Here is a 56,039-nt window from a genome sequence, read left to right on the forward strand (position 1 = left end):
ACGCTACCAGCAAATTCAGCAACTAATGATTAATATGTTCAGCCTGTTTAGCAATCCATTAAGCGCTACCTTTTTGTTTATCAAGTCGTTGCAAAAAGATTTAGGTGCTTGGAGTCCTTGGGGAGGATTTCTGCGACAAAGACAGCGTTTAGATGAACTGCTTTATCAAGAAATCCGCGCTCGCAAAACTCAGTCTGAACCATTGGGCGAAGACATCCTGAGCTTGTTAATTTCCGCTCGTGATGAAGCAGGAAAGCCGATGAGCGACGTTGAATTGCGGGATGAATTAATGACAATCTTATTCGCCGGACACGAAACTACAGCCACAGCTTTAGCCTGGGCTTTGTATTGGATTCACTACATCCCAGAAGTCCGTGAAAAACTGCTGCAAGAGCTCAATTCTATTGATGTCGAAAATTGCGAGCCGACGGAAATAAGTAAACTCCCGTATTTGAATGCTGTCTGTTGCGAAACGCTGCGGATTTATCCGATCCTATTTTTTGCATTCCCGCGCCTTCTGCAAGCTCCGATGCAGTTAATGGGTTATAATATTCCCAAAGGAATGATACTTTCTACCTGCATTTATTTGGTTCACCACCGACCGGATATTTACCCGGAACCAAAACGTTTTAAACCCGAACGTTTTCTAGAAAGGCAATTTTCGCCTTACGAATATTTGCCGTTTGGAGGAGGGAACCGCCGCTGTATTGGGGCGGCATTTGCCATGTTTGAAATGAAGTTAGTATTGGCGAAAGTGCTGTCACGGTACTCTTTAGAACTTGCAGAAAATCGTCCGGTTTTGCCAGTACGCCGCGGTTTGACAATGGCACCCGCTGGTGGTGTGCCTCTCGTGGTAAAGGCGAGGATTTGAATCTTATCAAATCCGGTCGATCGATCGGAGATGATATGATACCGATACAATGGGTTTTAATTGATCTTTTGCTGCAGAGGAATCTCGATCGCAAATTCGGAACCTTCTCCCACTACAGAATTGCAAGAAAGCTTGCCACCGTGTTTTTCTACTATAATAGAGTGCGAAATCGCCAATCCTAAGCCAGTTCCTTTGCCAATGGGTTTAGTAGTGAAAAACGGGTCAAACAAGCGCTTTTGCACATCTTCGCTCATCCCAGGGCCGCTGTCAGCTATCCATATGGCAACGCTGTTATTGTCGGTTACTTGGGTGCGAATCGTAATTGCGAGATTTTTGGCGGTGCGATCGGATTTCTTCATCTCCATTTCCAATGCGTCTAGCGCATTGCTCAACAAATTCATAAATACTTGATTTAACTGACCGGGATAACATTCAACTAAAGGCAAATTACCGTATTCTTTAATCACATTAATTGTCGGGTGATCGGCTTTATGTTTCAGGCGGTTTTGCAAAATCAGCAGCGTGCTTTCAATGCCTTCGTGAATGTCAACTTCTTTCTTTTCGGCTTCGTCAAGTCTTGAAAAAGTTCGCAGGCTCAAAACTATGTCGCGGATGCGATCGGCTCCGACTTTCATAGATGCTAAAATTTTCGGTAAATCTTCAATAAGATAATCAATTTCAAAGTCATCCCTGGCATCTACAATTCTTGCGCTAGGCTGGGGGTATTCCTTCTGGTAAAGTTGCAGCATTTTTAGCAAGTTTTGAGTGTATTCGCTGGTGTAGCTGAGATTGCCGTAGATAAAATTAACTGGGTTGTTAATTTCGTGGGCTACACCTGCTACTAACTGTCCCAAACTAGACATTTTTTCACTTTGAATTAATTGAGTTTGGGTACGTTGGAGTTCGTGTAAAGTTTGTTCTAGCTGTTGAGCTTGAGATTGAGCTAATCGCGCCGCTGTGCGCGTTTGGGTGTAAAGTTCAGCGTGGTCGATCGCGATCGCAATTTGAGCGACCACCGCTTGCATCAGTTCGACTTCCGATTCGCTCCAATTTCGCATCGATATAGCCTGATAGCAGGTAATCACCCCAATATCGCCTGCAGCAGTATGAATTGGCAGCGACAGCACTGAATTAAAATTTGAAGCCTGGAAAAGTTCGCGCAATTCTACATCTTCAAAAGTGCTGACATCATCAATTCGCAGAATTTCTCGCCGCAAAATCTGTCGCACTGCGAGACTAGATTTGTCGTCTACAGGATAAGTGCCAAGCATACTCGGCAAATCTGCATTCTTCGCTTCGTAAGTTACGTCCCACAGCGGAGGATTGGTGTTGGGGCGATACCAAGTGAAGATGCACCAATCTAGGTGCATCAGATTGCGAATTTCTTGAACTGCTGTTGCTAAAATTGTGTCTAAATCTAAAGAAGTGCGGATTTGGTTGGCAATTTGATTGAGCAGTAATTCTCGCTGAGCTTGCTGTCTGAGCGCTTCTTCCGATCGCACTAAAGTTTCTTCTGCAAGTTTGCGATCGGTTAAATCTTGGATCACTACTTGGATAATTTTTTCATTTCCCACCTCGATGACTGTCAGCACCACTTCTGCGGGAAAATCAGTACCGTCTAAGCGCTGGTGAACCCAATCAAAACGGTGCTTTCCCCGCTCAAAGGCGATGGCTATCATGTCGTGGGCCAAGCTCAAAGAATCTCTGCCGTTGGGTTGCAAAGGAGGTGAGAGTTTGCCAGGGTTTTGGCCGTACAACTCTTGCGGGGTAGTACAGCCGAATAGTTGTAGGGTGGCTGTGTTGGCATCGGTGATGGCATTGTCACATAACATAAAAACAGGCAAACTGGTTAATTCGTAGAGCGATCGAAATTTAGCTTCCGACTGCTGCAATGCGGCTTCTGTTTGCTTGCGATCGGTAATGTCGGCAACCATTGCCAAAGCGCCCACATAGCGTCCTTGTTTGTCTGCCAAGGAATTAGTAGAAAGCATCGCCCACAAGTCGCTGCCGTCTCGGCGACGGAACTTAAAATCGAGCTGTTCGCGAATTTGTTCACGGCGGCGTTTGAGACTGGCTTGTGCGATCGCGATGCCTTCTGCATCCATGAAAGCAAATAGCGACTCTCCGATCATTTCCTCTGGAGTGCAGCCGAGCATATCGGCCATTTTTTTGTTGACAAAAGTAGTTTTACCCTCCGTATCTATCATCCAAATTCCTTCGTCTGCTGTCTCGACAATGCACCTGTATTTGTCCTCGCTTTCCCTGAGCGCTTCTTCTGCTAATTGGCGAGCCGTAATGTTTTGAGTCATTAGCAATCCGCCGATAATTTCTTGCCGTTCGTTTCTGACTGGCAAAGTATAACCGAGGTAGATGCGATCGCTGTAAATAAATTCTGTAACAACTGTTTCTCCTGCCAGTGCCGCCCGATAATTTGGCTCGACAGCAGCGCAAAAATCTGGCTCGAATACTTCCCAGATTGTCTTGCCTTCCATCAATTCTTTGGAAAGCCCCACGGCGGCTAATTCTGTACCTTCTACCAGCGTGTAGCGCATTTCTGGATCGAACAACATCACCGCGCCGTTAGGAAAGTTGCTTGCCATAGTGCGGTAAAGCTGTTCGCTTTTTTGCAGCGCAGCTTCTGCTTGTTTGCGATCGCTAATGTCAATTACAACTGCACCGATGCCGATCGCCTCCCCATCTTTTTCGAGCAGGGGAAAATAAGAGCCTGTCAGGTGTCGGACAAACCCAGGCTTTCTGGGATTGTCACCACTCATCTCCATGTTAATTAAGGGTTGTTTCGTCCTCAAAATTTTTTCGTACAAAGGCTCTATTATTGGAGCGATATTCGGCAATATATCGCGTACAGTCTTGCCAATGTGTTCTGCTGGACTCAAGCAATTTATTTCTGCTAGAAATTGATTAATTTGCACGTACCGCAGTTGCGAGTCCAAAATGCAAAGTCCCGCCGGCGCCTCCTTCAAAAAGGCATCAAATAGTGATTGTCTTTGTGCTAATTCTTGTTCTAAAGCTTTGCAAGGACTGATATCTGTTAAAGAACCCATCATCCCCACAACTTCTCCCGTATTGTCTTTCAATAGCGAAAGCATCAGGTGCGAGAAAAATTGTTCTCCAGATTTACGGCGTGTTATAACTTCTATTTCATGCTCGCCTTTTTCTTGTAGCGGTTTGATGACTTGCTCTAACAAAAACTCGTGTTCTTCGGGCGGGTAAATGAGAGAAATGTGCTGTCCGAGCGCCTCACTTTCTTCATAGCCGTATAACTTTTTGCAGGCTTGATTCCAAATGGCGATCGAGCCGTCCATATCTGTAGAAATCACCGCTTCGTGAAATTGGTCGATAATTTGACTTTGGAGACGCAATTTGTTTTGAGTTTGTTCCAGTTCGGCGATTTTTTGTTCGAGTAGCTTCTGAGTTTTTTCCAGTTGGGCAGTCTGCTTTGCCAGCAATTTTTCTAGATGTGAATTGCTGTGCGGCGGCGCTGATTCCAGGGGAGCGCTATTTTGATCCCGATTATTAAAGATTTCTTCAACACTTAGCCAAATCGCGCACTGTCCCTCTGTTTCAATTGCCCGCTCGGAAACTCGCACGGGTACGAGATGCTGGTTTTTATGTTTGTATGCTGCTTCGCACAGGTGCGTGTGGCTATTTTTTGCTTGACATTCTAGATATGTTTCTGGACCCGCGCACTGTGTTTGCTGAATTTCCCAATAGTTGAGGTGGAGAGTTTCTGCAACTGTGCGGCCGATAATATTTGCAAAAGCTGGATTTACGTCGATAAAAGTCCCGTCCGTCCGGCACAATGCCAGCCCGATCGGGCACAGTTCTAACAATGGGCGGTTGCAGCGAGCGCGCTTGGCTTTTCCTAACTGGCTTTGCATCTGACCTAGCGGGACTTGGGTGATTTAATTATATCTTTATTATCTTGTTTATTGTTGTGAGTTTTATCCTTGATTAAGGAAGAGAGAAGAAGGAAGTTCGGCAACGAGCCGTCTACGGGATTTAACGGATGTAACGAATCGATGCTGAGGTTCGAGGGAAGAAGGAAGAGGTTGGATGTTGGAGGTTCGAGGGAAGTTCGGCAACGATCGCGCGATCGGGATTTAACGGATGGATGTTGAGGAAAAAGACAAGATGGGGAAACAAAAGTGAGTAATAATCAACGGGGAGGAAGAAAGAGGGAATGAGAAGAAACCCGAAAAATCACAAAAGAAGAAGTACAAAACTGGTACAAACACCATTAATTTATACATGGTATCTTCCCTCCAACCTTCTTCCTTCTTCCTTCTTCCGACGGACATCCGTTACATCCGTTACATCCGTTACATCCGTTACATAATCCGTTGCCGAACTTCCTTCAATTAATCGCGGGCGATACCTTCGGATCGGGCCGCCAACTGCACTGCACCGGCGACAGCAATGGCCACTCTTTCGTCAAAAACAGACGGTATAATGTGCTCTTTGTCAAGCTGAGAAGGACTGACTAAAGAGGCGATCGCGTATGCTGCTTCCAAATACATACTGGGCGTAATCGTGGTCGCTTTGCAGTCCAAAGCACCTCGAAATATCCCCGGAAATGCCAAAACATTGTTAATTTGATTCGGGTAATCGCTGCGTCCGGTTGCTATGATCGCCGCATCTTCCATAATTAATTCTGGCTGAATTTCAGGAATGGGATTTGCCATTGCAAAAACAATGGGATTCTCGGCCATCAAACGCACCATCGAGCGGGTAAGCACGCCGGGGGCGCTGACTCCTAAAAATACATCGGCACCGGCGATCGCATCTTCCAAAGTACCGCTCGAAGCCACCGCAAATTCTAGTTTTTCTGGGTTCATATCCGTGCGGTCTTCGGAGAGAACGCCTTTGGAGTCGCACATGATGATGTTTTGGGCACCTGCTTTACGCAACAACCGGGCGATCGCGACTCCGGCCGCACCGGCTCCGTTAATCACGATACACACTTCTTCTATGGTTTTTTTGACGAGTTTCAAGGCATTAATTAATGCTGCCAAACTCACAATCGCAGTGCCGTGCTGGTCGTCGTGAAAAATGGGAATATCTAAGGTTTCCCGCAATCTTGCTTCGATTTCAAAGCAGCGGGGAGAAGAAATATCTTCGAGGTTAACGCCGCCAAAAACCGGGGCGATATTCTGCACTGTGCGAATAATTTCCTCAGTATCTTGGGTATTCAAACAGATAGGAAAGGCGTCAATACCTGCAAATTCTTTAAATAGCATGGCTTTGCCTTCCATGACTGGCAGTGCGGCGGCAGGGCCGAGGTTTCCCAGTCCCAAAACTGCGCTACCGTCGGTAACAATGGCAACAGTATTTTGTTTGATTGTCAGGTTATAAACTTGTTGGGGGTCATTGGCGATCGCCGTGCAGATGCGGCCGACTCCAGGGGTGTATGCCATTGCCAAATCTGACTGGCGTTTGAGGGAAATTTTGCTAACTACGCTGATTTTTCCGCCGCGGTGCAAGTTGAAAGTGCGATCGTACACGTCGATCACTCTGATATCTGGCAGTCCTTTCACTGCTTGCACTATTTCTTCATTGTGCTCGAGGCTGGAGGCATCGACGTTGATATCGCGAACGGTAGTGGCGCGGGTTTGCTCGATCAAGTCGATTTGGCCGAAGTTGCCGCCTACAGATGCGATCGCGCTGGTGACTCTTGCCAGCATTCCCGGCTGGTTCGGCAGAGCAACCCGAATTGTTAAACTAAAGCTGGGATTTGGTGTCAGTTTTACCATGATGTCTTGATTTCAGATTTGAGAATTTCAATCTTAGATTTTATCGCCAATGTTAGGCATAAAATTTAATAATTTAAATTTTCAACTGAAATTTTTAACAACTTCTATGAGCCTGTGGTGCGATCGCTCTGCACTGCCTTGCGTGCCGCTGGGAAACTCATCTTTTTTTGAGTTGAGCTTTGCTCTGTCTATAGCTTGTGACTCGCCCACAAATAGCCTATTTTCTGTCAAGTTCGCAGCGAACCGCGAATATGAAGCGCGGGCCTCTCATACCAATTTAATGTGAAGTTGCACATATCTCGATCCCCCTAAATCCCCCTGATTGTTGGGGGACTTTGAGCGGAATCTTGTCCCCCCCTTAGTAGGGGCGGTGCCCCCGTGCCCGCCCTTGGCTAGGGGGGATCTGATTCTACGGGGCCTCATAAAAAATTGGTATCAACCCGGTTTCTGAGGTCAACGCGCGCAAATCTTATCTATTTTTGATAATATTTCTGCTTATTCTGAACCTCAGCAGATATTTCGCAAAACTCTATTTTCCAGCGATACCGCCTAATTCCTGCTGCTGTCTTTTGAAGCGAGACACCGAGGAGAGTTGATGCGGCTTTTTGGTGGCCTTTATTGGAAATGTAAAAAGTAGATGCACGGCTGTTTGAGCCGGCAGGTAAAAATCTGAGCGACTGACAAGCGGGCCTTTGATATATATTTTGTCTGGTTTAACACTTGCCAAAGATTGCGAGTGCAACCTTGCAAACGCTCTAAATTACCTGCACGCTTTGCCCGATAATTCCAGGGAGTGTAACTAACAGACAATCTACCCCGCGCCGACACAGGCACAGCTTGGGCCGAACCGTGTTGAGTTGCTGGTTGCTAACTGTCAATTTTACCGATCGGTCGCAGCATCGGCCCATATAATTGTAAAGAATTTGCAAGCCAGACAATCTGGGGGAACATTTTCTAAGTTTTGCAGATCGACTGATTGCTCTGCCTCGCTGCCGGCGGGAAGTATGCACAGGGCAACCTGTCCGACTCCTGCCATGAGTTCGGCAACTCGCTCCAAAATACTGTCCATTTTGTCAATTAGTTGCTCTGCTGCATCCAGACTCGGCGCGATGATGAAAAAGGTTTTGACTCCATCGGGACAGGGAGCGAAGCCGAGGGTAGACTCTCGTAATAGTGCTTGGGTGGAGAGACTGAAACCGTCGTAGAAGCGAGCGATTACTGCTTGATAAAAGACTTGGGTCAGAGAGCGATCGCCAAAAATAGGTTGAGATAACATAACTGCTTCCTTTCGTAGGATTTTTGGGTGCATTGAAAAAATTTTAACATACCTTAATGTAAGGGATTTAACTAAACGATCTAGCGATCGAGATCATGCACTAGATGTGACATTTTTTAATTTGTGTAGCGATCGCAACTGTGATAAAATGTACTATGTGTTAGCGCTGCCAGTGATTTTGATCCGATCAGCAGCTCAAAGCTAAGTACAAAATTTCCTAGTAGGTGGGGAGAGGGCCAGAGGGCCAGAGGGATAGGGGGAGAGGGAAATTACCTAAGTGGTAAGAGTATTATTGGCAAAAAGTGCTTAATCTAGAGTTTAAAATAAACCTCCAATCAAAATATTCAAGATGAACTCGATCGCCCAACAGTTAAAAGCAAAATTTGAAAAAGCATTCACCGCTGCATTCGGCGAAAGTTATGCAGGTGCAGATCCGATGCTAGCCGCCGCCAGCAATCCCAACTTTGGGGACTTTCAGTGCAACGCGGCGATGAGTTTGGGGAAAAAGTTAGGAAAGCCCCCACGGGCGATCGCCTCGACAATCATCGAAAACCTAGATATTACTGACATCTGCGAAACCCCAGAAATCGCCGGGCCTGGTTTTATCAATTTGAAGCTGAAACCGGCTTATTTGGAAGCGCAAATTAGTGCGATCGCGGGCGACTCGCGTTTGGGGATTGAACCGGCGAAAACGCCTCAGACAATCGCGATCGACTTTTCCAGTCCGAATATAGCCAAAGAAATGCACGTCGGACACTTGCGATCGACAATCATCGGAGATGCGATCGCCCGTACCCTCGAATTTCAAGGCCACGACGTACTCAGAATCAACCACATCGGCGACTGGGGCACCCAATTCGGAATGCTGATCGCATACTTGCGCGAAGTTCACCCCGAAGCCCTCACAACCGCTGACGCCCTAGACTTAGGCGATTTAGTCGCATTTTACCGCCAAGCAAAACAGCGCTTTGACACAGACGAAACCTTCAAAGAAACCGCCCGCCAAGAAGTAGTAAAACTGCAAGCAGGCGCCGAAGACACCCGCCGCGCTTGGAAATTGCTGTGCGATCAATCGCGCCGCGAATTCCAAGTAATATACGACTTGCTCGATATCAAATTAACCGAACGCGGCGAATCGTTTTACAATCCTTTATTGCCCGCAGTAGTCGAAGATTTAACCAATCTAGGTTTGCTAGTAGAAAGTGACGGCGCGAAATGCGTTTTTGTAGACGGTTTCACCAATAAAGAAGGCGAACCACTGCCGCTAATCGTCCAAAAAACCGACGGCGGCTACAACTACGCCACAACAGATTTAGCAGCAGTGCGCTACCGCATCCAAAAAGACAATGCAAAGCGCTTAATTTACGTCACCGATTCGGGACAAGCAAACCACTTTGCCCAAGTATTTGCAGTAGCCAGAAAAGCCAATTGGATTCCTGAAGATGTCGAAATTGTCCACATTCCCTTCGGTTTGGTATTGGGAGAAGACGGCAAAAAACTCAAAACTCGTTCTGGGGAAACGGTGCGGTTGCAGGATTTGTTAGATGAGGCGATCGTCCGCACGCGCCAAGATTTAGAAGAGAGATTAAAAGCAGAAGAAAGACAAGAGACTGAGGAATTCATTGCTAACGTATCTCGAACAGTTGGTTTGAGTGCCGTTAAGTATGCCGATTTAAGTCAAAATCGCGCCAGCAACTATATTTTCAGTTACGACAAAATGCTCGCATTGCAAGGAAATACCGCTCCTTATATGCTGTATGCTTACGTGCGCGTGCAGGGAATTCGCCGCAAAGGTGAGATTAATTTTGATAACTTAGATGCTGGTGCGAAAGTAATTTTGCAATCAGATGCAGAGTTGGTATTGGCAAAGCATTTATTGCAGTTGAATGAAGTTGTGAATGCTGTGGGCGGCGATTTGTTGCCGAATCGGATTTGTCAGTATTTGTTTGAATTGAGTCAAAAATTCAATCAATTTTTTGAGCAATGTCCGGTGTTGAAAGCTGAGGAACCGTTGCGGACTTCGCGGTTAATTTTGTGCGATTTGACGGCGAGGACTTTGAAATTGGGTTTGGAGTTGTTGGGGATTAAGGTATTGGAAAGGATGTAATCTAAGGTTGGTAGTGAGGACTTTAGTCCTTATCTTGTATTTCTTCTGTTGTTTCTCCTGGCTTTTCAATCAACTCATTAAATTCGCTGATAATTTCTAAAATTCGATCGGCGGCAATATCTGATTGTTCGGATTTTGAATAAATGGCAATCAAGATAACGATTGTCATTGTTTGAAGGTAGTAAATGAATCTATATCCAGCGCTTTTTCCTTTTTGAATGTCGCTGTTTTTAACACGCACCTTAAATATCTCGTAACCAATCCCAGGTATCGGAACTCCCAGCAACTCTCCAGCTTGTAGTTTTTCAATGATCGGCTGAACATCCGATCGAATATGGCGGTACTTTTTAGAGAGAGTCCGCAAGTCGCGTTGAAATTCTCGTGTAGGTATAATCTGCCTTAAAGGAGGATTATTCTGCATCAATTCCCTCCCACAGTTCAGAAAGCGGTACAGTCTCTCCTGTCATTGCTTCCTTCCATCCTTGACGAAAACACTCTTCTGCTGACTTCAACGTTTCGTCACAAAGAACAATTTCTTGTTTAGCTTGTTTGGCAGCAGCCACAAGTTGTGGTTGCGTTTTCTCGAAAGATTCCTCCCATTGAAGCTCATCTTTTAAGTCTGCGATATACTCTTTCAAGTATTCTGCTACTTGCTGCTGTAAAGTTTCTGGCAGAGACTGCATCATCTCGATCGCTGCATCAATACCTTCCCACAGTTCAGAAAGCGGTACAGTCTCTCCTGTCATTGCTTCGTGCCATCCTTGGCGAAAACAGTCTTCGGTTGACTTCAGCGGTTCCTCATCCGCAAGAACAATAACGCGAACTCGGCGATCGGCAAATTTGGCTGATTGCGCTACAATTTCTTCCCACGTTCCCTCTAGTTCTAGTAGTTGTGTTGTCATTTTTTTCATGGAATTGTGACTAAGTTTATTTTAGCGTGTGAAGAAGTGCGATCTAGTAGAATAACAGCAGCTTAAGGAATTATGGAGAAGAATTTAGAATTACTTTAATACCTTTTTCCAGTTTCTTAATTTCTGCCCATTGGGCATCAATCCAGGCTCTTTCAGCCTGACGTTGTGCAGGTGTTTCTTGCTGATATCTATCTTGCTTTTCGAGAAATTCATTGTAAAATCTCATGGCTTTAACCAAAGCTTGACTTCCTAGTTTCAATCTGTCATCAAAGATTGCATTGATGAAATTATCGATCGCGGTTGAAACCTGCTTTTTGAAATTTACAACCTCTTCCCATAAAAGATCGCCTAAACGGTATTTGGATAAATTATCCATAGCTATAATAAGTACAGACCTCAGTGATTTGGTATTCTCAGGCAAGTAAACAGTCGGCTGCTCAAATTTATTTGCTATCTGGCTAAAAGTGAAATTAATTTGATGATTCCACACATCTTTTGTCTGCTTATCTAAATTTTGGAAATACTGGGTAAGCACTTTTAAGTTAATCGTGCTAAGGTCTTGATCAACCAGATCCAGGCTGCGCTTAATGATTTGATGGATTTCCATACAAACAAGATTCATAACGATGGGAATATCTTTAATAAAATCATCCTTTTCTTTCCAGCCAATTCCTTTTTTGTGTTTTTTTGCTGCATCAATAAACCACTTTTGTTTCACGCGAACATCAAATATTTTATCCCAATAATCTTGAGATTGAGCGCTCGCCGAACTTTGACATTGACGACCTAGTTCATTAATTCTGACATGACAGCCGCTCAGTTCCCCAAGCTGTTGCCATATTTCCTGTTTTGAAGCTTGGATAATCCCAAGTTTACAAGTCCAAACGTCTTCAGCGCGATCGATATCGTTTCGGCATTTTTGCACAACTTTCTCAAGTCTGGTGGCTGATTCCCTCAATTCATCAAACCCAGGCTGGACAGACTTAATTACGGTTGTAGCAGATTTCTTAATTTCTAAGGATTTATCATCATCCGCCGCGACGAGAGCCGAATATTGGGCGATGTTCTGAAATGCTTTCAGGAATTCGTTCATCTAAGTAATTCCACTGTAGACTGACAGAGTTAACCATAATCAGATAATATATTATAATGTGTAATATTAATCGCTATTCAGGTAAAAAAATATGGTTTTTGTGTTTCCTCCTCACATACAGGCGGGTATTATCTCCGGCACTTATGAAGTCGTGAAGAATAGTGCAGGAGTATTATTGGGAATAGCTAGAGACAGGGCAACAGGTCACTTTGTAGGTGCCGCAATTGGGATGGTTGCCGAGCCGTTGTTAGCTATTCCAGATTTTGTATTAGGTGTAGGGCAAATGGTTCAAACAGATATGGGTTTTAAAGAAACTTACAAAAGACTAGATGTGATTCAGTATGGCTTAAACTCTCTCTCGGCTAATGTGGGCATTCTGTCAGCATCTACTGCCGTCATTGGTGTCGGCGTGGTGGCCATAGCGGCATTGTCAGCCGTTAACCTTCATCAGACCTTGAAAATGAGGGAAGATATTAAGGAATTGAAGCTAACAGTTACACACGGATTTATTGATATAGCGGCACTGCTGAAAGACGAGAAAGCAGAAGTTATTGCTGAAATTAAACTGTTAGCTGACAGCATTAATTTTGAGCAACATCGTTTAATCTTGAGTCAAGCTTATCAGAAATTCGCTCAAGCACAGAAACTCATTCAAAATGCTTTATTAATGGAAGATAAACATACCAGAAATGCTACATTGACAAGCGCACAACACATTTTAGCTAATGCTTTAGCTGACTATAATAATCCTGACTTATTCAAAGCCACTTGTGCCGTGGGCTATCTTCGTAGAGTTGAATGTGCTTGGGCAATTGAGCAGACAATTTCATTAACTTATCAATTGCTGAATGAGCCTGCGTCTGTAAGTAATTCCATTTCCCACCTCCAAGAAAGAATACGCCAAGACATTCTCACCGTTATTGAGCGCTGCACAAAAGATGAAATTGATTTTATATTTCCAGAAATCACACGAATTTACAATCAGGATCTAGCAGTTTTAAACTCTTGGCAAAATCAGGTAGATTGGATGCTAAGTTTATCGGCTGATGAGCGTAAACAATTGGCTAGTTTAAATATGGAAACGACACCAGTTTCAAATACTAATCAAGAAGTTGCTATAGTGGCAGAACCAGAAGAAATTGCACTCTACAAAAACTTGCAGCAAAAATCCCACTTCAAATCACTACGCGATCAATTGCGATTTTTGATAAAACCTAGCTTGCGTCAACAACATGAATCTTATATCAGTCAGAAAGCAACTACCTCTGGCTATAAAGCTTTAGCCCCCTCAAATTGGCAAGAAGTCAATGATTTAACTGTTGCTAACCTCTACTGGTATTTTCAAGGAAATGATGAATCAGCAAAGCAGATCGCAACAACATAGCCCTAGTTTGTCACTAATCAGCGAGTCGTGCGGCTGGAATTGGGTCGGTAGCTGAAGGTAAATCAACTTGTAGGGTGCGTCAGACTAAATTATAGATTGACAAAATAAGGGTTTGGGACTCTGACGCACCCTACTCTATATGCGAGTTGCTACATTAAATTAAAAAATGTGAATTTTAAGTTATTGGCTGAAACCTATTGCGCTTAAAGCCTTTCAGCTAATATACAGCTTACACCACATTCATCTAAATACGATCGACTACATTCAAATCGAGCTTTTTACAGCTTTTTGTTAACAATCAAGCTCTGCAAGATGCCTTTAAACATTGTTACGACAATTTGGTGATCGTTGCGATATCTCACAAAAATTTCCAAGTGGCGCGCAGATTTTAGTTAAGTTTAATATTTTTTTTACACAACTATTGCATCGGTAACAAACTTATAGTAAATTTACAATTTATCGTGGAATGCACAGCCATTACCTATTAATGCCTCCTCGATAAAATTTAAAAACATGAACGAAACAAAAGTTTTCGGAATGCCAGCAGAAAAAGGCCGCTGGTTGTTCGTTCCGCTGGGAATCACGGTCTTGCTTTGTCTGGGTACAGTTTATTCTTGGAGTATCTTTAGAAAGCCGCTAGAAAAGCAGCTCACTATCGGTGCAACGGATAGTTTATTGCCGTTTACCGTATTGTTAGTAGTTTTTGCCGTACTGATGCCAATTACCGGCTTTTTTATCGATCGATACGGTTCTCGCACCGTGACCGCAGTCGGCGGCGTCGTGACGGGAATCGGCTATATTTTATCGGCATTTGCACCTAATATTACTGTCCTGGTACTCACCTATGGAGTTATCGCCGGTGCCGGGGTGGGAATTGCTTACGGCGTACCGCTAGCAGTATCAGCCAAGTGGTTTCCCGATAAAAAAGGATTGGCAGTTGGGCTAACAGTAATTGGGTTTGGTTTGTCGCCTTTAATTACCGCACCGATTGCCAAATATTTAATCGATACCTATCAAATAGCGCAAACATTTCTGATTTTAGGCATCGCTTTTACCGTCATTATTTTGGCAATTTCGACCGTTTTGAAAATGCCGCCAACTGGATGGACGCCTGCGGGATTTGCTGCCGCCCGATCGGGAACAGCGGTAAATAGCCAGATCGCACCGATGATGAAATCTCCCGCATTTTACGGGCTGTGGGTGTGCTACACAATTGGCACGCTGGTGGGATTGGGCGCGATCGGAATTTCTTCTTCCGTGGCGCAGGAAATTATTAAATTAGACGCGGGAACGGCTGCGGCAACGGTTTCTCTGTTTGCCATATTTAACGGTATGGGGCGTCCGATGTTTGGTTGGATAACCGATCGATTTAAGCCAAAATATGCCGCAATCGCCAACTACATTCTCATCTTAATCGCATCGATTATGATGACTCAGGCGGGCGTTGGACAAGTCGCAACTTATATCATTGCGTTTTGTTTGTTCTGGCTGTCGTTAGGAGGATGGCTGGCGATCGCGCCCACGGCAACTTTAACTTTATTCGACCCCACAGACTACGCGAAAAACTACGGCATTGTGTATACAGCCTACGGAGTTGGAGCGTTTTTCGGTACAATTGCTGCGGGGAAAATTCGCGATACTTTTGGCAGCTATACCAACGCTTTTTACATTACGGCAATTCTTGCGGTTGTTGGCATCATCACCGCCGTGTTTGCGCTGAAGGGAGGGGTTAAAATTGCAGCCGAAGCCGATGTTTCTTAATCGGGATTTGTGCACCCCCGATCGCAGAAACCGGGTTTTTTAGGAAAATATGGGATTTGAGCCGTGAATATCGGTGAACAACCCAGTTTCTCGGCTTTTCCAATTTTCTAAGATATCTTTAAACATCTTTACAGCAATTTGGCGATCGTTATCTCTCACAAATATATCGTAATTGGGGCTTGAGTTAATTTCAATTAACCAATATGCTCCTTTTGTATCTAGGGCGATGTCAAGCCCCGCATAATTAATCGCAATTTCAGCAAAAACAGGTTTAACAAAATCTTCAATCTCAGACATGAGAGTGGGGTTAATTATATGTTTTGCTTTTGCACCTTCCCAGTGCAGCGGGCTTAAATTCCCCGCAAATTTAGCCTGAGATTTGTCTTTTTCGTACAGCAAAACTAGCTTTTCTTTGCAGAAGACAGCCCGATATTCGTGGGCAATTTCGATATATTCTTGAGCTAGCGCCACATGGTCATAATCTTTGCTGTTGACGTTAAATATAATTTCTAGGGCTTCTTTAATTTGCTCTGTAGTTTTACATAAAAAAACATTGTTGCCACCAGCACCGCGATTTCTTTTGAGAATCACCGGGAAAGCGAATTTTTTGTTTACTTCTAAAACTATTGATTCAATATCTGGGAAACTCAAATACTTTTTATACTTCTCCTCGCAGTGAGGCGAGACAAAACCGAGAGTTCTGGGAGTATTTATATTGCCGTTTAATAGTTGATAAGTATATTCTTTGTCTTTAAAAATTTCTGCTACTGACGCGCTGTTAAATGGCGTCATGTAATTGACAAAATAATATTCTTCGCCGCCATGTTTGAGTCTAATCAAGTTTTGGGAAGGATGCAGGATTTCGTAAGGGATATTTAATTCCTCACAAGCCGCCAGCAGGATTTGAATATTGGTTAGCATAAAATGCAATTTCAATTGTGAATTTTAACTTTCATTGTTTTTCATTTAAGGCTTTTTGCAGATATTCAAAAGTTTCTCGCTGTTCTTCTTCATCTCCTTCTTTTGCCCATTTATCTAGCCATTCTATTGCAGCTAAATTATTCTGCATTTGTTCTTCCTTCGTCCTTTTCGGAAGCAGAGGCAAGGTATTGCTATTAAAAGGATTTATCCATTGACTTAATCGCATATCGACCACTTCAGCGATTATGGCTTTCAGTTCTTCAACTGTCAGGTCTGCTACTCGTTTGGTTTCCATTTTGCAACCTCATTCTTTCAAAGTTATCTGAAAAAGTTGAGATTCGAGAATCTCTCTCAAACCTCAAATTCTATCAAATTCTATCCAAACAACCGCTGTTGTCCGTTGGCCGCATCTTTCCCGGCATAAATCTCGCGAGTTCCCTTGGGAATGTAAATCCAATCGAATTCTTGCAAGCGGTTTGTTAAATTGGAAATGCTCACTCCCAATTCATCTCTCATTTTGTATAAATGCGACCACTTAGTTAAATCGCGTCCCTGTCTTTTTTCCTCCAAAATACACCGAGGCATCAACAAACAGCTTGCAAAATATTGCGCTTGCCATTCGATCGACAAAACCTTATTATCCGCACTCGCACCCCGACAAACAAACGGTTCCTCGACATCAGATGCCGTTTTTCCTTCATTCCCTAAGTTTAATTCCAACTGTTCCACAGTGCCGTCTGCTTCGTCTTGATTGACGTGTAGCACCCAGTGGCCGATTTCGTGGGCGATCGTCGATTCGATGAACCCCGGCGGTTTTTCGAGAATCTGTTCGTTGATTTCGATTAACCGCTGCTGCGGCAAAATCCTCGCCGCGATCGCACCTTCTTCATCCGGCTCAATGCACTCCCAAACTACGCCCAAATCCAGAAAATCAGCAACCGTTGTCGCATCAAAAGGCCATCTCGGAGCAAAATTTTGCGTTTTCTGCATCTGCATCAAGATGTCATTTGCCAAACGCTCGATCGATTCTTTGGGATAGAAGCAATACGGCTTAAAAATACTCACTATGAGGGGCCTCTCTTACGCTTCAAAAGACTGTTTGAGCCAATCTGGATTTTCTTGCATTCGGCGGAAAAGAGCCTGCATTTCCTTCGGATTCTGCTTCAGCAGCGCTTCGTACTGCTGCGGCAGTCTCCCGGCCAGGAAAATCAATTCCTCTTCGTTTATGTCTAGATTCCGCGCTAATGCTCGGATTACCTCCTCTTTTGGCGCATAATCCGCTCGATCGTTCTCCAACTTCGACAAATAAGTAAAGTCCACACTTAGCATAGCTGCTAGCTCACGTTGTGAGTAAGCTTTGTCCTTGCGAGCTTGACGGATCAGTCTTCCAAATGTTTGTTCCACGGTTTTTCGCCTCCTGACAAGCATTCTAGCCTGTTTTGATGAAAAGTTCAACAAAACACTTGACGGGAAAATCAACCCGCGCTACCATGAGGTTAGTTGACGGTTTAATCAACCAACGGAGCCTGACTGGTAGGGTTAAGGGTGCAAATTAGCCCAGCTCACACGCTACATATAGCGTCGTCAACTTCAGAGGAGTGAGAAGCGCTGGGCGTCAAAACGCTTGTACGCAGCAAATAAGGAGGAGCAGATCGCAAATGCTGAGAACCTGGACAGACACGCATTACAAGCTCGAAGACGATGACTGGCTATACATCGCCACCCACGAAGAACAAAGCTCAGCCTCACTGGTTTGTCCCGGCTACGCGCGGGATGGCGAAGGCTTCAGCATCCACTTCACCCCAGCGCACCTAGAAACGTTAGAGCATTTGCTCGCCGCGCTGCGGATTATCAAAGCTCAACAAGAGGCGATGCTTGAGTATACCTATCCCGAACCAAAAGCAACAACACATCTCATTAGGTAATCGAAGGAAGAAGGAAGAAGGAAGAAGGAAGAAGGAAGAAGGAAGAGGGAAGAAAAATAATTCGATTGTTGTGAGTTCCCAATTCCCAATTACCGATTCCTAATTGTCAGAACATAAATCAATAACTAAGGAAAAACGAACAATGACTAAAACACAAGAAAGACCTACATTTTCAGTATTTGGTGCCAAACCGAGCAATGCTTTGCTAGTACCGGAAATCCCGATCGCAGTACGTAACAATTGCCAAAGCGGCCAGTGGACGATCGGCGATACAGACTACGGTTCCAAGTGTTCCATGACAATCCTCAAATTCTCCAAATTCTTCGGTTCCCTCGGTCAAACTTCCCACACACTTTGGGGTCAACTGTGGTTTGTCGCAGAAACCGGCGAACTGCCGCAAGGAGTTGTCATGGTGACCTACATCAAAAACCGCAGCTTGAACGATTTTAACCGCTTGGTAGCATCAGTTCAATCTCGCGGCGTAGAGCCTGCAACCGGGATTTTTATTCCCGAATTTGTCAAACATTCCGGCCAGAAACCAGACGACAGCGGAGTAGTAAAACCGATCAACTACTACAGCTTGAAATGGTCTTGGAACGAGCGGAAAGATTGGGCGGTTATCGACCAAGCCGCAGCAGTTTTGTCAGATTCTAGCAATCAATCGCGGATGATTGACTTAGAAGGAACAAAAGCAATGGTGTGTTTAGATAACCTGCCGGCGCAGCAAGTTGCCTCCTTGATGGCTGCTCACGCTGGCGGTGAAAGCGATGCTATTGCTTTGAATTCCAACGGCGCTATGTCGCTACCGCCAGCCGAAGACCAATTAACTGCTGACTTGTTCTAATTCTGTTGTAAAGGCGCGATTTAATCGCGCCTTTACCATAACTGTTACAACAGAGTGAAATGAAGAAATTAACCAAGCTGAAAACCAAACCAAACCTGCAAGAAAGCCGTTTGAAAGAGAATCTTGAGCTGCTAGACCAAATTCGGGCAGACGCAGTTAACGACATCGAAAGTCTCACCCAAGACTTCCAACACATGACTTTAGTTGCCGAATCCGTCCAGCGGAATTACCGAGCTTTGTTAGCCGAAAATCAACTGCTAAAAGGCACACTTTTAAGTATAATTGATGAGTGCGGCTGCTGGCAAGGAAATCGGTGCGATCGCTGCTGGAAAATTCTCAGAACTCTAGCCAGCGCCAATCCCGAAGAAAAACCCGACGCAGCCAGAAAATACCAAGCTATTCTCAGCCAACTCCGCAACTTTGAATAACTGAAAACGTTTCACTAAAAAATCTCGAAAACTTAGAATCAGGAGAAGAAACAATTATGACAGTAGCAACTGCCAAGGATAGCAAAACCCAAATTTTGCAAAACTTTCAGCAGATTTTAGCAGACAAAAAAAAGATCGAATCCAAAGTCGAAACCAAAGAAGAGTCAGCCGAAAAAGCCAAAAATAAACAACTCCTCGAAGTCGCTTCCACCTACACAATTGACAGCATCGTCAAAGGCTTGGCAGACTTGCAATTAGATTTCGGCAGCATCACCAGCGGACTTTCGGAAAAACTCAAGGCCGAATCTTCAAAATTAGACGAATTAAAACGCGCGATCGAAATTGAAGCAGAACAATTGCAAGAGTTGCAGCAAATCAGAGTTGTAGCAGACGCCCTCCACATTTTAACTCAAGAGCACCGAGAAAAATTTACTCTGCTCGAACAAAACAGCGCCAACCAGCGCGAACTTATCGAAAAAGACACGACCCAAAAACGCAAGATTTGGGAAAAAGAACAGCAAGAGTTTGACATAGCAATTCAAGAACAAATTGCACTAACAACAAAAGAACACCAGCGGGAAACAGCAGATTATCACTACGAATTAGAACGCACCCGCAAAGTCGAAACTGACGAATACGAAGAAACAAAACGCAAACTAGAACGGGAATTGCAACAATCTACTCGCGAAAAAGAGAAAAACTGGGTAGAACGCGAACAAGTCCTGAGTGACAATCAAGCTGAGTTTGAAGAGAATCAAAAGAAAGCCGCTGGATTTGAAGAAGAACTGAAACAGGCTTATGTCAAAGCCAAAGAAGAATCTATTCAAGAAGTTTCCCGCGAAGCTAAAGTCAAGGCAGATTTAGTGGAGAAAGAATGGGAAAGCACTAAGCAAGGATATGAATTGAAAGCGCAATCTTTGCAGCAGACTATTGAGCGACAAACCGAACAAATTGCCGAAATTTCCGCGCAACTCCAAGCGACTATGAAGCAAGCGCAAGACTTGGCAATGAAAGCTTTTGCCAGCAAAGCTTAAAACCCAGTAAGGTGTGCAATACACACCTTACGAAAAAATGACAGAAATTTTCCCAACAATTAAGGAATGAAAAGTCATGAACAAAAGAGTTAGCGACAAAAGCACCAAGGCTGAAATTTTAGAAGCGTACAAGGAAGCAGCGCAAGAAAAAGCGCTGTTAGAATCGCAAATCCAACAGCTAAACGCTTCCCAAAAGCAAACAGCAGCCCCCGAAAAACCTATTGTGGAGGCACAAAAACCAATGGCTTTAACTCAAAATCCACAAAAAATGCAGTCTACAATCGACAATTTGATTTTGCTGCAATTTGGCTTTGGTGGTGCTGTCAGCGAGTTGTCGGAGAAATTAACTTCCGAAGCTGCTAAACTCGAAGAATTGCGGCGCACTGTGGGCGAGGAAATTCAACAACTGCAAGAGTTGCACAGTTTAGAAGATGTTGCAGAAGATACGCTGGACAATTTAATTCAACAGTACGAAGAAAGCGCGAAAACTTTTGCTGGCGAACTCAGCGAACAGCGCGAAACTGTTGAACAGGAATTGTTGGAACGCCGGCAAGCTTGGGAAAAAGAACAGGAACTGCAAAAGTTGGCTGTTAAAGAACGCAATGAGAATCACCAAAAAGCTCGCGATCGGGATGAAGAGTTGTATGATTATGATTTGAATCTTCAGCGAAATCTGGACATCGAAGAATACGAACAGCGCCAGAAAAGGCTGTATCAAGAAATCGAAGAGTTTCAGCAAGAACAGGAGAAACAGTGGGCGGAACGCGAAAAATCTATTTCGGAACGGGAAAAACTTTATGCTGAGGTTAAAGCTAAGGTAGAAGCTTTCCCGAAAGAACTGGAAGCTAATATCAAGAACGGGAAAGATAACGGCCGCAATATTGGCAATTACCAAGCTAAAGTTAAGGCTGATTTGTCTGCTAAAGATATCGAAGGGCAAAAGCAAAATTATGAACTGCAAATTCAAGGGATGTTGCAGACAATTCAAAATCAAGATGCGCGCCTTGCTAGCTTGTCGAAACAACTGGATTCTGCTTTGAAACAGGTTCAAGATTTGGCGGTGAAGGCGATTGAGGGTTCATCGAATTTGAGTTCTTTGCAAGCAGTCAGGGAAATTGCGATCGAACAAGCGAAGACTCAGCAAAAAAATAAGTAGATAAGTAGTCCCTTTAGATACCCGATTTCTTGAAGAAGTCGGGTATCTGCCGTATTGAATGAGCGCATCACTCGGCGGTTGAAACCGCTCCTTGTCAAACGAAGTCCGCCTGCGCGGACTAAGAGAAAGTGCGTATTCTGTGTTGTTAGGTGGGTTTACTTAATTAGCTGCGATTAAGGATTAAGAACGGTTTAAGACTTTTCGCTTGCAGCAGATTTAGGAAACTTGCACTTTACCTCAATTTCTAAGTTGCCTTCTGCTGAACCTTCAGTAATGTAGGGGATGCCAGCTTTGCCACCCATTTTGATACCAAATTTCAGTGTTAGTTCTTCAACCTCAGCCGCACCAAAATCTTTAAAAGCCGTGACAGCATACATAGCATAACTGCGAATTAGCACGCGAGCTTGCTGCATCCGGTTAATCGCATCGCTTCGCACGTCCCTCTCTTCGTCATAAGGACTATCCTCCTGTGAGGTTGCAGCTTCGTCCATTGTGACTTCGTATACTTCACCATCTGCTTTAAAAGCGAAACGCTGTAATTCTGACATAATGTTACCTTTTGTTAAGTTTGTGTAGAGTTTGCTTAAAGATCGAGCTGGCTTCCGAAAAGTTGAGTTATTCTAGCGATAGAATTAAAACAGCAATTCAGGGTGCGTGTCAACTAAGGCAGTATTTTTTTAAATCCAGGTTGAACTAAATGGCTCGTTACGCCCTTGTTATTGGTATTGCTCAGTATCAAAGCTCCAACCTCAAACCCCTCTCTAAAGCGGCTACTGATGCTGAAGTTGTTGCACGGGTATTAGAGGAATATGGTCAGTATACTGTTACTCGGCTGCCACATCGCTGGAACGCTGAGAGCCAGCGTTTTGAAGTAGCACAGCAAAAAAGTGTTTCTGCTGATGAGGTATGCGAAGCTCTGCAAAATTTGCTCTTGGAACGAGGTACGAAAAGTGATGTACTGATTTATTTTGCCGGTCACGGTCTGACTTTTTTTGATAACTTGGGGGAGCAAAAAGGAGCATTGGCTACTTCCGACTGTCAGGTGGAAATGGTGGGAAGACAGGTGGTCAATTATAAACACGGGATTGATTTGTCAAGCCTCAATCGGCTAATTAAAAAGTCGGATATGAGCAGTTTGGTAATGTTGTTGGACTGCTGTCATAGTGGATATTTTCTTGAAAGTCAGCTAGTGCAACAAACTTTAACCGCTTTCAGTACACAAAAGGATTATTATTTAATTACGGCTTGCCGGAGTTTTGAGACTGTAAAAGCTTTGGCGGGGGAAGCACACGCCATTTTTACAGGAGCTTTGCTGAAGGGTTTGGCCTCGGAAAATGCTAGTAGAAATGGGCAGGTCAGTGGCGATCGCCTATTTGATTATATCAGCAATGAACTTAAGGGCACTCAGTGGGGGCAAGAAGCGATTCGTATGGGCTGGGGCCGCTGCATTACTCTGGTAACGTATCCGCAACTAGAGACTTCGGCTACTGAAATTAATTTCGATCGCGAAAATCCCTATCTGGGACTCTATGCTTTTGAAGCTGAACAAGAGAAGTATTTTTGTGGGCGGGAGGAAGCAGTTCGGACGCTGATTACTCACCTGACAAATAGCCGTTTTCTATCTGTTATCGGCTATTCTGGTTCTGGCAAATCTTCTTTAATAAAAGCGGGATTGCTGCCACAGTTAAGTCGGGATAGAATTCCTGGTAGCAGTAAGTGGCCCGTTGAATCTTTTACCCCTGGTAAGCACCCCCTCGGAAAACTGGTGGATATTCTAGCTCGACATCGAGAGCAGAATCAGCTTTTTGTAATTTTTATAGATCAGTTTGAGGAGATATTTACTCTCTGTGAAGATGAAGCCGAGCGACAGGGTTTTATCCGCCTGATTGCAGAGGAGATGAAGGATTCTGAGCGAAAGAGCCGGATGATTATTGCACTTCGTGGAGATTTTTTAATTCGCTGCGGTAATTATCCAGAAGTTTTAAATTTGATCAATCACATTCCGACTACAACTTATATTGTCAAGTCGCTAGGGATTGAAGAGTTGCCAGAGGCGATCGAGAAACCAGCCGAACTGCACGGGGTAAAATTTGAACGGGGGTTAGTATCCCAAATTGCCCAAGATGTTGCCGGTCAACCGGGAGCATTACCGTTGTTACAATATGCTTTGAAGGAGTTGTGGCGAGTCTGCATAGAAAAACCCGAATCACCAGAGCCGTTACTGACGAAAAAAGGCTATGAAGAAATTGGCGGTGTTCAAGGGGCTTTGGAAAATCGAGCTAATGTGATCTACCAAAGTCTTAGTGAGGGCGATCGCATTTTTGTACGCAAACTGTTTATGGAATTGGTGCAGTTGGGTGAAGGTAATGAGGTAACGCGCCGCCGGGTTGATTGGGATAGACTAAGGGCGATCGCGGATTCTCCAGAGCAGTTAGAGCGGGTAATTGGGTTGTTGGCTGGGGCGCAGCAGCGTTTAATTATTGTGGATGAAAACACGGTGGAAGTGGCCCATGAAGCTCTGTTGTGTCGCTGGAAGTTACTGAGTGATTGGATTGAAGAGGATCAGGAGAATATTCGGATTTCTCGGCGCTTAGAGGTAGCTTGTCGGGAGTGGGAAGAAACGTATGGTAAGTCTGATGATGCGTTGTTGACGGGTGCGCGATTGGCGGAGGTTGAGGAGTGGGAGAAGAGGGTACAGCGGAATTTGACTGAGGATGAGAGGGAGTTTTTGCGGAAGAGTGTGGGTAGGCGCGATCGGGAGATTCAAGCTCAATTAGAACAAGAGCGGCAACTGCGAGAACTTGCCGAAGCTAACGCTAAAGTCGAAGCAGCAAGAGCTGAAGAGGAAAGAGCTAAAACTATAGCTCAGATGGAAAGAGCGCTCGCGGCCGAAGACAAAGTGAATGCAGAAGCGGCAAGAACGAGAGAAGCAGAAGCTAGAGTAAGAGTTCAAAAGCACAGAACGAGGTTAGCGATCACTGTTGGAATGCTTACCGTTTTTACTTGTGGATTTTGGTTTATTGGCCAGCGGTATAAACAGCAAGCTAAACTCAACAAATTAGTTGCTATTGGTGCTATTAAAGACTCAATCTCAACATCCGAACGCCTCTTTGATGCGGGTGAGCAGCTTGATGCTTTGATAGCAAGCGTACAAGATATCAAAAAATTAAAAGATACAGCTCCAGAGAATACTCGCGAACTAACTCGCATTAAAGCTATTCTTGATAGGGTACAGGAAAGAAATAGGATAGAGGGTCACACCGGCTCGGTTAATGGTGTAAGTTTAAGCCCTATAGAACCAAAAATTGTTTCTGCAAGCTCCGATCGCACACTTAGAATGTGGGGGCTGAATGGCACTCCTTTAAAAACTCCTAATGTTATGAAACATAATGATACAATATGGGCAGTAAGCTTTAGCCCTGATGGAAAGTATATTGCCTCAGCAGGTAAAGATAGAATAGTAAAGTTATGGAATAAAGAAGGGAAGTTCATTCGTAGTTTTTCAGGTCATACTAAGGACATTAATTCAGTAAACTTCGCTCCTGATAGTAAAATTATTCTTTCTGCTAGTAGCGATGGTACTGTGAGGCTGTGGCCAATCACTCCAAACTCACCGAATACCCTGGTAGAATCTCTGATTATTCGCGCACATCAAACCCGAATTTGGGGCGCGGAATTTAGCCCTGATGGTAAGCTAATTGCCTCTGCTAGCGATGATGGGACAATCAAAGTTTGGAAAAGAGATGGTACTTTTATTGCCACGCTCTCAGGACATACTGCCGCTGTTAGATATGTCACTTTTAGTTCTAATAGTAAGATTATTCTTTCTGCTAGTTCCGATAACACGCTTAGGCTTTGGGAATGGAAAACTGACCCTAAAAATTTTCATACAAAAGAATTTGCTAGAGTGCAAAAACCTTACCTGGTAAGATTTAGCCCGAAAGATAAATTGATTGCTGCTAGTAACGGAGTAGATTCAACAGTACGAATTTGGACGACCACTCAAGGTACTCAAGAACGCTATATAATAGGCCGTCATAAAGACATAGTTTCTGACTTCAACTTTAGTCTGGACAGTAAAAGTATTGTTACCGCAAGTGGCGACAGAACTATCAGAATATGGAGTTTAGAACCGTCTGAAACTTCCTCATCTCAAATAACTCCAGATGCTCTTTTAAGAAAGAGCTGTAATTTACTTTATGATTATTTAGAAAGTAACGTAAAAGTTCGCAACCATTATCAGAATATTAAAGAGATGTGCCTAAAATATAAAAACTGACTCTTTCTGAGTTAGAATACAAGTTAAATTAACCTAACAACACATTATGAACCCACTAGAACTATCTCTAGAAATCCTAAAAATTCTCATCTCTAAGGAAGAGTTTGACGGTTTGAACTTTGAGGAAAAAAATGAAAATATAATAGCAGCTTTTGGAGAAATTTACGCTCAGGTTTTAGCCCTAACAAATGGAGAAACAATATTTAAAGAGGAAATAGTTAACATTGTTGAAGGCGCAGATATATTCGGCAAATTATTTGGTAATCAATCTAGTTCTGATAAGACAAGAATGATTAGCTCCCTGGATGGCACAAATACAGGTCCTGTTAGGGGCTCATTTTAGTAATATTCAAACAGTATAGAACTACTTGGCATAAAGAATTGATGCGATCGCTTTTCCTTGGGAGAGGTTGGAGAGGGCGATCGCCCCTCCAACCCCTGCAACCCTCAAAAGCTATACTAAAACCAGCACCCCAACCATCAAACAGCATGGTACAACAACTCACCCCTGAAACCAAACCAGAAATCATCTACCCAGACAGCGACGGAGAACCAATAGCAGGCAATACCAAACAATTCCGCTGGATTGTCACGGTTAAAGAAAATCTAGAAATCTTGTTTGCCAACAACCCCGAAGTCTTCGTTGCCGGAGATTTACTCAGGTATCCCGTTCAAGGAAATAATAAAATTCGCCAAGCACCCGATGCAAACGCTATATAATAGGGCGTCATAAAGATATAGTTGCTGACTTCAACTTTAGTCTTGATAGTAAAAGTATTGTTACCGTAAGTGGCGACAGAACTATCACAATATGGAGTTTAGAACCGTCTGAAACTTCCTCATCTCAAATAACTCCAGATGCTCTTTTAAGAAAGAGCTGTAATTTACTTTATGATTATTTAGAAAGTAACGTAAAAGCTCGCAACCCTTATCAGAATATTAAAGAGATTTGCCTAAAATATAAAAACTGACTTTTTCTGAGTTAGAATACAAGTTAACTTAACCTAACCACACATTATGAACCAACTAGAAGTATCTCTAGAAATCCTAAAAATTCTCATCTCTAAGGAAGAGTTTGACGCTTTGAACTTTGAGGTTAAAACTGAAAAGATAATAAAAGCTTTTCTAGAAATTTACGAGCAGGTTTTAGCCATAAAAAATATAGAAACAATCTCTCCAGAGGAAATAGTTGACAGTGTTGAAGGCGCAGATAGATTACCCAAGTTCTCTGGTAATAAACCGAGTTCGGCTGACATAATGATTAACGCAAGTGATGGCACAAATACAGGTCGTCTTGGCAGAATTCAGTAATATTCAAACAGTATAGAACTACTTGGAATAGAGAATTGATGCGATCGCTTTTCCTTGGGAGAGGAAACGAGAAGGCGATCGCCCGCTCACCCATCCCACCCTCAAAAACTATACTAAAATCAGCATCCCCAATCCATCAACAGTTATGGTACAACAACTACCCGCCGAAACTGTATCAAAAATCATCTACCCCGATCGCGACGCAGAACCAATGGCAGACAACACCAAACAATTCCGATGGATTGTCACTATTAAAGAAAATCTAGAAATCTTGTTTGCCAGCATCCTACCCAAGCTGAACAACAACGGCAGCGTGCAGAAGAATCGATCGCCCAACTTGAACAAGAACGACATCGTTATCAAACTTTGCTACAACAAATACAGCAGCAAACCATAGACGCCGACCCTAGTAATTAACAAAACGAATCCTACTAAATCAATCTCCCTTAGTCCAGTTTCCCAACTGTCTACTCCCACCCAGTCTTTCGAGAGCCTTAAACCCTATCTACAGCGTTCTAATTTTTAGTCAAAAGCCCGATCGCACTGTTCACTTATCGAAACTGTCCCCTGCTCTCCTGACCGCTTCAGTCGCACTCTCTATGCTTTAAGTTAATCAACCAAAAGATATATTTGACTTAGAGGCACTATGCAGAAACAAATCATACGCCAAAAAGATACTAATGCTTGGATACTTCAGTGCTGGGTTTCTTTTATTGTTGCCCTTTCGGCCACTACTGTAGGTATCATTTATTTACAGGTAGACCCCTGGCAAAAAGCTTTTATGGGTATGGGTTTAACTTTTTCAGTCGGCTCCTCTTTTACTTTAGCAAAAACCATTCGCGATAACAACGAGGCATCAACATTAACTGCCAGAATCGACGAAGCTAGAGTTGAGAAAATTCTCGCTGAGCACCATCCTTTGAAATAATCTGCGAGGCATCACTCGGCGGTTGAAACCGCTTCTACACAAACAAAGTCCGCCTTCGCGGACTAAGAGATCGAAAACGTGAAAGTTATATTTTGTATAAAAACAGCCCGCGCGGGCTGTTTTTGTTGTTTGAGCCACAGGTTTCAAGCTGTGGATGGGAATTGGGGATTTCAATGGCTACCGATACTTTTTTGCTAACATTTGCTAACAAATACATAAGTTGAGATCAGATCTCAACCAAGGCGTATCAACCGATGCCCGTAGAAATTTCTACAAGCACTTATATTCTTGCCTTCAGCTTGGTTATCGCTTACAGCCCCACGCCAATCTGATTATTTGCTTTGATAATGTAGAGGCAACTTATTTATATAGCGGTTGCGTACTACCAAGGTTTTTCACCTACATCTGAGTGGCTAAATTCATTCTATATGACATGAAGACCAGAAGGCAAATGTAAGTGATTGTTAGCAAATGTCAGAAAAAGTCTTACTGTTAATCAACCTTTGAACTTACGATCGCCCAACTTATTCTTTTGTCGCTGGCGAATACCGGCCTTAACTGTCGCCATATCCACCGGAAAACCAACTACAGGAATCACCTGATCCTTGCGTTCTTCTTCCAGATTCTTGAGTTCGGTGTAATCAACCCAGTGAATGCAATTCACCGGACAAGTGTCGATCGCCTCAGCAATCAACTCTTCAGAATCCCCGTCTTGTCGAACTACGCGCGATCGACCGTAATCCGGTTCAATATAAAAAGTATTGCGAGCAACGTGAGCGCAGTGCTTGCAGCCAATGCAGGTAATCTCATCAACATAGACCCCTTTTTGGCGCAACACGCCGCCCAACTCCGGTTCCAAACCAGAGCGATCGGGCGCATCCCGCAAAAATCCCCCCAACTCCGGCTCTAAACCAGAGCGATCGATTGCTGTATCTATTCCGAGTCCAGAAAGCTCAGACATTTAGACCCCCACAATAGTAAATAAGTCCGCGCAGGCGGACTTTGATGAGACAAGATTGCAAAAATCTCGAAAAATTATTAAGCGCACCAGCGTTGCACCACCAAGCGGAGCGAACCGTCTTGATTTTGCTTTTGCTCAGAAATTTGGAAACCCTGCTTAGCGCTTTCATTCACCACAGTATGGTAAGCGTAGCGCTGAGTCACCTTATTCAGAAAACGGTCTACAGACCAAGCTTGCTGCCAAAACTGCAAGTCAGCCACCAATTCATACTCAGTCCCGTTCCAGCTAAAACCTACGTCGTAGCCGTTTTTTTGCTCAATGACAACCTCAGCGGTGCTGGTTAGGCCGCGATAGCCGCGCACCTCAGTTGGGCCCGACTTCCAGTCGATACCCAAGTCAGTTAAAGCAGCTTCCAAAGAATTCAAATTGCGGATCTGGGTCTTAATTTGGCTAAAGTGTGACATGGTGATTCCAAAAAAATTTAAGTGAACTCAACAAAAAAAATTACCAATCGCTAAAAGCCACTTGGGCCGTCGCTTCGGCTGACTGATGCAGCGCTTGCGCGAAATATTCAGATGTTGACTCTTGGTGAAGCACCACGCCGAGCTGAGCTTCAATTGCAGCCGTTACCTCAGCACAGGAAGCACCGACAATGCCGGTGACGGTTTCCTGTACGCGGCCATCTGGATAGATCACAAACTCTAGTGTTTCCATAATGCGGGCTGACTGAATAGGAATATTGAGAACAGACACCGACACCAGCAAGCCAGGGACGATGCCTCCTGAAGTAGCTTCTTGAGAGTTGGCTGACTGACAAAGCGCTATATCAATTTTGACGAATTGATAGGTTTTGAGTCACAACTTAACAGAACTTATTAATATGTAGAAGCAATACATCAGTTGTATGTAAAGTTTCGCGTAGATCGTGACAGCAGTCAAGTCGGTCGATTTTAGATTTTAGATTTTAGATTTTAGATTTTAGAGGGAGGAGGAAGGAAGAGGGGATGAACCGCAGAGGGCGCAGAGGGCGCAGAGGGCAGAAGGCAGAAGGTAAAAGGCAGAAGGCAAAACGCAAAAATATAAATTCCCCCACTTCCCCTCTAATTCCCTCTGGGGTCTAAAACGTCTCGCAGGCCATCCCCCAAAAGGTTGAAACCAAGAACAGTCAAGGTAATCAGCAAACCGGGAAACAAAATAGTCCAAGGAGAGGAAAGAGCGTATCCGCCCTTAAAAGCATCAGAAAGCATTGTCCCCAACTCAGGAACCGGCGGCTGTGCGCCCAAACCCAAAAAACCCAAACCGGCTGCTTCTAGTGTCGCGGTACCAGTCGAAAGAGTTGCTTGTACAACTAGAGGCGCGAGACTTCCCGGCAAAATGTGGCGAAAAATAATCCGTAAGTCGCTGGCGCCCAAGGCCTTGACAGCCAAAACAAATTCTTGTTCCCGCAGAGACAGCACCATACTGCGAGTTAAGCGGATGTAAATTGGAATTTGCACGAGGCTGACGGCGATAATTACGCTTTGCAGGCTCGGCCCGGTGACGGTAACAACGCCGATCGCCAGTAAAATCGAAGGAAAAGCTAACAAAATATCCGCCAAAGTGCCGATCGCCATTTCCAGCAACCCCCGAAAATACCCGGCCACCAGCCCCAAAAGCGTTCCCACAATTAAACCCGCACCCACAGAAACCAGGCTGACGAGTAAAGATATTCCCAATCCGTGCCACACCCGCACCAACAAATCTCGCCCCAAACTGTCGGTGCCAAACCAATGTTTAGCGCTAGGAGCCACTAAGCGCGACAAATAATCTCGATCGACCGCCGAATCGTAAGGGGAAAGTAGGGTGGCCAACAGTGCCGCGATCGTCAGCGCTACAGTCAAAATTAAGCCGATTTTCCCCGAAGTCGATCGCCAAAATCGTTGAAAAGCTGCTTGTGGAAATATTAAGTTTTTCTGCAATTTTAGATTTTCCATCGAATGCTGTCACCAAAAAAACTCAGGACTTATTGCCAAACCTTTTAGGACTGAGATAACTGTGGTGCCCATAAACTGATTAATTCATTGACAAGGGCGAGCAATTCAGATACAGACTCATTGGCTTCGGGCGCTTCAAATCCATGAATAAATCGGTTTCTTACGCTTAAAAGTAGCATTGCTCGATCGTACTCTTCGATTGAAATTTCTCCTTGGGAATACATATGTTTGATCAGAGATACAGTTGGAAATCTTTCAATGGGAATAGTAACTTCCTCAGCTCGTCTACGCAGTAGTGCTTCAATTGTTCCCCAAAGTGATAAAAACGAGCCTTCATTTTCTCCTAATGAAATTAGACGTTCACCCTGTATTTTTCTACTAAAAAATTGTTCCCAAGATAATAGATTGACTTCATTGTCTTCGTCTTTCAGTAAAGCATCTTCAGTAATTAACAAGAAACGCCAGCCTGTATTTTTAGAGACTATTTCAGCAATTTCTTTCAACCTGTCTATGGATGTTTGTCTGGCAGAACGTTTGAATTCGATTATGTAACCTTCGGCTTCGTTCTTTTTTACAATCAAATTTGGACGATATGTCCCTAAATCGAAAGGGATCTGTTCGGGTTCAGGGTCAACCAATACTGTATAGCCTTCTTGTCGGTATTTTTCGGCAATTTTAGATACTGATTTGTCGTGTATTAATTTAGCGGTCATAGATAACTCTCTAATGCTTTTGCTGAATTTATTCTAACGTAAACGCACTCGCATCAGATTCGGGTTCATTGCTTCCTTGATTAGTCGGCGGTTGAAACCGCTACTATACAAACAAAGTCCGCCTGCGCGGACTAAGAAATAAGGGAGATATTTAAGACAGATTAAAGGCTAGATTCACTCATGGCTTAGGCAACAGATTATAGACATCACCTGAAAATTCTGCATTTTTGGGGACAACTTCAAAATTGATAGTATATCCCGATGCACCTTTAATATCTAGTGACTCACGTATGGCCTGACCTCGACCAAAAACCAAATCTTTTCGGATAATACCATCCACGTAAATTTTGACAGATACACGAGTTAAATTAGAGTTGTCAGGTAAACCATAAGCTAGTTTTATTTCACCTGAGTTGTTGATGATTTTACAGGCAAAAGATTTGGGTCTCGATGCCGAAAGTTGAAAATAACTACTCGGTTGTTCAGTGCGCTTAGCAACACTAATTAGGTTATCATAGTCATAGTCATTGTTACCATTCCTAGACACATCTTCGCATTTAACTTCGGTAGTTGTAGCAGTAGGTGTTGGAGGCACGGAAGAAGGAGATGAAGATGAAGATGGAGATGGAAGTGAAGATGGAGATTGTGAAGTTGGAGATGAAGCCTCAATTATTGGTTGACCAGATTTGGTGAATCGAATAATTCTGGTTATGCTTTGATCGTTTTCGAGGTTGATAGTAAAATTTTGAGTTGGATAACCTACCTTACTCAAATTAACACGAACATCTCCTTTGGTGGGAATCCTGACTTTGACATAACCATTATTATCGGTATACTGAGTTTCTGGTGGACCTTTAGCGGTGAATATAATTTTTACATCAGCTAAATATTCTCCCGCTTCACTTTGTGTATACAGTTCAATATTTTGTCGTTGTTCCGAACATAGAGCGGCAGTTTTATCTATACTACATCTAAATTCTGGAACGGTAGCAGCCGTAGCAACAAATGCAAAAAAAGCAATAGGAGTACCTAAAATAAAGCCCCATTTAGTGTAATTAATTGTCCGAGTAGTTGGGCTCATAAATGTTTTTTATCTTGAGTGAAGTGACAACCTACATAAATATCCACGCCACTAAACATTGGGAAACCGGAAAATTTATAAATATCTTGATTAAAGTGATTTTTTAGGATTTGCACTGATTTCCCGATCGCCCCCGACAATATCCCCAGCAACCATCAGCCGTGGGCTCAATCTAAAATCTAAAATCTAAAATCTAAAATCGGAAGACCCTTTAAGATATAGAGAACAAGATCAATTTAAAAGCACAATGACATCAACCCTACTCAAAACCTCAGCTCGATCGCCCCTCAACGCCCCAACAATCCGCCATTTCCCCAACGGCCTCACCGTTATAGCCGAACACTTGCCGGTCGATGCTGTTAACCTCAGCGTGTGGCTCAATTTAGGCTCAGCCGTCGAACCAGACGACATTAACGGCATGGCTCACTTTTTAGAACACATGATTTTTAAGGGAACTCCCAGCATTCCCAGTGGCGAATTTGAGCGCGCGATCGAGCAACGCGGCGCTGTCACCAATGCTGCCACCAGCCAAGATTACACTAACTATTACATCACCACAGCTCCTAAAGATTTTGCCGAACTAGCTCCCCTGCAAGTCGATGTGTTGCTCAACGCCAGCATTCCCGACGACGCCTTCGATCGCGAAAGGCTGGTAGTGTTAGAAGAAATTAGACGATCGGAAGACAATCCCCGCCGCCGCACCTATCAGCGATCGATGGAATTAGCGTTTGAAGTCCTGCCCTACAAGCGACCGGTACTCGGCCCGACTGCGGTAATCGAACAGTTGACAGCGCAACAAATGCGGGATTTCCACAGCAGCAGATATCACCCAGGGGCCATGACAGCCGTAGCTGTAGGCAATTTGCCAGTAGATCAACTAATAGAAATTGTCGCAGACAGTTTTGCAGCAAAAAGTACAGCACAAAACAACAAAATAAATGTGCCTGCTGTCAGCAACTTTCACCCTGAGCCCCAAATCCTGAACTACGGTCAAGAATCGCCCTTTACAGAAACAGTCCGCCGCGAATTTGTAGACTCTGCCCTTCAGCAAGCCCGACTGATCGTGATGTGGCGAGTGCCAGGTTTCATGGAAATGTCCGAAACTTATGCCCTGGACGTTTTGGCGACAATTTTGGGACACGGCCGCACAACTCGCTTGGTGCAGGATTTGCGCGAAGAAAAAGGGCTAGTGTCGTCAATTTCGGTCAGCAACATGACTCAGCGACTCGGCGGCGTATTCTCAATTTCTGCTCAACTACCGACAGAAAACTTGGCTGCAGTGGAAGCAGCCATCGTCCAACACATCCGCACTCTCCAAACCGAACTGGTGACAGATGCCGAAATTTCCCGCATCCGCACTCAAGTAGCAAATCGGTTTATCTTTGGTAACGAAACTCCGAGCGATCGAGCAAGTTTGTACGGTTACTATCAGTCGATGGTAGGAGATATCGCTCCCGCCCTCAACTATTCCGCCTGCATCCAAGCTCAGACTGCCGAGGATCTCCGAGAAGCCGCTGTCAAATATCTGTCTCCCGACGCAATGGGTGTTGTGGTAATTCGCCCCGACTAAGCATAAATCGGACTTCGCCTCAACAGGGCAATTCTGCTATCCTTCTGCTTTTGAGGCATCCAACGGCATTCGGAATTCGGTAGAAACAATGTCAACGCGCACCAGGGATTTTTAGTCAATAGTGCGTGAAATTCGATCGGCTCTCGCCTTGAAGGTTTTGTATCCAATAATTAGTATGAAGCCTTTAAGGTACGGGCGATCGGTAAAATTACCGTAATTTTATGAGACGATAAACTGGGAATTATTGACGAGCCAGCAATTTAGTCTAGGAAAACCGGGTTTATTGGCGATCGTAATTCTAAAATCTAAAATCTAAAATCTAAAATCGATTGAGCGGAAAAATTACCGTAATTTTATGAGACGATAAACAGGGTATTATTGACAATCGAGCAATTTGGTATGGGGCCACCGGATTTATCTGCGGTCGTAATTCTAAAATCTAAAATCTAAAATCTAAAATCGATTGACAGGGGCACGCACGCAAGCATGAAATTACAAAACTTTCTCAACTCAAACATTAGGTACGATGCCAAAGCAATCGCTGCAGACGACGAACTCAGTGGCCAAATTCAAAGCCGCCTCATTGACCTAGGTTTACTGAAGCCTCCTGTAGACGGAATTTTTGGCCCTCTCTCTACCGCCACCCTCCACCGATTTCAAACTCTGATGAAGTGCGGCGAAGCGGGTTTTTTGGGAGCAGTCACAGCCAAAAAGCTGATCGAAACCAAACCAGAGGACATTCCCACACAGCCCCTGATCCTGAAAACGCTCAGAGACACCATTTTTAAATCAAAACCGGTCGCGTCTTCTCAACTTCAGGACTCAGAAAAACAAGTAATACCAGCCGGAAAAGAGTTGGAGATCCTGGCTTTTGCTCCGGCTCGCGGTCACATCCGAGTTGCTCTCCGCAACGAGTCTTTCAAAGGTTCAGGGGTTTGGTATGTTTTCGGAGGACACGCTCAAATTACTCAAGACAGCATTCTGCTTTTTCCGAAACCGAATCCCCCAACTGTCAGGCTGGGCATTCCTTATCTATCGCAAATGGATAACTTCAACAATCCTACAGGTTCTTGCAATGTAACTTCATTAGCGATGTGTATGGACTTTTTGAGGGTGCCACGGCGCAAACAAACCGGGCAATATGAAGACGAACTTTACGAATATGCGATCGCCAAAGGTTACAGTCGCTGGGACCCCTACGATTTAGCAAAGATTGTTAGAGATTACGGCGCTCAAGATTTCTTTACCGAGAATGCAACTATTGATGACGTTCAAGATTGGCTAGCCAGCGGAAATCCCGCTGTCATCCACGGATACTTCACGTCTTTCGGTCACATTATAGTTGCATCAGGCTACGACAGCGAGGGATTCTTCGTCCACGATCCCTATGGCGAGTGGTTCCGAACTGGCTACGATACAAGTGTCAGCGGTGCTTACTTGCACTATACTTACCGCTTAATCCGCAGCCTCTGTATACCTGACGGAAATTTTTGGGTTCATTTTATCTCTAAGTAGTAATTTGTTAGTAGTTAGTGGTTATTGGTTATTGGTTATTGGTAATAACTAACCAATAGTTAACAGTTGACTCTCAGCAAGGTCGGACACGGCCTTGCCCATTGGTATCAACTTCAGCCGAAATATCGATCGGGCCCCAAATACCGCCAGGGGTTTAAACCCCTGGCTCATAGCGAAAGTCCTCTAAAAGAGGACTGAATAATTCATTAGACTTCTCCCGAAATTAGATTTTAGCTTAGGCTTGACTTGGGTTTCAAGTTCTTTTTTGGAGATGTCTATTAGTCCTCTTTTAGAGGACTTCAGCTTTGAGGCAGGGGTTTAAACCCCTGCCGGACTGCGGGTATTACTATTAATTTTCATGCTCAAATCCAACCAAGTCGATCGCGTAATCGGAGCACTGGTAGAAATATAGTCCACTCCGGTTTCGGCTACGCTTCTAATTGTTTCTAAAGTAACATTGCCGGAAGCTTCAATTTTGACCCGATCGCTCTTTTGGCGAATTATTGCCACAGCCTGCCGCATCAAATCACAGGACATATTATCTAACATGATAATATCGGCTTTGTGCTGCAAAGCTGTTTCTACTTCGGCGAGAGTTTCGGTTTCGACTTCGATAGTCAGCGGATAGGGGATAGAATTGCGGATTAGGGCGATCGCCTCTGCAATTCCCCCAGCCGCCGCAATGTGATTGTCTTTAATCATCACCGCGTCATCTAATCCCATCCGGTGATTGCAAGCACCGCCGACTTGAGTTGCGTATTTTTCCAACAATCTCAATCCGGGCGTTGTCTTGCGCGTATCCACTAATTGCACTGGCAAATCGGCAATTTTGTCAACATATTTCTGAGTCAAAGTAGCGATGCCGCTCAAACGCATTGCCAAGTTTAATGCTACTCTTTCTCCGGTTAGCAGCGCATCGAAATTGCCGGAAATCTCGGCAATTACTTCTCCTTTTTCGCACAGTTTCCCTTCTGGTACTTGGGGGATGAAACTGAGGCTGCTGTCTAAAAGTTTAAATGTGCGATCGGCAATTGGCAATCCGGCAATGACTCCCGCTTCTTTGACTATCCATTTAGCAGTACCCTGGATGCTGTTTGCGGGAAATAAGGCCGATGTTGTGCGATCGCCCCTACCGATATCTTCTAGTAGCCAGTTGTGCAATAGGGAGTCTAAAACTATCCAAGGCGGTAATATTGCTGTCATGTTTTTGTTGGTTGTTATATCAAGATCATATCTACTAGGAAGAATAGTCGATCGGGTAATTTTAGGCAAGTTGCAAAATGATGATTGTGTTAGTGCGGGGGCGATTCTACTAGATTAGGACTTACGCATGGGGGTCCAGAAACCGGGTTTTTTAGCGAATCTGCGGGCGGGAACGCTCTTTTCGTAAAAAAACCCGGTTTCTTTGGTTCGAGTGCGTCCAGAAATCTAAATAATGGGGTATTCTGTGGCTGACTTTGGGTGTGGGTGCTTTAATGGAGTAGATGGGTATCGATCGCGAGCAGAAACCATGATACAGCCAGTCATTTTAGAAAAATTAGCAGAACTCCCTGAGTCACTTCAGACAGAAGTGCTTCATTACATTGAGTTTTTGATAGAAAAGCAGGCTAAAAACTCCACTCAAAAAAAGCCGACAAAGAAGCGTTTAGTTGCCGGAACAATGAAAGGAATGTTTGTTCTACCGCTACCTGATGACTTTGATGAGCCACTTAGGGAAACTTAACTTACAAAACTCATTATCGGAGTTAGAGGAAGTATTGCAACAACATAGTTAATGAATGAATGGCATTCAATGTATAGTGAGGTTAGGTGTTGGTGCTATAATGATAGGGATGACTTTACTAAGGAACACAGAAATCAAAGTGGCGATTGAAAAATACAAAGACCAGACTATTGCAGCCGGATTTTGGGTTGCTTTAACGCTTCGTGAGGGCACAGCGCCTCTCCGTAGTTATGTAGGCGAAGTGCAAGCCGTTGATGGTAATGGTATTCGATTGACATTGATAGATTGGATTAGCCTTACCATGTCAGGTTCTGACTTGTTCGTTCCGTGGTCAAACATCGAAGCAGCCTTAATTGCAACGCCGGAACACAATCCAGAGATGTTTGTTGAGCAAGCGAAGGCGTGGCAAAACTCTGTTTCAAGCAAGACAAGCGGGAAATAGAAGTAACCAACCACAGCAAAAATAAGCTCACCTGAACTCCTACAAATTCGCTCGTCGTTGCTCCTCGCTGCACTTCAGGCAGCGAAGAACAAAAAAATCTGGGAATTGCATTTGCTACAGGAACATTCGCCGGTACTGCAACTGTTTTAGCTGCTTGGACTGCTGCAAGTGCTTTGGGAGTAACGGGTACATTATCGGGTGCTGCTGCTATCACTACCACCATCTCGGCTCTTGGTGGACTCAGTTTAATCACCGCCGGTCCAGCTTTTGTTGCATCGGGTACAGCATTTGTGATTTGGTTATTTCTCAAAAGTGGAAAGACACGGGATTCATCGGTGCTGCACCAGTTAGAAACTCGAACCTACACCTATACTGAAAATACCGTTCCGGGTGATTTTGGAGAATTTATTCAAAAGAATGTACGCGATAAATACAAATCGGATAATAGTTTTTCCGCTCCTAATATTCCCTTAGATAAACTATCAAATGCGCTGTCTGCATGGCTATCTGTTTACCCAGATGAAAAGGTAATCGCTTTGATAGACACCAGTGGTTTCTTGACAAATGCGGGGGTCGTTGGGAGCATCTCATATTTGTAAAAAAACTTCTTCTAGCTCCCTCCTTCTTCCTCTTTCCTACTGCCTTCTGCCTCCTGCCTCCTGCCTCAAAACTCCAATTTCTAGCTTGGCTGAAAAAGTGAGATGCTCCCGGGTCGTTTTTACTGACGGACGGCTTCTCTGGACAAACAAATCGAGCGATTACAAAGATTTAGCAAGATTTTTAAAGACGGAAATAAAATTATGCTCACTGCTCTGTGACGATAAGCAGAAGAAGGAGTTGTCTGAGTTGAAAAAGGTAGTTGAGATTTTATCTGACGAGAAGTACGCTACGAATTTATCTAATTTACAAGATTTAGTAGCTATCACCTCTAATGATGAGAAGTTAGGCGAACTTGTTTCTAATGATAAGTAGAAAAACCAATCTTCTCAATTAAAATATGCAGTAGATATTTTATCTAACGAGAAATACAGTAAGAACTTGTCTAAGTTGAAAGATGTTGTAAATATCTTATCTAATGGACAAGATTTAGTAAAAAATTCCCCGGCGCAATTAGTGTCCCAGCTATCTGACGAGCAATATAGGAAGGACTTGTCTAATTTGAAAGAGGTAGTAGGTATGTTCTATAATGAATCTGACAAGGAGAATTTGAGTCAATTGCTTCGAGAAATTGGTCTGAGATATAGCACAGTTTAGGCCGTAACTTTTGCCCGCGATTCGGACTATGAAGAAGGCGGAAGGCGATCGCCCACTATTGACTGCTAAAATTAAGGGCGATCGCTGGTTATGATTGTATTAAAATATGGTTCGATTCCCCCGCCATTCTAGCTTATTTGAAAACAGTCATTAAAACATCACATAACCATCATGCAAACCAAAACGATCGCAATTCGCGTTAATGCTGAGGTTGCCAGAATCTTTGAGGCTGCTTCTGAGGAAGAGCGTCGTAAATTGGAGGCATTACTTAGCCTGAAACTTAGTGATGCAATTCGATGCAAAAGACCCCTAGAGGAGGTAATGAGTGAGATTAGTCGGAATGCTCAAGCGCGAGGATTGACCCCAGAAATTTTGGATTCAATTCTTTGATCGGTAGCTCCTACTCAACAAGTAGCAGCTCGCACTTAAAGAAACAAACTCATATCAACTTGGAAAAAATCAGCTAATTTTCTGGCTTCATCTATTTCGATCGCCCTTCTGCTAACAAAAACTTTATCAACCTCTGTTTCCGTTCCCAAAACAGGAATCAAATCAGATTTCTCCAAATTTCTCGCATCCATTAAATGTTGCAACATTGAAGCAGCATTTCCTGCCGGAATCGGATAATTTTCAGATTCAAATTTTTCAATCAGCGTTATCAAAAGCTCCAGAAATAGCTCTTCCTCCAGCGATCGCATAGGGCGGTGTTCCAGTTCGCAAGCGAGAGCGATCGCGGCCTCGTTTTCTGCTTCATTTGCGATCGGTTTTGGTTGATACCGAACAAGTAAATCTGTATAAGATTTTGCATCAAAAGTACGGATCATTTTTCCACTCATCCTTACTTAGATTGACACAGGTAGCGATTGCTTTCCCTATTTAAGCTACAGTAAAAGCTATATTTTCTAGCACTACATTAGGTACATTTCCACTACCTAAAACCTGTGTAGCCTCTAAAACTTCTATCCCTACCAATAACTCATTTTCCCCAATATTTAAAGTAATTTCGTCAGTTAACTGTAAAGTGCGACACTGATGCTTACCTTCTACAAGTCTAATGTAGAGAGCATCAATTTCGGAATCATAACTAATCTTCCTAAACTTTTACCTCAAAAATAGAATGTATACTACAATAGAGTTAGTGAATCAGGTTTCGTAGTCAGGAACCCAACTCTAAAGAGATTGGGCTTGCAAGAGAAATCAAGTAAGCCATTCTGACCAGCCTAAGACCTTCGAGGTCTACGTTATTTAGGTCACGACACCCTGTGGATGCGACGCTAGTCCCCTGCCCTGTCGCTAGTAGTTAAACAGTTTCAAGGTCACTGAGACAGTGCTGCTAGCCTAACAAGCCCTGATAACATTGGCGAAGCGAACATTACCCCGCAAGGGAGGCTCCACAAGAGCAACATTATGCGTACAGGGTTACAAGGTTTGAGACGATAACTGTCTCGTCGAAAGTGCATTACAAAAGTACACCGAACTAAGTAACTCCAAGGCGGTAATGACAAGAAAGATTCAAGGCGATTGAAACCGCTCGTGTCGTTTCCCTCTCAGGTCTAAAGACTCTGAGTTTCCCACTTACCGAGTTTTTTTATGAAGTACCCACTGCATACAGTTTCCAAGCCAGTCTCAGGTAGCGAAGTTCAAAAACTTGCTCATGCGCTTAAGACTGGCGGTTATGTTGCAAATGAAGCTGCTTTAGCTTTAGCTAAACGGATTGCCGCTCGTCGCCATCGTCGGACAACTGCCAATGCCGCCAAGTAGTAAGTTTGCGGGAGTTGATTTTTCCGATCTGCCTGTCGAGCATTTAACCTCCGAGCTTACCATTTCTGGTCAGGGGTTTCGTTGTCTGCGGGGTGAGTTTGTCACCTACTGGCGACAAGGACGCATTCAGCGAGATATAGATGCTCGTATCAGTCAATGCTGGATTTTACGCTGTGAAGACAGTTTGGCAGGTTACATCACCCTACTCACAGATAAACTGGAATTAGCCGAACAAATCCTGCTTGACGAAGGCGTTCAGTACCAGTCGTTTCCAGCTATCAAGATTGGTTTACTAGCGGTAGATAGACGTGCGAAAGGAGCCGGTCGCCGTCTAGTTGAATGGGCAGTAGAGTACGTTGCAGCGGAGATTTCACCTACAGTTGGCGTGCGCTTTATGACCGTTGACGCACTTTACGACCCGGATACTACTCCTCCCTATGACGCATCTGGCTTTTACGAGAAGTTTGGTTTTCAATTTGTCGATCCTAATGAGTCTTTACCATCATCAGTGCCTTATCGTACAATGTATCTCGATCTCAAGCCATTGATCGATCTATTGAGTATCCAAGATAACGACTAATAACTCACCCAAAAACTAAAGCCCTTTTCCGTTGTTGCGGGAAAAGAGCTTTAATTTATTATTAACCTGGCACTGAGCTATTTTACCGGGCAGTGACCCGCCGAGTATCTTCGCCATAGCAACGTTTAACAACCGAGTTCGGGATGGATCGGAGTGGTTCCATTACATCATAAGCACCAGGAAAGCTTTGAAAACTTTTAATCCTGTGTCTGCGTTTAGCTTAATGTTAAGCTTGATGCGCTGCATCTCTTTCGCTCGACTTAATTACTGTATCAAGTTTTCCCCGGTCTGTCAACCCCAAAGTCAAAAGTTTTTTTCGATCGCCCGAAACAGCCTCCAATAGCCGAGTTTGACGTATTATTTGCCAGTGTTGCCGATCGACCTTTAACTCACAAATCCAAAAAAGCCGCCTCGGTTCCCTGTTCTGTGGGAATCTTCCCGTCCTTCACAAACCACGCCACGACCTGCTTAACTGTTAATTGTTCGATCGCCCTTTCAGATTCTGTCGCAATTTGCCTCTCATCCCGCAAAGACGCCACCACCCTATTCGTAAAAAAGTTTTCACAACTCGCATCAAGTTCGATCGACCCTAAATCTGCTGCTGGCCCAGAATATTGAGATTTCTACAAAGGGCCCAAGACTTGCTGTGGTGTAGATGCCTAATCACTCCCCAAAAAACTAAAGCCCTTTTCCGTTGTTGCGGGAAAAGAGCTTTAATTTATTATTAACCTGGCACTGAGCTATTTTACCGGGCAGTGACCCGCCGAGTATCTTCGCCATAGCAACGTTTAACAACCGAGTTCGGGATGGATCGGAGTGGTTCCATTACATCATAAGCACCAGGAAAGCTTTGAAAACTTTTAATCCTGTGTCTGCGTTTAGCTTAATGTTAAGCTTGATGCGCTGCATCTTTTTCGCTCGACTTAATTACCTTATCAACTTTTCCTTTGTCTGTCAACCCTTTTGTCAAAAGTTTTTTTCGATCGCCCGAAACCGCTGGAATTATCGGGGTTTGAGGCCGGGTTTGGGCGTGCGACCGATCGACCTTTAACTCACAAATCAAAAAACGCCGCCTCGGTTCCCTGTTCTGTGGGAATCTTCCCGTCCTTCACAAACCACGCCACGACCTGCTTAACTGTTAATTGTTCGATCGCCCCTCCCGATTCTGTCGCCATTTGCCTCAACGGCCGCAAAGACGCAATTACCAAATTCGTAAAAAAGTTTTCAAAACTAGCATCAAGTTCTATCGACCACAAATCTGCTGCTGACCCAGAATATTGAGATTTCTACAAAGCGCCCAAGACTTGCTGTGGTGTAGATGCCTAAGAACTCACCAAAAAACTAAAGCCCTTTTCCGTTGTTGCGGGAAAAGAGCTTTAATTTATTATTAACCTGGCACTGAGCTATTTTACCGGGCAGTGACCCGCCGAGTATCTTCGCCATAGCAACGTTTAACAACCGAGTTCGGGATGGATCGGAGTGGTTCCATTACATCATAAGCACCAGGAAAGCTTTGAAAACTTTTAATCCTGTGTCTGCGTTAAGCTTGAGCTAAGTTTGATGCGCTGCATCTCTTTCGCTCGACTTAATTACCTTATCAAGTTTTCCCCTGTCTGTCAACCCCTTTGGCAAAACTTTTTTTCCATCGCCCGAAACCCCCCCCAATAGTCGAGTTTGACGTATTATTTGCCAGTGGGGCCGATCGACCTTTAACTCACAAGTCCAAAAACGCCGCCTCGGTTCCCTGTTCTCTGCGAATCTTCCCGTCCTTCACAAACCACGCCACGACCTGCTTAACTGTTAATTGTTCGATCGGGCTTTCAGATTCTGTCGCAATTTGCCTCAACGGCCGCAAAGACGCAATTACCAAATTCGTAAAAAAGTTTTCAAAACTAGCATCAAGTTCGATCGATCCTTTAATACTCTCATCATTCTTAATCCAATCCATCACCTGCCCATTAGTCACCTCAGCCACCGGCTTCCCAGTCTCCCCAGCAATTTGCTTGAGCACCCTCAAAGCATAAATTGCCACCCGCGCCGAAAACTTTTCCTTCGACGACAGCAGCGCCATATCAACTTCGGCACACTCTTCCGGCTTTAAAAAATCTGCTAGCGGTTCCATATATTAAAAATTAGTAATTGCTAATCGGTAATGGGTAATCCGTGACATCCGTGACATCCGTGACATCCCTTACACTCATCCGTTGTCGAACTTCCATGCGTGACATCCGTTACATCCGTTACAAAATCCGTTGCCGAACTTCTTCCTTCCTCCTTGCAATCAAATAACCGCAGCGGTGTTCCCCATTAATAATCCAGTGAGTCCGCTCCACAGTACAGTCCGGCAACACCCCCGCAAACATTTCCAACTCATTACCGCAGACACTCGGAAAAGTTTCAGCAACATTAGAAATCGCGCAGTTGTGTTCCATCAACACAAATCGATCGCCCTTCCCAGCGCGATCGCAGATCCCAACCTCTACCGATTCTACAGGATAACACTCAGCCATATAGCCTTCAGCCCTGCGGAGTTCCATTAACTTAGTCACCCGCTCTTCCAGCGAACCCGCACCCACCAGCCGCCGATACTCCGTCGCCTTGCGCTGCCACTGTTTTTGCAAGATAGTAATCACTTGCTCGCGGCCGACGGTTTCCGCCAACGTATCCAGAAAAGAGACAGCAAAATCACCGTAACGATTCGGGAATCGATCGCGCCCCTGACTGGTAAGCTCATAAATGTGCTGCGGCCGCCCCATCCCAGCCTGAACCGACTGATACTGAATCAGCCCCTCCGCTTCCAAATCCTTCAAGTGACGGCGAATCGCCTGCGGACTGATATCCAAAGACTCCGCCAACTCAATAGCCGTCCCCTGCCCCCCCTTGAGCAAATATTGCAGGATGTCTTGTTTCGTGGAAGTCTGCTGAGTAGTCTCCATCATCTTCACAAAAAATTATTAATTTGACTTTGACAATATCACTATTGTTAATGTAGCTTAAAATATAGTAAAGCAACAAATCTGTTGTTTAACTTCCCAGAGCAGTCCAGCAGAACTCGCTCAAGCCCTGACAGGCATTGCCCCGTCTGCCATCCAGAGAGCATTATCTAGAACACTGAACACGCAAAATAATGAGTTCTACCACAGTCAAAACCTTAGTCAACCAGCCGTATAAATACGGTTTCGTCACCGACATCGAGTCAGACACCATCCCCCGCGGCTTGAGCGAAGATGTAGTCCGCCTGATTTCCGCCAAGAAAAACGAACCGGAATTCATGCTGCAATTCCGCCTCAAAGCATACCGGAAGTGGTTGACAATGACCGAGCCCACCTGGCCCCACGTCAACTATCCCGCGATCGACTACCAACAAATTATCTACTATTCCGCCCCCAAACAAAAGCCCAAAAAGCTCAACAGTTTGGACGAAGTAGACCCGACACTGCTAGAAACCTTCGAGAAACTCGGCATTCCCCTCTCCGAACAGAAGCGGCTGGGAAATGTCGCCGTCGATGCCGTTTTCGACAGCGTTTCAATTGCCACAACATTTAGAGAAAAGTTAGCCAAAGATGGTGTTATTTTCTGTTCCATTTCAGAAGCCGTCAAAGATTATCCCGAATTAATAGAAAAATATCTCGGCAGCGTCGTACCAGTCGGCGATAACTTTTTCGCAGCCCTCAACTCCGCCGTATTCAGCGACGGTTCCTTTGTTTACATTCCCAAAGGGGTCAAATGCCCAATGGAATTGTCAACCTATTTCCGCATCAACAACGGAGATTCCGGCCAGTTCGAGCGCACACTAATTGTGGCTGAAGAAAACAGTTCTGTGTCTTACCTAGAAGGCTGCACCGCGCCGATGTTTGACACCAATCAACTGCACGCCGCCGTCGTGGAATTGGTAACAATGGACAATGCCGATATCAAATACTCCACAGTGCAAAACTGGTACGCTGGCGACGCCAACGGCAAAGGCGGCATTTACAACTTTGTGACGAAACGGGGTTTGTGTCAAGGAGTCAATTCTAAGATTTCTTGGACACAAGTAGAAACCGGTTCAGCGATTACTTGGAAATATCCCAGTTGCGTGTTAGTCGGCGACAACTCGGTGGGCGAATTCTACTCGGTAGCGTTGACAAATAACAAGCAGCAAGCTGACACCGGCACAAAAATGATCCACATTGGTAAAAATACTCGCAGCACGATTATCTCTAAGGGAATTTCGGCGGGTAATTCATCCAACAGCTATCGCGGTTTGGTGAAAATGGGGCCTAACTCTAAAGGCTCTCGTAATTACTCTCAGTGCGATTCCATGCTGATTGGGGATAACGCTCAAGCGAATACTTTCCCTTATATTCAAGTGCAGAACCACACTGCTAAAGTCGAACACGAAGCTTCTACTTCTAAGATTGGGGAAGAGCAATTGTTCTTCTTCGCACAGCGGGGAATTTCAGCAGAAAATGCTATTTCGATGATGATTAGCGGTTTCTGTAAAGATGTTTTCAATCAGTTACCGATGGAATTTGCGGCGGAAGCTGATAAGCTGTTGAGTCTGAAACTGGAAGGAAGTGTCGGATAATTTTCGCGGGCAAGAAATTCTTCCAGGCCGAGTCCATCGGTGACAACTTAAGCTCCCCGTCCGCCAGGGAATGAATTCCTTGGCTAATAGCTAAACTCCTCTAAACAGGACTAATGAGTTTAAAAATTTTCTTCTCAGTCCTCTTCAGAGGACTTTAGCTTTGAGACAGGGAATTCATTCCCTGGCGGACTATCGGTTTAACGTTAAATTGTCACCAATGGGCAGAGCCTAGGAACGAGAAGAACGAGCAAAAAAACTGTAAAGTGCATTGAGGAAAAGGACAAAAATAGATGATTGTAGAAAATAGTCAAGTGGTGCTATCCGTCCGCGATTTAACTGCGAATGTGGAAGATACCCAAATCCTGAAGGGTTTGAATCTGGAAATTAAATCGGGTGAAATTCACGCGATTATGGGCCCGAACGGTTCTGGAAAAAGCACTTTATCCAAGATATTGGCGGGTCATCCTGCTTATACAGTAACAGGCGGAGAAGTGACATTTCTTGGTCAAAATTTGCTGGAATTAGCGCCGGAAGAACGCTCTTTAGCTGGCGTGTTCCTAGCTTTCCAATATCCTTTAGAAATTCCCGGCGTTAGCAATCTGGATTTCTTGCGCGTGGCTTACAATGCTCACCGCAAACATCGCGGCTTGGAAGAATTGGATGCTTTTGATTTCCAAGATTTAATCGAGGACAAGCTGGATATTGTCAAGATGAATGATTCTTTTTTAGGCCGCAGCGTAAATGAGGGTTTTTCCGGTGGCGAGAAAAAGCGGAATGAAATTTTGCAAATGGCTTTGTTGGAACCGAAATTAGCTATTTTGGACGAGACTGATTCGGGTTTGGATATCGATGCTCTCAAGATTGTCGCCGGCGGTGTGAATCAGTTGTCAAATGCGGAAAATTCGATGTTGGTGATTACTCACTATCAACGGTTGCTGAATTACATTATTCCTGATTTTATTCACGTCATGGAAGCCGGCAGAATTATCTTGACTGGCCCGAAAGAGTTGGCGCTGGAATTGGAAGAGCGCGGTTATGACTGGGTTGTGGAAGAGGAAGCAGCAGGAGTAGGCGCGCGATGATGAATACGCAAGTTGCGAGTAGGGAAATGTTTTTGACTGATTTGGTGAATCAGTGCAGCAAGTTGGAGGCTGCTAATAGCAAAAGTGCGGCTTACGGGTTGCAGGATTTGCGGGCTGTGGCGACGGAATACGTGCTTTCTTCGAGTTTTCCGACGGTGAGGGATGAGGAATGGCGCTTTACTGATTTGTCGCCGGTGTTGCAAATTCCTTTTCATATACCCCAGAGCAATCAGTCAAAAGTTAAGCTGGCTGATATCATTATGCCAGTGAAAAACCGGGATGATTTACCATTAAGATTGGTATTTGTCAACGGTTTTTATGCGCCGGATTTGTCAACGGTGGAGTCGTTGGTTTTGCCGAATTTGCCGATCGACTTTTACGCAGGTAATCTATCGAATGTACCTGAAAAATATCAAGGGCGCATCAGCGATGTTTTGAGCAAGCACAGACAGCAAACCGAGGTGTTTACCGCGCTGAATACTGCGGGTTTGGCGGATTCTGCGGTGGTGTTCGTACCGGCCAATATGTCGATCGAACTTCCGATTCACTTGCTGTTCCTGACAGCACCAGGTGCATCTGGCACGATGTGCCAGCCGCACTGCTTGGTCATAGCTGAGCCTGGAAGCAATGTGACGCTGATTGAGGATTACGCAACTATCGGTAATGTACCAGCCTTTACTAATGCTGTAACGGATGTTATTGTCGGCGAAAACGCTACTGTGAACCACGTTCGGCTGCAGCGGGAAGGTGGGGAGGTTGTTCATATCGGCAAAAGTGCGATCGAACAATCTCGTAATAGCCGTTACACTTGTCATGCTATCAGCTTGGGAGGCAAAATATCGCGGCACAATTTAGAAGTTTTTCAGCGCGGCGAAGCCACTGAAACAACTTTAAACGGCTTAACCGTAGCCTTTGGCGAACAGTTATCAGACACTCACAGTGTAATCGATTTCAATCACCCCCACGGTACAAGCCGCCAACTGCACAAGTGCATTATCGGCAACAAAGCTCGTGCTGTATTTAACGGCAAAGTTTTCGTTCGCAAAGCCGCCCAATTGACAGATGCCGGACAATTGAGCCGGAATTTGTTGTTGTCGCCAAGAGCTCGCGTAGACACAAAACCGCAGTTGGAAATTGTCGCCGACAACGTTAAATGTTCCCACGGTGCAACTGTCAGTCAATTAGAAGATGATGAGCTTTTTTACTTGCAAAGTCGCGGTTTGGATTTAGAAAGAAGCCGCTATTTGCTAATCGATGCTTTTGCGGCGGAAATGCTCAATCAATTACCGATTCTTGGGGTGGCGAAAATGCTTTCAACCTGCATGGCTATCCAAGGATAAAGGAATTAGCAACAGACGGGAGGGTGTTTTATTACCTTTGCAATCAAAGCCGGAGATCCCCCTAAATCCCCCTTAAGAAGGGGGACTTTGAGAATACTCTTGTCCCTCCCTGGATAAGAGGGACTTTGAGAATACTCTTGTCCCCCCCTTAATAAGGGGGGTTAGGGGGTATCTCCGGGTTTCAGAATACGCCTTATAAGCGAGTTCCACAACAATACTAACTTCAAAAAATATGACACTTATTCAAGAAAAAACACTTGCATCAAAAGTTCGCGGCGACTTCCCTATTTTGAATGAAAAAGTTAACGGTAAACCGCTAGTTTATTTAGACAATGCAGCTACTTCTCAAAAACCCCTAGCTGTGCTCAACGCTTGGCGTGATTACTACGGACAATACAATGCAAACGTCCACCGGGGTGCTCACACTCTCAGCGCCAAAGCGACTGATGCTTACGAAGGTGCGAGAGACAAAGTTGCGGCGTTTGTAAATGCGGCGTCACGGCAAGAAATTGTTTACACTCGCAACGCCACCGAAGCGATTAATTTGGTTGCTTATTCTTGGGGTTTGAGCAATCTGCAAGCTGGAGATGAAATTATCCTGTCGGTGATGGAACACCACAGCAATCTCGTGCCGTGGCAAATGATGGCTCAAAGAACCGGTGCGGTGCTGAAGTTTGTGGAGTTAACGGAAACTAACGAGTTTGACTTGGAACAGTTTAAAACGCTAATTTCCCATAAAACTAAGTTGGTTTCAACCGTTCACGTTTCTAATACTTTGGGCTGCATCAGTCCAGTCAAAGAAATCTGCAAAATTGCCCACAGTTTCGGCGCAAGAGTTTTAATTGATGCTTGCCAAAGCGTGCCGCACATGATAGTAGATGTGCAAGCAATAGATTGCGATTGGCTGGTTGCTTCCGGTCACAAAATGTGCGCTCCGACTGGCATCGGTTTTCTGTACGGTAAGCTGGACTTGCTGAGAGAAATGCCTCCGTTTTTCGGCGGCGGCGAGATGATTGCTGACGTGTTTCTCGATTATTCCACCTATGCCGATTTGCCGCACAAATTTGAGGCCGGCACCCCTGCAATCGGCGAGGCGATCGCCCTTGGTGCAGCAATCGATTATCTTAGTAACATTGGCATGGATAAGATTCACGCTTGCGAAGCAGAATTGAATGCTTATATGTTCCAAAAATTGCGGCAAATTCCCGAAATCAAAATTTACGGGCCGCAACCAGACAGCAACGGCGAAGGTAGGGCAGCTTTGGCGGCATTTACAGCGGGAGAAATTCACCCTCAAGACTTGTCTACCATGTTAGATCAGGAGGGAGTCGCGATTCGTTCCGGGCATCACTGCACGCAAGCTTTGCACCGCTATTTGAATATTTCATCTACTGCCAGGGCGAGTTTGTATTTTTACAATACTCGCGAGGAAATTGATGTGTTTGTGAAAGCGTTGAAAGAGACGATCGACTTTTTTGCGGGGATTATGGGATAATTTGGTGGGTGATGGTGCGCGGGTAGAAATTGAGAAGCGATCGCCCTTTTTTTGACCGCAGATGCAGGCAGATGAACACGGATGAACGCGGATGAAGAAGAGAGCGATCTCACCCCAAATATAATCAGGCGATAATGTTTGTGTTAAACCTATCAGCAGAAAATTGGGTGGGCAACCAGGATGAAGGTGACTTAATAGAAAGTCCTACTTGGAGTCAAATAGAACAAGCCATCCGCGAGTTAAATGGGAAAACTAAAACTTTAGTTACCTTGGGTGCAGATGACGAGTGTTATATGAGCATTGGTGGCGGCGAATCCGGCAAATATATTGTTAACGTAACTTTTGATAACGTTAGCTTCCACAATTTAGTAGATCCATCAAAACCAGATGCAATAGAAAAGCTAGTTATCGGCGGACAAGAAGGTAATTATTCCGCCCGGATGTGTGTAAATTTAGAGACGGCACTGTTGGCAGCTCAAACATTTACAGTATCAGGACAACTTCAAATATCACTGTCTTGGGAAGAAGAGAAAGAATTAGCGGTGTCATCAAATAAGATTTAACACAACCTAAGTGAAGTGCGATCGCTCTTTCTTCATCCGCGTTCATCAGCGTCTATCCGCCTGCATCTGCGGTTCAAAAAAAGAACCCCCTTTTTGATAGTATCTGGGCCTGTGGTAAAATAAAACTAGAGTTTTCTCAGCTCAAGGAGATTTTGAGATGATTGCTACTACTTCAAGTTTAGCCGAACAAAGAACACTGCTAGAAAACATTAGCTGGCAGACCTTTGAAACGTTGCTCAAAGAAATAGGCGATAAGCGAGGTTATCGCATAGCTTACGATGAAGGGAGACTGGAAATTATGGCGCCACTATTTGAACATGAGAACTACAAAAGCAATTTCGGTAATTTCATCCTGGCTTTAGCAGAAGAACTCGACATTGAAATTAAAAGTGCTGGCTCAACTACTCTCAAACTCAAAAATGCCAAAAAAGGCATAGAACCAGATAACTGTTATTATATCCAAAATGAAGCAGCAGTTAGAGGCAGGCAAGAACTAGATTTAGAAACTGCCCCACCGCCCGACTTAGCAATTGAAATAGATATTACCAGCAGTTCAGTTGATAAGTTTGCCATTTACTCCGCACTTCGCGTCCCGGAACTCTGGCTATATAACGGGCGCGTTTTGAAATTTTATCAGTTGGTAGAAACTGAATATATTGAGCGCGACTTTAGTATTGCTTTTCCCTTTGTATCGGTAGCAGAAATGGCTGGGTTTTTCAGTCGCACTCAAACGATAGGAGAAATTGCTTTGCTGAAATCCTTTAGAACTTGGGTGAAAGGGAAAATATAATATTCTCTAGCAAGGTGCGCCGTGCACACCCTACATAATTAGGTGCTGCGCCCAAGACTATTAAAACTCCCTAATTTCAGGATGGATAAACTGATAACCCGCCGCCTTAATCTTTTGATTCGACACCCTAGCATTATAAGGCCGCACGCTAGGACTTCCATCCCAAGAAACTTTAGGCAAATTATTAGCTTCAAAAATGCGATCGAGCAATTCGCGACTGGATAGGGACACATCCCCGACTAAATTGTAAATTCCCTGCAATCGATTTTCCCAAGCAAAGGTTAACCCCCCAACAATATCATCCCGATGCACCCAATTAGTAACATCTTCCCCCCTACCGGGACGAGTGTTCCCAGCCCAGCCGCCAAAGATTTTAACTAATTCTCGCCCCGGCCCATAAATTCCTCCCAAACGGAGAATGCAGACGTGAAGATTGGGACTCGATGCTGCTAATAAAACCCGTTCTGTTTCGGCGAGAATTTCACCGTTTGGATTAGCGGGCGCGACGGGTGATTCTTCATTTACCAATTCACCTTGGCGATCGCCATACACAGAATAAGTACCCGTATAAATAACCTGCTTTACTGTCGGTATCTGCTGTAAAACCGATACTAAAGTTGTCGCAGTATCTATATAACTTTCCCGATAAGTATGAGGATTTCGGGCCCCGACGCACAGCATAACAGCATCTTGTTCTTGCAGTACAGAGGCGATCGCATCTTTGTCATTTCCTTTGAGCACGGCTACCCGCTGCGCGACACCCTCCAACTCAACTACTCGCGTCGCCGTGGTAGTTGTCGCCGTCACGGTACAATCAGATTTGCCGCGTAAATGTTTGGCTGTCGCAGTACCTACATAGCCGCAGCCGACGATCGCAACTTTCATAAAAAAATTCTCCATTGTGTCATGTTCTCTCAAATTATTGCCTGTTTCTGCAATCATGGCGCGCTGAGTTTTGTGGTAAAATGCAAAGCGTCGTTATCAATCGGAGTAGCATCGTGTCCGAGAGAGATATTTTTGCCACATCCTCAGAAAGCGAACTTTTAGCTTTTTATGGTTCTTTGTTTGCGATCGCAGCCGCCGATGGTTCCGTTGATATTGACGAACTAGATTTGTTGTTTAAAACCATAAATTTAGACAAATTTTCTGACTCTGCAAAGACTCAAATCCAATCCTACACAGCCAGTCCCCCATCACTCAGCGACTGTTTGCAAACACTCAGCAAGTCACAAGAACCGCTGCGTTTGGGAGTCATGTATTTTTTAATTAACATTGCTGGCGCAAATAAGACGCTGCATCCTGCAGAAAGCGAGGCGATCCAATCCGCAAAAAAACTGCTGGCGGTTTCCGACTTGCAAATCCAAGCCATGCAGGAATTCATCGCAGACATGAAACAAATACGGGAGGCCGCCCCTAATAAAAATCAGGCATCAGCATCCTTCAAGTCTGCTGTTTCCCAGCTTAAAACTAAGGGCATTCCTCTCGATTTGATCGACCGGAAAGGAACCACAACAAACCTCAGCAACCCCAAAATTAACTATTCAGATGAAAGTTTTTGGACTAAACTTAAAAACTTTGCTTTGACAGCAGGAAGAGAAGTAGTTGAAAAAGCTTTGATTCTCTACTATACGGCTCAGAACCCAAACGTGCCTGCTTGGGCAAAAGGAGTTGTAGTTGGAGCTTTGACCTATTTTATATCTCCTGTCGATGCCATTCCCGATATATTAGTCGGCATGGGATTTACGGACGATTTGGGAGTATTGCTGGCGGCAATAGCTACTGTTTCAGTATACATTAATGCTGATACTAAAGAACAAGCCAAACAAAAAATGAAAAATTGGTTTGGCTGATAATATTATGTCCGGTGGATCGTTTTGTTTCCGTCTGCATCGGAATAATATAATCTGAATAACATAGCAGTTGTCAATCGGATGAAATACAGGACACGGCACTGCCGTGTCCCTACCCAATATCTGTAATCCACTCAACTGAAAACTTGATTATTGGGGGTTCTCAGTCTTTAATCGGCTTGCCATCTCGATTGACAATACGGCTTTCACCATCCTTAGCCGTGACATTTTCATAAACCCCTTCATCCCGCTTCACGTACTTGCTGAAACCCGAATTTTTATAATCGGTGTCGGATGTCGGCTTCATCAATCTCGGAGCGCTCAGCAGCCGGCGTACCGGAGCATCTGCGGGAGTGTCCCCGGGTTCGCACTTAGCCAACTCGCACAGTTGGCCCCAAGTCGAAACTTCCAGGTTCATGCTGTGCGAAACTTCTAACTGCTGGTTGTTTTTGGGACAAAAATAATCGTATACAGGCATACTAAGAATCTCGTTTGCAACTACTAAAATTACTAATTGCACGGTTATTGAGAATATTATAGCTCAACCTTACTAAAAATTCAAGCCCAAAAATCAAACTTTACTATTTTTAACGGTTGTTGAAACCTTAAATCAGCTATATTATTAACCCAGTGTGCTTGCTCCCGGATGCGATCGAGACAAAGCCCAAAAGTACCCTACCCTGACATCCTCTGACTCGATCGCACGATCGCACGATCGACAGCAAATGCCCGCAAGACTTCCGTGAATGCCGTCAAAGGATCGATCGTAATTTTCAGACTGTACGCAAATCACAGATTCTAAGTTTCAATTTTATTTATTTACTCACCAGCGAGGATTTACCGATGAGCGATTTCAAAGTTACCCCAGAAGTAGAGCTGAACACAGCTCAAATGTTAGAGCGATACCAACTGCAAGATGAGACAAACCTGCGGCGTTGGGCAAAACTGCACGGCATTAACAGCACTCGCGGTTTCTTCTATCCCAGTGAAGTAGATTTGATGGATCACGCTCACCACCATCTTTACAATTTGGGAATGAGCATTGCCGATTACCAAAGCCTTTTAGACCGGCGCCGCACCCATTCCCAGACACCGGGCGACCAAAATAAAACAGTAGCAAGTCAAGTTGCTGACGAAGCATACGATGCCATAGAAACGCTGACAGATCAGTATGCTGAAGCTATAGATTTAATGGGAGAACGTATAGCAGACCATTTCATAGATGAACTCGATTTATCTGTGATGCGACACCTTTCTCAAAAAGTGAAAGACCGCCGCACTCTCAACGGTCAAGCTAAAAAGCCTAACCGTTTTCTCCAAGTAATTAAAGCCGTGTTGCAACCGAGCAGCGAAAATACGCTTCTGGTTCCCAAAAAAGAGGATGACTCTAGTTTAGAATTAGAACAGCATCATCGGCTCGGCTAGCAGCCGATTTTTGTGAAAGACTAAGAGACTTTTTGTAAAATTTACTGCTCAAATTTACTGAAAAGCACACCCGAACCCTCCCCTTTTCAAGGGGAGGGAGCAAGAGTCAGTCGATTTTAGATTTTAGATTTTAGATTTTAGAATTGAAGCATTGAAGCATTGACCCCACAGATAAATTGGGGGGGCAAGTTTCATCGGATACAGGTTTTTTATTTCTGGGTTCTGAGTCTGCGAAGGAATGAATCACGTGGCGGGTATCCTGGATGCTTTCGGTCACATTTTTTATATTATGAAGGGGAACTGAAGAGAATAAATTAACGTTTCCCAGAAATCTAAATAACTTTTAAACTGATGTTGGGTTTTGCGAATCAGCCAAACCTAATATAACTGGGGACAGATGGCGCGGTCGCCCAAATTAGAGATAATATCTGCAGAATTGAACCTGTCAACCTCGCCCAAGGTAAAAAAATGATTAAATCCTGGATGGTAATTGGAGGCGTCGCCTTTGTAGTAGCTTTAGCTGCTAGCTTAATCCCGCCCAGGGACATCCAATGGTTCAACCGCTTGCAGCGTCCGAGATGGCTAGTATTTGAAAGAGCAATTCCCCTAATTTGGACAGTAATTTTTATTTGTGCAGCTTGGTCAGCAGTGATTGTCTGGGAAAAACAACCAGGAACTCAGGAGACTTGGCTGAGAATGGGTTTGTACCTGCTTTTAGAAATAGTAACTATGTCTTACACGTCGGTTATGTGCAAAGTTAGGAGCCTAAAAGTCGGCACAATAATCGGCGGAACGGGCGCTATTTTAAGCGTAATCCTAGCTTTAACTGTGTTGCCAGTTTCCGAGCCAGCCGCCCTGTTATTACTACCTTACATACTTTGGAGTCCGATCGGCACTTACACCACTTGGGTAATGATGCACCTCAATCCGGCGGATGTTTAGCCTCTCATGGAATTAGTCATTTTAATGGGATTGCAAGCATCGGGAAAAAGCACATTTTTTCGCGACTATTTAGCGGCCACGCACGTTTTGGTCAGCAAAGATTTAATGCCAAACAATAAAAATAAATCACGCCGACAAATTCAATTAATTGAAGATGCACTGCAAGCAGGTCATTCAGTCGCTGTTGATAATACCAATCCCGAAGTTCTCGATCGCAAGCCGCTGATTGATATGGGTCGCACTTATAATGCCAAAATCATCGGTTACTACTTTGAATCAATAGTCAGCGACTGTTTAGCTCGAAATCAAAAGCGATCGGGCAAATCTCAAGTTCCAGACATAGCAATTTATGCTACTATAAAAAAAATGGTATTGCCCAGTTACGGCGAAGGGTTTGAACGGCTGTTTT

General features: G+C 44.3%; 61 protein-coding genes, 3 rRNA genes and 2 pseudogenes (2 of these 66 cut by a window edge). 35 read left to right on the forward strand and 31 right to left on the reverse strand.

Annotated features, from left to right (window positions below):
* Window positions 1–871, forward strand: the 3' portion of a protein-coding gene (locus QT990_RS09135; RefSeq protein WP_333139997.1) for a cytochrome P450. The gene continues 518 nt to the left of window position 1, outside the view; the window shows 871 of its 1,389 coding nt (coding positions 519–1,389); its start codon lies off the left edge, out of view; its stop codon occupies window positions 869–871.
* Window positions 872–927: 56 nt separating this feature from the next.
* Here QT990_RS09135 and QT990_RS09140 read toward each other — a convergent pair whose 3' ends face one another.
* Entirely contained in the window at window positions 928–4,770 is a 3,843-nt protein-coding gene (locus QT990_RS09140; protein WP_333465151.1) for a PAS domain S-box protein, read from the reverse strand.
* A gap of 69 nt (window positions 4,771–4,839) precedes the next feature.
* Here QT990_RS09140 and QT990_RS09145 point away from each other — a divergent pair, with 69 nt between their 5' ends.
* Window positions 4,840–5,010 carry a hypothetical protein gene (locus tag QT990_RS09145; RefSeq protein WP_333411711.1) on the forward strand — a complete coding sequence of 57 codons (171 nt, stop codon included), beginning with the start codon at window positions 4,840–4,842 and terminating at the stop codon, window positions 5,008–5,010.
* A 240-nt stretch (window positions 5,011–5,250) separates the two neighbouring features.
* Here the strand turns inward: QT990_RS09145 and QT990_RS09150 are convergent, their stop codons facing one another.
* The 3 genes from QT990_RS09150 to QT990_RS09160 form a co-directional block, all read right to left on the reverse strand.
* Complete coding sequence (locus QT990_RS09150; protein WP_333465152.1) at window positions 5,251–6,642, reverse strand: malic enzyme-like NAD(P)-binding protein; 1,392 nt, start codon at window positions 6,640–6,642, stop codon at window positions 5,251–5,253.
* Window positions 6,643–6,723: 81 nt separating this feature from the next.
* Window positions 6,724–6,852 (reverse strand): hypothetical protein, encoded by a 129-nt coding sequence (locus QT990_RS09155; RefSeq protein ID WP_333305750.1) that lies wholly within the window; start codon window positions 6,850–6,852, stop codon window positions 6,724–6,726.
* Between the two features lie 670 nt (window positions 6,853–7,522).
* The gene (locus QT990_RS09160; protein ID WP_333465153.1) at window positions 7,523–7,918 is read right to left on the reverse strand and encodes a hypothetical protein; all 396 of its coding nucleotides are present in this window, start codon (window positions 7,916–7,918) and stop codon (window positions 7,523–7,525) included.
* Between the two features lie 349 nt (window positions 7,919–8,267).
* Between QT990_RS09160 and argS the strand changes: the two genes are divergently transcribed.
* Window positions 8,268–10,025, forward strand: coding sequence for an arginine--tRNA ligase (gene argS, locus QT990_RS09165; RefSeq protein ID WP_333465154.1), 1,758 nt, complete (start codon window positions 8,268–8,270; stop codon window positions 10,023–10,025).
* Window positions 10,026–10,047: 22 nt separating this feature from the next.
* Here the strand turns inward: argS and QT990_RS09170 are convergent, their stop codons facing one another.
* The 3 genes from QT990_RS09170 to QT990_RS09180 form a co-directional block, all read right to left on the reverse strand.
* Window positions 10,048–10,446 (reverse strand): type II toxin-antitoxin system RelE/ParE family toxin, encoded by a 399-nt coding sequence (locus QT990_RS09170; RefSeq protein WP_333465155.1) that lies wholly within the window; start codon window positions 10,444–10,446, stop codon window positions 10,048–10,050.
* Window positions 10,436–10,927, reverse strand: coding sequence for a hypothetical protein (locus QT990_RS09175; RefSeq protein ID WP_333465156.1), 492 nt, complete (start codon window positions 10,925–10,927; stop codon window positions 10,436–10,438). Before QT990_RS09175 ends, QT990_RS09170 begins: the two co-directional genes overlap by 11 nt.
* A gap of 79 nt (window positions 10,928–11,006) precedes the next feature.
* A complete protein-coding gene (locus QT990_RS09180) occupies window positions 11,007–12,029 on the reverse strand; it encodes a hypothetical protein (protein ID WP_333465157.1) in 1,023 nt (340 codons plus the stop codon).
* Window positions 12,030–12,120: 91 nt separating this feature from the next.
* On the opposite strand from QT990_RS09180, the gene QT990_RS09185 reads away from it, so the two are divergent.
* Window positions 12,121–13,413, forward strand: coding sequence for a hypothetical protein (locus tag QT990_RS09185; protein ID WP_333465158.1), 1,293 nt, complete (start codon window positions 12,121–12,123; stop codon window positions 13,411–13,413).
* Between the two features lie 513 nt (window positions 13,414–13,926).
* The gene (locus QT990_RS09190) at window positions 13,927–15,174 is read left to right on the forward strand and encodes an L-lactate MFS transporter (RefSeq protein WP_333465159.1); all 1,248 of its coding nucleotides are present in this window, start codon (window positions 13,927–13,929) and stop codon (window positions 15,172–15,174) included.
* A gap of 39 nt (window positions 15,175–15,213) precedes the next feature.
* Here the strand turns inward: QT990_RS09190 and QT990_RS09195 are convergent, their stop codons facing one another.
* The 4 genes from QT990_RS09195 to QT990_RS09210 all read right to left on the reverse strand — a co-directional run bounded on the left by QT990_RS09195 (window position 15,214) and on the right by QT990_RS09210 (window position 17,499).
* Window positions 15,214–16,095, reverse strand: coding sequence for a YheC/YheD family protein (locus QT990_RS09195; protein WP_333465160.1), 882 nt, complete (start codon window positions 16,093–16,095; stop codon window positions 15,214–15,216).
* 31 nt (window positions 16,096–16,126) lie between these two features.
* Window positions 16,127–16,390 carry a hypothetical protein gene (locus QT990_RS09200; protein WP_333139973.1) on the reverse strand — a complete coding sequence of 88 codons (264 nt, stop codon included), beginning with the start codon at window positions 16,388–16,390 and terminating at the stop codon, window positions 16,127–16,129.
* An 80-nt stretch (window positions 16,391–16,470) separates the two neighbouring features.
* Window positions 16,471–17,160 (reverse strand): ImmA/IrrE family metallo-endopeptidase, encoded by a 690-nt coding sequence (locus tag QT990_RS09205; protein WP_242716182.1) that lies wholly within the window; start codon window positions 17,158–17,160, stop codon window positions 16,471–16,473.
* Between the two features lie 15 nt (window positions 17,161–17,175).
* The gene (locus tag QT990_RS09210) at window positions 17,176–17,499 is read right to left on the reverse strand and encodes a helix-turn-helix domain-containing protein (RefSeq protein ID WP_006634885.1); all 324 of its coding nucleotides are present in this window, start codon (window positions 17,497–17,499) and stop codon (window positions 17,176–17,178) included.
* A gap of 254 nt (window positions 17,500–17,753) precedes the next feature.
* Here QT990_RS09210 and QT990_RS09215 point away from each other — a divergent pair, with 254 nt between their 5' ends.
* From QT990_RS09215 to QT990_RS09235, 5 genes are all read left to right on the forward strand, one after another.
* Complete coding sequence (locus QT990_RS09215) at window positions 17,754–18,020, forward strand: hypothetical protein (protein WP_006634886.1); 267 nt, start codon at window positions 17,754–17,756, stop codon at window positions 18,018–18,020.
* A gap of 142 nt (window positions 18,021–18,162) precedes the next feature.
* Window positions 18,163–18,864, forward strand: a complete 702-nt coding sequence (locus QT990_RS09220; RefSeq protein WP_333465161.1) for a hypothetical protein — start codon at window positions 18,163–18,165, stop codon at window positions 18,862–18,864.
* Window positions 18,865–18,923: 59 nt separating this feature from the next.
* Window positions 18,924–19,292, forward strand: a complete 369-nt coding sequence (locus QT990_RS09225) for a hypothetical protein (protein ID WP_333465162.1) — start codon at window positions 18,924–18,926, stop codon at window positions 19,290–19,292.
* A gap of 56 nt (window positions 19,293–19,348) precedes the next feature.
* Window positions 19,349–20,326, forward strand: coding sequence for a hypothetical protein (locus QT990_RS09230; RefSeq protein ID WP_333465163.1), 978 nt, complete (start codon window positions 19,349–19,351; stop codon window positions 20,324–20,326).
* Window positions 20,327–20,402: 76 nt separating this feature from the next.
* A complete protein-coding gene (locus tag QT990_RS09235; RefSeq protein ID WP_333465164.1) occupies window positions 20,403–21,482 on the forward strand; it encodes a hypothetical protein in 1,080 nt (359 codons plus the stop codon).
* A gap of 191 nt (window positions 21,483–21,673) precedes the next feature.
* On the opposite strand, the gene QT990_RS09240 is transcribed toward QT990_RS09235, so the two are convergent.
* Window positions 21,674–22,030, reverse strand: coding sequence for a CU044_2847 family protein (locus QT990_RS09240; protein WP_333465165.1), 357 nt, complete (start codon window positions 22,028–22,030; stop codon window positions 21,674–21,676).
* Window positions 22,031–22,179: 149 nt separating this feature from the next.
* Here QT990_RS09240 and QT990_RS09245 point away from each other — a divergent pair, with 149 nt between their 5' ends.
* From QT990_RS09245 to QT990_RS09270, 6 genes and pseudogenes are all read left to right on the forward strand, one after another.
* Entirely contained in the window at window positions 22,180–25,761 is a 3,582-nt protein-coding gene (locus QT990_RS09245) for an nSTAND1 domain-containing NTPase (RefSeq protein ID WP_333465166.1), read from the forward strand.
* Between the two features lie 46 nt (window positions 25,762–25,807).
* Window positions 25,808–26,104, forward strand: a complete 297-nt coding sequence (locus QT990_RS09250) for a hypothetical protein (protein ID WP_333465167.1) — start codon at window positions 25,808–25,810, stop codon at window positions 26,102–26,104.
* 146 nt (window positions 26,105–26,250) lie between these two features.
* Window positions 26,251–26,469 (forward strand): annotated as a pseudogene (locus QT990_RS09255) (Uma2 family endonuclease); the annotation flags it as partial.
* 309 nt (window positions 26,470–26,778) lie between these two features.
* On the forward strand, window positions 26,779–27,072 hold the full coding sequence (locus tag QT990_RS09260) for a hypothetical protein (RefSeq protein WP_333465168.1): 294 nt from the start codon (window positions 26,779–26,781) through the stop codon (window positions 27,070–27,072).
* A 145-nt stretch (window positions 27,073–27,217) separates the two neighbouring features.
* A pseudogene (locus QT990_RS09265) lies at window positions 27,218–27,355 on the forward strand (Uma2 family endonuclease); the annotation flags it as partial.
* A gap of 363 nt (window positions 27,356–27,718) precedes the next feature.
* Window positions 27,719–28,000, forward strand: a complete 282-nt coding sequence (locus tag QT990_RS09270; protein ID WP_333289473.1) for a YiaA/YiaB family inner membrane protein — start codon at window positions 27,719–27,721, stop codon at window positions 27,998–28,000.
* A gap of 496 nt (window positions 28,001–28,496) precedes the next feature.
* Here QT990_RS09270 and QT990_RS09275 read toward each other — a convergent pair whose 3' ends face one another.
* The 6 genes from QT990_RS09275 to QT990_RS09300 form a co-directional block, all read right to left on the reverse strand.
* Window positions 28,497–28,961 carry a ferredoxin gene (locus QT990_RS09275; RefSeq protein ID WP_333139955.1) on the reverse strand — a complete coding sequence of 155 codons (465 nt, stop codon included), beginning with the start codon at window positions 28,959–28,961 and terminating at the stop codon, window positions 28,497–28,499.
* A gap of 77 nt (window positions 28,962–29,038) precedes the next feature.
* A complete protein-coding gene (locus tag QT990_RS09280) occupies window positions 29,039–29,425 on the reverse strand; it encodes a DUF1257 domain-containing protein (protein ID WP_242716193.1) in 387 nt (128 codons plus the stop codon).
* Window positions 29,426–29,465: 40 nt separating this feature from the next.
* Window positions 29,466–29,675: a DUF2997 domain-containing protein gene (locus QT990_RS09285; RefSeq protein WP_333140087.1), complete on the reverse strand. Its 210-nt coding sequence runs from the start codon at window positions 29,673–29,675 to the stop codon at window positions 29,466–29,468.
* A 386-nt stretch (window positions 29,676–30,061) separates the two neighbouring features.
* The gene (locus QT990_RS09290) at window positions 30,062–30,934 is read right to left on the reverse strand and encodes an ABC transporter permease (protein ID WP_333305729.1); all 873 of its coding nucleotides are present in this window, start codon (window positions 30,932–30,934) and stop codon (window positions 30,062–30,064) included.
* 44 nt (window positions 30,935–30,978) lie between these two features.
* Complete coding sequence (locus tag QT990_RS09295; protein ID WP_333139950.1) at window positions 30,979–31,647, reverse strand: hypothetical protein; 669 nt, start codon at window positions 31,645–31,647, stop codon at window positions 30,979–30,981.
* A gap of 178 nt (window positions 31,648–31,825) precedes the next feature.
* Window positions 31,826–32,728: a hypothetical protein gene (locus tag QT990_RS09300; RefSeq protein ID WP_333139948.1), complete on the reverse strand. Its 903-nt coding sequence runs from the start codon at window positions 32,726–32,728 to the stop codon at window positions 31,826–31,828.
* Between the two features lie 247 nt (window positions 32,729–32,975).
* Between QT990_RS09300 and QT990_RS09305 the strand changes: the two genes are divergently transcribed.
* Window positions 32,976–34,298, forward strand: coding sequence for a pitrilysin family protein (locus tag QT990_RS09305; protein ID WP_333139946.1), 1,323 nt, complete (start codon window positions 32,976–32,978; stop codon window positions 34,296–34,298).
* Window positions 34,299–34,784: 486 nt separating this feature from the next.
* Complete coding sequence (locus tag QT990_RS09310; RefSeq protein WP_333139944.1) at window positions 34,785–35,813, forward strand: C39 family peptidase; 1,029 nt, start codon at window positions 34,785–34,787, stop codon at window positions 35,811–35,813.
* Between the two features lie 318 nt (window positions 35,814–36,131).
* Here the strand turns inward: QT990_RS09310 and nadC are convergent, their stop codons facing one another.
* The gene (gene nadC / locus QT990_RS09315) at window positions 36,132–37,016 is read right to left on the reverse strand and encodes a carboxylating nicotinate-nucleotide diphosphorylase (protein WP_333139942.1); all 885 of its coding nucleotides are present in this window, start codon (window positions 37,014–37,016) and stop codon (window positions 36,132–36,134) included.
* Window positions 37,017–37,248: 232 nt separating this feature from the next.
* Here nadC and vapB point away from each other — a divergent pair, with 232 nt between their 5' ends.
* The 5 genes from vapB (at window position 37,249) to QT990_RS09340 (ending at window position 39,622) form a co-directional block, all read left to right on the forward strand.
* Window positions 37,249–37,536: a type II toxin-antitoxin system VapB family antitoxin gene (vapB, locus tag QT990_RS09320; RefSeq protein ID WP_333305723.1), complete on the forward strand. Its 288-nt coding sequence runs from the start codon at window positions 37,249–37,251 to the stop codon at window positions 37,534–37,536.
* A 55-nt stretch (window positions 37,537–37,591) separates the two neighbouring features.
* Entirely contained in the window at window positions 37,592–37,978 is a 387-nt protein-coding gene (locus QT990_RS09325) for a hypothetical protein (protein WP_333139938.1), read from the forward strand.
* A 173-nt stretch (window positions 37,979–38,151) separates the two neighbouring features.
* Entirely contained in the window at window positions 38,152–38,577 is a 426-nt protein-coding gene (locus QT990_RS09330) for a hypothetical protein (RefSeq protein WP_333139936.1), read from the forward strand.
* An 85-nt stretch (window positions 38,578–38,662) separates the two neighbouring features.
* On the forward strand, window positions 38,663–38,950 hold the full coding sequence (locus QT990_RS09335) for a hypothetical protein (protein WP_333139934.1): 288 nt from the start codon (window positions 38,663–38,665) through the stop codon (window positions 38,948–38,950).
* A gap of 453 nt (window positions 38,951–39,403) precedes the next feature.
* Window positions 39,404–39,622 carry a hypothetical protein gene (locus QT990_RS09340; RefSeq protein WP_333139933.1) on the forward strand — a complete coding sequence of 73 codons (219 nt, stop codon included), beginning with the start codon at window positions 39,404–39,406 and terminating at the stop codon, window positions 39,620–39,622.
* Between the two features lie 35 nt (window positions 39,623–39,657).
* Here the strand turns inward: QT990_RS09340 and QT990_RS09345 are convergent, their stop codons facing one another.
* Window positions 39,658–40,056: a transcriptional regulator gene (locus QT990_RS09345; protein ID WP_333300236.1), complete on the reverse strand. Its 399-nt coding sequence runs from the start codon at window positions 40,054–40,056 to the stop codon at window positions 39,658–39,660.
* Window positions 40,057–40,108: 52 nt separating this feature from the next.
* The gene (locus QT990_RS09350; RefSeq protein ID WP_333140085.1) at window positions 40,109–40,321 is read right to left on the reverse strand and encodes a DUF2283 domain-containing protein; all 213 of its coding nucleotides are present in this window, start codon (window positions 40,319–40,321) and stop codon (window positions 40,109–40,111) included.
* Window positions 40,322–40,822: 501 nt separating this feature from the next.
* On the opposite strand from QT990_RS09350, the gene QT990_RS09355 reads away from it, so the two are divergent.
* Both QT990_RS09355 and QT990_RS09360 read left to right on the forward strand, forming a co-directional pair.
* Complete coding sequence (locus QT990_RS09355; RefSeq protein ID WP_333139929.1) at window positions 40,823–40,993, forward strand: hypothetical protein; 171 nt, start codon at window positions 40,823–40,825, stop codon at window positions 40,991–40,993.
* On the forward strand, window positions 40,980–41,573 hold the full coding sequence (locus QT990_RS09360; RefSeq protein ID WP_333139927.1) for a hypothetical protein: 594 nt from the start codon (window positions 40,980–40,982) through the stop codon (window positions 41,571–41,573). Before QT990_RS09355 ends, QT990_RS09360 begins: the two co-directional genes overlap by 14 nt.
* A gap of 64 nt (window positions 41,574–41,637) precedes the next feature.
* Here QT990_RS09360 and rrf (QT990_RS09365) read toward each other — a convergent pair.
* From rrf (QT990_RS09365) to sufR, 7 genes are all read right to left on the reverse strand, one after another.
* Window positions 41,638–41,754, reverse strand: a 5S ribosomal RNA gene (gene rrf, locus QT990_RS09365).
* Window positions 41,755–41,962: 208 nt separating this feature from the next.
* Window positions 41,963–42,112, reverse strand: coding sequence for a hypothetical protein (locus QT990_RS09370; RefSeq protein ID WP_333139926.1), 150 nt, complete (start codon window positions 42,110–42,112; stop codon window positions 41,963–41,965).
* A gap of 188 nt (window positions 42,113–42,300) precedes the next feature.
* Window positions 42,301–42,417, reverse strand: a 5S ribosomal RNA gene (gene rrf, locus QT990_RS09375).
* A 208-nt stretch (window positions 42,418–42,625) separates the two neighbouring features.
* Window positions 42,626–42,829, reverse strand: a complete 204-nt coding sequence (locus tag QT990_RS09380) for a hypothetical protein (RefSeq protein WP_333465169.1) — start codon at window positions 42,827–42,829, stop codon at window positions 42,626–42,628.
* Window positions 42,830–42,963: 134 nt separating this feature from the next.
* Window positions 42,964–43,080, reverse strand: a 5S ribosomal RNA gene (rrf, locus tag QT990_RS09385).
* A 207-nt stretch (window positions 43,081–43,287) separates the two neighbouring features.
* Window positions 43,288–43,695, reverse strand: coding sequence for a hypothetical protein (locus QT990_RS09390; RefSeq protein ID WP_333051988.1), 408 nt, complete (start codon window positions 43,693–43,695; stop codon window positions 43,288–43,290).
* Window positions 43,696–43,813: 118 nt separating this feature from the next.
* Window positions 43,814–44,512, reverse strand: a complete 699-nt coding sequence (sufR, locus tag QT990_RS09395) for an iron-sulfur cluster biosynthesis transcriptional regulator SufR (RefSeq protein WP_333139922.1) — start codon at window positions 44,510–44,512, stop codon at window positions 43,814–43,816.
* Between the two features lie 188 nt (window positions 44,513–44,700).
* Between sufR and sufB the strand changes: the two genes are divergently transcribed.
* From sufB to QT990_RS09425, 6 genes are all read left to right on the forward strand, one after another.
* A complete protein-coding gene (gene sufB, locus QT990_RS09400; RefSeq protein ID WP_333139920.1) occupies window positions 44,701–46,143 on the forward strand; it encodes a Fe-S cluster assembly protein SufB in 1,443 nt (480 codons plus the stop codon).
* A 290-nt stretch (window positions 46,144–46,433) separates the two neighbouring features.
* Window positions 46,434–47,225 carry a Fe-S cluster assembly ATPase SufC gene (gene sufC, locus QT990_RS09405; protein WP_333139918.1) on the forward strand — a complete coding sequence of 264 codons (792 nt, stop codon included), beginning with the start codon at window positions 46,434–46,436 and terminating at the stop codon, window positions 47,223–47,225.
* Window positions 47,222–48,565, forward strand: a complete 1,344-nt coding sequence (gene sufD / locus QT990_RS09410; RefSeq protein ID WP_333139916.1) for a Fe-S cluster assembly protein SufD — start codon at window positions 47,222–47,224, stop codon at window positions 48,563–48,565. Before sufC ends, sufD begins: the two co-directional genes overlap by 4 nt.
* Before the next feature lie 232 nt (window positions 48,566–48,797).
* Window positions 48,798–50,060: a SufS family cysteine desulfurase gene (locus QT990_RS09415; protein WP_333465170.1), complete on the forward strand. Its 1,263-nt coding sequence runs from the start codon at window positions 48,798–48,800 to the stop codon at window positions 50,058–50,060.
* Between the two features lie 134 nt (window positions 50,061–50,194).
* Window positions 50,195–50,623 (forward strand): Imm1 family immunity protein, encoded by a 429-nt coding sequence (locus QT990_RS09420; RefSeq protein ID WP_333031910.1) that lies wholly within the window; start codon window positions 50,195–50,197, stop codon window positions 50,621–50,623.
* Window positions 50,624–50,780: 157 nt separating this feature from the next.
* Entirely contained in the window at window positions 50,781–51,413 is a 633-nt protein-coding gene (locus QT990_RS09425) for a Uma2 family endonuclease (RefSeq protein WP_333139912.1), read from the forward strand.
* 60 nt (window positions 51,414–51,473) lie between these two features.
* On the opposite strand, the gene QT990_RS09430 is transcribed toward QT990_RS09425, so the two are convergent.
* Window positions 51,474–52,298 (reverse strand): NAD-dependent epimerase/dehydratase family protein, encoded by an 825-nt coding sequence (locus QT990_RS09430; protein ID WP_333465172.1) that lies wholly within the window; start codon window positions 52,296–52,298, stop codon window positions 51,474–51,476.
* Window positions 52,299–52,411: 113 nt separating this feature from the next.
* Between QT990_RS09430 and QT990_RS09435 the strand changes: the two genes are divergently transcribed.
* Window positions 52,412–53,263, forward strand: coding sequence for a DUF1232 domain-containing protein (locus QT990_RS09435; protein WP_333410267.1), 852 nt, complete (start codon window positions 52,412–52,414; stop codon window positions 53,261–53,263).
* Between the two features lie 163 nt (window positions 53,264–53,426).
* On the opposite strand, the gene QT990_RS09440 is transcribed toward QT990_RS09435, so the two are convergent.
* Window positions 53,427–53,741 (reverse strand): hypothetical protein, encoded by a 315-nt coding sequence (locus QT990_RS09440; protein ID WP_039887678.1) that lies wholly within the window; start codon window positions 53,739–53,741, stop codon window positions 53,427–53,429.
* 144 nt (window positions 53,742–53,885) lie between these two features.
* The gene (locus QT990_RS09445; protein WP_333410268.1) at window positions 53,886–54,056 is read right to left on the reverse strand and encodes a hypothetical protein; all 171 of its coding nucleotides are present in this window, start codon (window positions 54,054–54,056) and stop codon (window positions 53,886–53,888) included.
* Between the two features lie 50 nt (window positions 54,057–54,106).
* Between QT990_RS09445 and QT990_RS09450 the strand changes: the two genes are divergently transcribed.
* From QT990_RS09450 to QT990_RS09460, 3 genes are all read left to right on the forward strand, one after another.
* Entirely contained in the window at window positions 54,107–54,688 is a 582-nt protein-coding gene (locus QT990_RS09450) for a hypothetical protein (RefSeq protein ID WP_333139903.1), read from the forward strand.
* Window positions 54,689–55,156: 468 nt separating this feature from the next.
* Window positions 55,157–55,630, forward strand: a complete 474-nt coding sequence (locus QT990_RS09455) for a TspO/MBR family protein (protein WP_333103284.1) — start codon at window positions 55,157–55,159, stop codon at window positions 55,628–55,630.
* A 6-nt stretch (window positions 55,631–55,636) separates the two neighbouring features.
* On the forward strand, window positions 55,637–56,039 hold the 5' portion of the coding sequence (locus tag QT990_RS09460; RefSeq protein WP_333139901.1) for an AAA family ATPase. Its footprint extends 83 nt past the window's final position; 403 of the gene's 486 nt are visible here — the first part of the coding sequence; the start codon lies at window positions 55,637–55,639; the stop codon falls past the right edge of the window.

Origin of the sequence: Microcoleus sp. T3_B1 (assembly GCF_036700445.1) — a bacterium.
Taxonomy (GTDB): domain Bacteria; phylum Cyanobacteriota; class Cyanobacteriia; order Cyanobacteriales; family Microcoleaceae; genus Microcoleus.

What these genes read in the sequence shown, in the direction of transcription:
- sufR (WP_333139922.1), bottom strand. Translation starts at nt 44,512, where the DNA reads ATGATGGAGACTACTCAGCAGACTTCCACGAAACAAGACATCCTGCAA.
- QT990_RS09195 (WP_333465160.1), bottom strand. Translation starts at nt 16,095, where the DNA reads ATGCTAACCAATATTCAAATCCTGCTGGCGGCTTGTGAGGAATTAAAT.
- QT990_RS09285 (WP_333140087.1), bottom strand. Translation starts at nt 29,675, where the DNA reads ATGGAAACACTAGAGTTTGTGATCTATCCAGATGGCCGCGTACAGGAA.
- QT990_RS09175 (WP_333465156.1), bottom strand. Translation starts at nt 10,927, where the DNA reads ATGACAACACAACTACTAGAACTAGAGGGAACGTGGGAAGAAATTGTA.
- QT990_RS09140 (WP_333465151.1), bottom strand. Translation starts at nt 4,770, where the DNA reads ATGCAAAGCCAGTTAGGAAAAGCCAAGCGCGCTCGCTGCAACCGCCCA.
- QT990_RS09455 (WP_333103284.1), top strand. Translation starts at nt 55,157, where the DNA reads ATGATTAAATCCTGGATGGTAATTGGAGGCGTCGCCTTTGTAGTAGCT.
- QT990_RS09440 (WP_039887678.1), bottom strand. Translation starts at nt 53,741, where the DNA reads ATGCCTGTATACGATTATTTTTGTCCCAAAAACAACCAGCAGTTAGAA.
- QT990_RS09200 (WP_333139973.1), bottom strand. Translation starts at nt 16,390, where the DNA reads ATGGAAACCAAACGAGTAGCAGACCTGACAGTTGAAGAACTGAAAGCC.
- QT990_RS09240 (WP_333465165.1), bottom strand. Translation starts at nt 22,030, where the DNA reads ATGTCAGAATTACAGCGTTTCGCTTTTAAAGCAGATGGTGAAGTATAC.
- QT990_RS09295 (WP_333139950.1), bottom strand. Translation starts at nt 31,647, where the DNA reads ATGACCGCTAAATTAATACACGACAAATCAGTATCTAAAATTGCCGAA.
- QT990_RS09190 (WP_333465159.1), top strand. Translation starts at nt 13,927, where the DNA reads ATGAACGAAACAAAAGTTTTCGGAATGCCAGCAGAAAAAGGCCGCTGG.
- argS (WP_333465154.1), top strand. Translation starts at nt 8,268, where the DNA reads ATGAACTCGATCGCCCAACAGTTAAAAGCAAAATTTGAAAAAGCATTC.
- sufD (WP_333139916.1), top strand. Translation starts at nt 47,222, where the DNA reads ATGATGAATACGCAAGTTGCGAGTAGGGAAATGTTTTTGACTGATTTG.
- QT990_RS09260 (WP_333465168.1), top strand. Translation starts at nt 26,779, where the DNA reads ATGAACCAACTAGAAGTATCTCTAGAAATCCTAAAAATTCTCATCTCT.
- QT990_RS09180 (WP_333465157.1), bottom strand. Translation starts at nt 12,029, where the DNA reads ATGAACGAATTCCTGAAAGCATTTCAGAACATCGCCCAATATTCGGCT.
- QT990_RS09230 (WP_333465163.1), top strand. Translation starts at nt 19,349, where the DNA reads ATGACAGTAGCAACTGCCAAGGATAGCAAAACCCAAATTTTGCAAAAC.
- QT990_RS09160 (WP_333465153.1), bottom strand. Translation starts at nt 7,918, where the DNA reads ATGTTATCTCAACCTATTTTTGGCGATCGCTCTCTGACCCAAGTCTTT.
- QT990_RS09250 (WP_333465167.1), top strand. Translation starts at nt 25,808, where the DNA reads ATGAACCCACTAGAACTATCTCTAGAAATCCTAAAAATTCTCATCTCT.
- QT990_RS09220 (WP_333465161.1), top strand. Translation starts at nt 18,163, where the DNA reads ATGACTAAAACACAAGAAAGACCTACATTTTCAGTATTTGGTGCCAAA.
- QT990_RS09245 (WP_333465166.1), top strand. Translation starts at nt 22,180, where the DNA reads ATGGCTCGTTACGCCCTTGTTATTGGTATTGCTCAGTATCAAAGCTCC.
- QT990_RS09450 (WP_333139903.1), top strand. Translation starts at nt 54,107, where the DNA reads ATGAGCGATTTCAAAGTTACCCCAGAAGTAGAGCTGAACACAGCTCAA.
- QT990_RS09310 (WP_333139944.1), top strand. Translation starts at nt 34,785, where the DNA reads ATGAAATTACAAAACTTTCTCAACTCAAACATTAGGTACGATGCCAAA.
- QT990_RS09185 (WP_333465158.1), top strand. Translation starts at nt 12,121, where the DNA reads ATGGTTTTTGTGTTTCCTCCTCACATACAGGCGGGTATTATCTCCGGC.
- sufB (WP_333139920.1), top strand. Translation starts at nt 44,701, where the DNA reads ATGAGTTCTACCACAGTCAAAACCTTAGTCAACCAGCCGTATAAATAC.
- QT990_RS09290 (WP_333305729.1), bottom strand. Translation starts at nt 30,934, where the DNA reads ATGGAAAATCTAAAATTGCAGAAAAACTTAATATTTCCACAAGCAGCT.
- QT990_RS09420 (WP_333031910.1), top strand. Translation starts at nt 50,195, where the DNA reads ATGTTTGTGTTAAACCTATCAGCAGAAAATTGGGTGGGCAACCAGGAT.
- nadC (WP_333139942.1), bottom strand. Translation starts at nt 37,016, where the DNA reads ATGACAGCAATATTACCGCCTTGGATAGTTTTAGACTCCCTATTGCAC.
- QT990_RS09280 (WP_242716193.1), bottom strand. Translation starts at nt 29,425, where the DNA reads ATGTCACACTTTAGCCAAATTAAGACCCAGATCCGCAATTTGAATTCT.
- QT990_RS09430 (WP_333465172.1), bottom strand. Translation starts at nt 52,298, where the DNA reads ATGAAAGTTGCGATCGTCGGCTGCGGCTATGTAGGTACTGCGACAGCC.
- QT990_RS09415 (WP_333465170.1), top strand. Translation starts at nt 48,798, where the DNA reads ATGACACTTATTCAAGAAAAAACACTTGCATCAAAAGTTCGCGGCGAC.
- QT990_RS09390 (WP_333051988.1), bottom strand. Translation starts at nt 43,695, where the DNA reads ATGGAACCGCTAGCAGATTTTTTAAAGCCGGAAGAGTGTGCCGAAGTT.
- QT990_RS09425 (WP_333139912.1), top strand. Translation starts at nt 50,781, where the DNA reads ATGATTGCTACTACTTCAAGTTTAGCCGAACAAAGAACACTGCTAGAA.
- QT990_RS09300 (WP_333139948.1), bottom strand. Translation starts at nt 32,728, where the DNA reads ATGAGCCCAACTACTCGGACAATTAATTACACTAAATGGGGCTTTATT.
- QT990_RS09340 (WP_333139933.1), top strand. Translation starts at nt 39,404, where the DNA reads ATGCAAACCAAAACGATCGCAATTCGCGTTAATGCTGAGGTTGCCAGA.
- QT990_RS09305 (WP_333139946.1), top strand. Translation starts at nt 32,976, where the DNA reads ATGACATCAACCCTACTCAAAACCTCAGCTCGATCGCCCCTCAACGCC.
- QT990_RS09345 (WP_333300236.1), bottom strand. Translation starts at nt 40,056, where the DNA reads ATGATCCGTACTTTTGATGCAAAATCTTATACAGATTTACTTGTTCGG.
- QT990_RS09360 (WP_333139927.1), top strand. Translation starts at nt 40,980, where the DNA reads ATGCCGCCAAGTAGTAAGTTTGCGGGAGTTGATTTTTCCGATCTGCCT.
- QT990_RS09215 (WP_006634886.1), top strand. Translation starts at nt 17,754, where the DNA reads ATGCTGAGAACCTGGACAGACACGCATTACAAGCTCGAAGACGATGAC.
- QT990_RS09170 (WP_333465155.1), bottom strand. Translation starts at nt 10,446, where the DNA reads ATGCAGAATAATCCTCCTTTAAGGCAGATTATACCTACACGAGAATTT.
- QT990_RS09325 (WP_333139938.1), top strand. Translation starts at nt 37,592, where the DNA reads ATGAATGGCATTCAATGTATAGTGAGGTTAGGTGTTGGTGCTATAATG.
- vapB (WP_333305723.1), top strand. Translation starts at nt 37,249, where the DNA reads ATGGGGTATTCTGTGGCTGACTTTGGGTGTGGGTGCTTTAATGGAGTA.
- QT990_RS09270 (WP_333289473.1), top strand. Translation starts at nt 27,719, where the DNA reads ATGCAGAAACAAATCATACGCCAAAAAGATACTAATGCTTGGATACTT.
- QT990_RS09235 (WP_333465164.1), top strand. Translation starts at nt 20,403, where the DNA reads ATGAACAAAAGAGTTAGCGACAAAAGCACCAAGGCTGAAATTTTAGAA.
- QT990_RS09150 (WP_333465152.1), bottom strand. Translation starts at nt 6,642, where the DNA reads ATGGTAAAACTGACACCAAATCCCAGCTTTAGTTTAACAATTCGGGTT.
- QT990_RS09355 (WP_333139929.1), top strand. Translation starts at nt 40,823, where the DNA reads ATGAAGTACCCACTGCATACAGTTTCCAAGCCAGTCTCAGGTAGCGAA.
- sufC (WP_333139918.1), top strand. Translation starts at nt 46,434, where the DNA reads ATGATTGTAGAAAATAGTCAAGTGGTGCTATCCGTCCGCGATTTAACT.
- QT990_RS09225 (WP_333465162.1), top strand. Translation starts at nt 18,924, where the DNA reads ATGAAGAAATTAACCAAGCTGAAAACCAAACCAAACCTGCAAGAAAGC.
- QT990_RS09275 (WP_333139955.1), bottom strand. Translation starts at nt 28,961, where the DNA reads ATGTCTGAGCTTTCTGGACTCGGAATAGATACAGCAATCGATCGCTCT.